Here is a 57,671-nt window from a genome sequence, read left to right on the forward strand (position 1 = left end):
GCGTTTTATAAAACGCACAAAGGACGCTGTATGTGTCGGAAATCACAGGTTCATTGTTAAAAACCAGCGGGAGCGCCTATCCGATCTCCCTCCTTGTGGGGGAGATGGCTGGCAAGCCAGAGGGGGGTAAACGGCACATAAAGGCGTTTGTGTCGTGTACTATGATATATGGCGCACGGCGCTGTAAGCTTTCTTGTTTCCGTTTGTCTGATCAGAAAAACCGGTTTCCACTTTTCCCTGACAAACTCTAAAGAGGGCGTGTGTGGGTGACATAATTCTCGAAGAAGTCGGAAAACTTGGCCACACGCATGGGCAGCTTTTCATAAGGTGGATAGTACAGGGTCAGCCACAGCGCGGGTGGCTCCCACTCGGGTAAAATCTGTTGCAGGCGGTTGTCGGCAAGGGCCTGCTCAACGATAAACAACGGCAGAAGGGCTATACCTTCGCCATTTTCCGCTAAACGCGCAATCAGATCGCCATTGTTGCCGGCCAGTGTTTTACCTGCCTTGATTTTGCGCGTTCGCCCGGAGTTGGAAAGCTCCCACGTCTCGCTCAACGAATCCTCGTCATAGGCAAGGCAAGAATGATCGTGCAAGTGTTCTGGCTCCGATGGCGTGCCAAATGCCGCCAGATAGCCGGGAGACGCGACGAGCACACGACGTACGCGGCATATTTTGCGCCAGATTGTTGATTTGTCCTTAGGCGCTTCGGATATCCGGATTGCGAGATCAACGCTATCCGAGACAATATCGATAAAGCGGTCGGTGAGGCTCAGCGAAATCGCAGTATCAGGATATTGCACCCGAAAACCCGATGCCACATCCGGCAAAATCTGTTGTCCCAAGGACATTGGCGCATTGATGCGCAACAGACCGGCCGTGTCGCCTTGCTGCTCACGCACCTCTTCGCCCGCCTTTTGAAACTCGGCCAGCAACGGCCCCACCCGCGCGGCATACACCGCACCGGCAGACGTCAACGACACCTGCCGCGTGGTGCGCAGCAAGAGTTGCACTCCAAGCCTTTCCTCCAGTGCGCCAACGGCGCGTGTCACCGACGGTGCGGTCATGGAAAGCTGGCGCGCCGCCGCCACAAAACTATGCAGCTCGGCCACGGCCAGAAAGGCCCTGATATCCTGTAAATCGCTCATGCTGCATTATTACGAAATTTGCAATAATATTGTCAATATTATTGCTATTCCGATTTTTGCCGATTTGCACCATCTTGTGTCCAACAGAAACACAATGCTTGGCACAACGCCTCGCACAATGTCTGGCAAATCAAAGGAACAGTCATCATGCTTACACAGATCAAGGGCCTGCATCACATGACCTCGATGGCCGCCCATGCCCAGCAAAACAGCGACTTTTTCACCAAAATCCTTGGTCTGCGTCGCGTCAAGAAAACCGTCAATTTTGATGATCCTGAAGTGTATCACCTCTACTATGGCGACGAAGTTGGCACACCCGGCTCGGTGATGACCTACTTCCCCTTTCCGCATATTGCACCCGGTCGTCAAGGCACCGGTGAAGTGGGCGAAACCTATTTTGCCGTGCCAAAGGGTGCTTTGTCCTTCTGGAAAGAACGGCTCCTTGCTCATGACGTGACCGGGCTAAATGAAAGCGAAGTGTTTGGCGAAAAGCGCCTGCGCTTCGACGGCCCGGACCGCGACAGCTTCTCGCTGATCGAGGTCGATAATGACAGCCGGATTGGCTGGAAAGGCGGCAGTGTTGCCACGGCAGAGGCCATTCAGGGCTTTCATGGCGCAAGCCTGCGGCTTCAGGATGATGCGGTGACAGGCGAATTGCTGCGCTTCATGGGCTATCAGCAGGTCGATAAGCAGGGCAACCACACCCGCTTTGCCATTGAAGGCGGCAATGGTGCCGATTTCATCGATATCGAAACGGTACCGCAAGCCGCCAGAGCCCGTCCGGGCGCTGGCTCGGTCCATCACATTGCCTTTGCGGTCGAAAACCGCGCCGCACAATTGGAAGTGCGCAAGGCATTGATGGACACGGGCTATAACGTGACCCCGGTGATTGATCGCGATTACTTCTGGGCCATCTACTTCCGCACACCCGGCGGCGTACTGTTTGAAATTGCCACCAACGAGCCCGGTTTTGATCGGGACGAAGACACAGCCCATCTCGGAGAAGCGCTGAAACTGCCCACCCGTTATGAGGCTCATCGCGAGCATATCGAGCAATTGCTCGAACCCATTACCGATTAATCTTTTATCCGGCGGGGCACCGCCCCGCCACCGGAGGCTTAACGCATGACAAGCTCTCATTATTTTGCACTGACACGCGACCCAAAGGGCGATGCTCCTCTGATCTTCGCCTTCCATGGTACGGGAGGCAATGAACACCAGTTTTCCGAACTGGTCGAGCAGATCGTGCCCGGTTCAGGTTTGGTGTCACCGCGCGGTGATGTGTCGGAACATGGTGCTCTCAGGTTCTTTCGCCGCACCGGCGAAGGTGTCTATGACATGGCCGATCTTGCCGAGCGTAGCGAGAAAATGGCGGCATTCATTGCCGACCATAAGGCAGCCAACCCCGGTCGCGCGGTCTATGGCCTTGGCTATTCCAATGGAGCCAATATTCTCGCAGCCGTTGCTTTCAAGCACGGTGATCTGTTTGACCGAATGGCCCTTTTGCATCCGCTCATTCCGTGGCGGCCTGCCGACAATGCACAATTGTCGGACAAACGAGTGCTGATCACCGCGGGACGGCGCGACCCGATTTGTCCTCTGCCTCTGACTGAACGCCTCATCGACTATTTTGAAACTCAGGGCAGCCACATCGACACCAGCATTCACGATGGCGGCCACGAAATCCGCCAGGACGAACTCTTGGCTCTGCAAGGCTTCTTAACTGCACCATAAAGTGTGTCGCATGTCCGTATCGTTTCACTGAAAACAGTGAAATGCGACATGCCTGAACAGGAGTGAAAACAATGATCCTGATCCACGAAGCGATGAACCGCGGCCATACCGATATGGGCTGGCTGAAGAGTGATCACAGCTTTTCCTTTGGCGGCTTTCTCGACCCCACCCGCATGGGCTATGCCAGCTTGCGGGTGATCAATGAAGACCGTATCGTACCGGGATCAGGTTTTGGTGCCCATGCCCATCAGGACATGGACATTCTGACTCTGGTGCTATCCGGCCAGCTCAAGCATGAGGATACATTGGGCAACGTCGCCACCATCTGCCCGGGCGAGGTGCAATTGATGTCAGCGGGCAGCGGAATCACCCATTCGGAAATGAACGCATCGGACAGTGAGGGTGCACATTTTCTGCAAATCTGGATGATTCCAGACACCAAAGGCGGCGCGCCCATCTATCAGCAAACCAACCTGCCAGCCAAGGAGGTGGCAAGTGATTGGACTTTGCTGGCCAGCGGCAAAGCCGAGGATCAAGCGCTACGGCTTCTCTCCGATAGTCGTGTGTCAATTGCCTATCCACGCGAAGGCATGACCACACAGATCCCAAGAGAAGCGGGCCGGGTCTATTTCATCCAGATTGTCGAGGGGCTGGCAACCGTCGATGGTGAACGGTTTGGTGCCGGAGATGGCTTGCAAATTGGCACCGAAGAGATGCCCAATCTCCATTGGGTGACCGATGGTCAGGCGCTGTTGTTTGACATGCGGCCTTAGAGTTTGTCAGGGAGAAGTGGAATCCGGTTTTCCCGAATAGACAAACGAAAATACAGAAATCGAGAGCTACAGCGTCCTTTGTGCGCCCTATATGGCGAACGGCGCTGTGAGCGGCTCTCACGCTTTATGACAGGAAGGACCAGACCGGGACTGTTTGGAAAGACAGCCCCGGTTTTATTACAGCGCCGTTCGTCATAAATGGCAGACAGGCTTTGCGAGTTTAGCCGATGGTCGCCAGTTGGCGATAACGTCCATCCGCCGCCATGAGTTGATCGTGGCTTCCCACTTCAACAATGCGTCCCTCTTCGAGCACCACGATCTGGTCCGCCTGACGCACGGTGGACAGGCGATGGGCGATCGAAACCACTGTTCGATCTCGACGCGCAACAAGCGCTGCGGACAGAGCACTTTCTGTCTGCGGATCGAGCGCACTGGTTGCCTCATCAAGCAACAGAATGCGCGGATTGCGCAAAATGGTGCGGGCCAGCGAAAGCCTCTGCCGCTCGCCCCCCGAAAACTGGTAGCCGCGCTCGCCGACCTCGGTTTGCAACCCTTTGGGAAGGCTGGCCACTTTTTCGCGCAGTTGGGCAAGTGCAAGCGCCTGTTCGATCTCTGCCGCCGACGCTTCGGGCTTGGCGAAGCGCAGGTTTTCTTCGATGCTGGCGTTGAGCAGAAACGGATCCTGCGTCACAACACCCAGAATATGCGAGAGTGTCTCAAAGCTGAAATCCTTGAGGTCGATCCCATCCAGCGTGACCCGGCCGCGATCAGGATCATAAAGGCGTGCGAGGAGATAGCCCAGCGTGCTCTTGCCCGAGCCGGTGCTGCCGACAATCGCCGTGTGCGTACCAGCTTTGATACGCAACGTGATGTGGTCAAGCGTCTGGCGCTCGGAGGCAGGATAGGAAAAGCAGACGTCTTCAAAGGCGATATCACAGCGCATGGCGTTGATATCAACGTCGACTGGGTTTTCGGGCTCGACAAGTGTAGGCTTGGTATCGAGGTAGCCGAACACGCGCGTGAGAAGCGCACGGGCTTTGCGCAGTTCAACCCTTGCCTCAAACAATTCGAGCATGGGCCAGAGCAATTGCTCTTGCAATGCAATGAGGGCAACCAGCGTTCCGATCGACACACCGAATCCGTAGGCGAGCATCAAGCCGCCGATGAGAAAAGTCAGCGAGGGCAGGATATCGAGCGCAAACATGATGATGGCAATTTCCCACTGACCGGCTGTGTGGGATCGCAATTCCAGCCGCGCAACGTCGGACGATGTCTCGCGAAAGAGCCGCACGAGGTGGCGCGAGCGCCCCATGGTGCGACCGAGGATAAAGCCTCCCGCCGACAGAGATTCGGTGACAGTGGCTGACATGTCGGCAATCCGCTCCTGCTGCTCGAAGGTGAGGCGCTCACGCAGAGCCGCCACACGGTTGTTAAGCCACAGCAGGACTGGCATGAAAGCGAGTGACGCAAACGCCAGACGCCAGTCAAGCAGGATCATTGCCACCACGGTTGTCAGCACCACGCTGACATTGCGGGCAACATCGGTGGCGGTATTGGTGAACAGGGACTGTAGACCGGCAATATCGCTCGACATGCGCGACTGGACCTCGCCGGTTCGCGCCGTGGAAAAAAAGGCAAGCGACAGCGATTGCAGATGCTCATAGAGGGTGACGCGAAGCTCATGCATAAGCTGCTGGCCGATGTGCGTTGACACATAGGCTTGCAACACGCCCGCAACGGCCGACAGGACGGCAACACCAATAAGACCGGCGCAGAGCCAGACCAGCAAGGAGGCGTCGCGCGCTGGCAATGCATCGTCGATGATGGCACGCATCATGAAGGGCGTCGTTGCCCCTGAGATGCCTGCGACGATGATCAGGCCGAGAACAGTCAACAAAGCCTTGCGGTGCGGGCGAAAGAGCGCAAACACACGCCTCCAGGGCGTATGCTGCTGCGCAGAAGTCTCATAGTCTGCGAAATCATCATCCATGGTCTGAACTTGTACATTCGTTGGGATTGCCGATATCTACGGTCGTTACAAACCGCAAAATCCATACCTTCCGGCATAGCGTCTTTGCCAGCGTCTTTCGGATCGGCGCGCCGGATTCACACGCAAAAGGCTAGCAAAGTCGATTTGAGACCACGTGGAGATTCTGTGTAGATTATGTGGATTAGACATATTCGTCACGGCTACGGCCTAGAGTTTGTCAGGGAAAAGTGGAATCCGGTTTTCCCGAATAGACAAACGAAAACACGGGAATCGAGAGTCTGTCTGGTTCAATTTGAACCTGACAGACTCTAGTTCCTTAAATCGGAGTGGATTTGCGGAGAAAATTATGTTTTGCGCTTTTTCAAGCAAAGGAATTGCCATCGACCGATCCAATCAATACATAAGTGTACTGAATAAATGTCAGTAGATTAAAAGTGCTACCACATCCTTTGTGTGCCAGGTTTGATGAGAAGCGCCGTAACGTCTCTACTGATGCCGTCGGCACGCATGGGCAGACTCGGCAGACATCGGCTTCACATTCTTTAAAGCGAGGCATGGTTGAATGTCCGCGCCAAAATCCGCTAAACTGATGTGACATCAAGGAGCAACCTCATGTCGACTCAGCAGATCGAAATGTCCGACGACAGTGCGGACAGCGATATGGAAAGTGCTGAGCGGGCACAAACGCTCACCAGATCAGACTGGCTTGCACTGGCTCTGGAAACCCTCGTTTCGGCGGGGATAGACAGAGTGAAGATTCTGATCATGGCCAAGCAGCTGGGCGTTGCTCGCTCAAGCTTTTACTGGCATTTCCAGAGCAGCGACGAACTCCACAAAGCCATGCTGGACGAATGGCTGCAAAAGAACACAGGTCCGATCATAGAGCGGGCGATGCGCCCCGAACCTGATATTATCCGCGCCGTCATCTCCGTTTTCGAGTGCTGGTTTGACGACCATCTTTTCGATCCAAAACTGGACATTGCTGTCCGGCTTTGGGCGCGAAGGTCGAGCGTCGTTCATACTGTCGTGGAGCAGGCAGATGCCATGCGGGTCGATGCCTTGACCAAAATGTTTCTGCGCTATGACTATCCCCCAATCGAAGCGACGGTGCGCGCTCGGGTAATTTATTTCACCCAGATCGGTCAGTATACGCTCGACAGCATCGAAGCGCCGAACATCCGTTTTTCCTACGGCCCTGAGTATCTGCACTCCTTTACAGGCAAACGGCCCGATGATCGTCAGATCGCCGAGTTGAATACAAAAATCCGTCAGTTCTACCCGGATTTTCAACCTGCCTTCTCGGGTCTGTCAGGTTCAAGTTGAACCAGACTGACCCCAAGGCACAATTCCTTAAATCGGAATCGATTTAAGGAGAAAATTATGCAGCAGATCAAAAGCGTTACGGCGTCCTTCGTGCGCCATATGTGGTGAGAGGCGCTGTAGAGCATATCGTGCTGTATGGACACATGTGTACGTTCATGGCATTGTGAGCCAAATCCTGGAGGCTTTCCCGTGAAGAATTATCGTGTTGCGATTATCAGCGATGGCGTCGGCGGCGTTTCGGCGGCATACCATTTTGCAAAATATGGCTGGACTGACAGCGGGATCGAACCAGCACACGCGTGGGTTATGTTACCTCCAGCGGATATGGTCACACGATAGGCAAAAGCTTTACCACCTGCGGCGGCCCCACCGGACCGCCGGTCCGATACCGCCGACGTCGATTGCAGAAGGCCCAAGGCATGACCCGACATTACTCCGCCCTGACACTGCTCAAGGAAGGGCTGAACGATCAGAAAGGCTGGGAAAAAGCCTGGACGTCTCCAGAACCGAAGCCGCGCTATGATGTCGTTATCATCGGCGGCGGCGGGCATGGGCTGGCAACCGCCTATTATCTCGCCAAGACACACGGCATCACCAATGTCGCGATCATCGAAAAGGGCTGGCTGGGCGGCGGCAATACAGGCCGTAACACGACGATCGTGCGGTCGAACTATTTCTTCCCCGAAAGTGTGCGGCTCTATGAGCTCGCACTGAAGCTCTATGAGGGGCTTTCAGTCGAGTTGAATTACAACATCATGTTGTCGCAACGGGGCATGGTGACGGTTGCGCACACGCCAGCGCAGATGGAAATGTCCGCGCGGATCGTGAATGCCATGCAGATCAATGGCACGGATGCCGAACTTTTCGGGCCTGACGACATTCGCCGCGTCCTGCCGCTTTACAATTTCAGTCCTGATGCGCGTTACCCGGCGCTCGGCGGCGTCTGGCAAGCTCGATCCGGCACAGCCCGGCACGATGCCGTAGCATGGGGCTATGCGCGCGCTGCCTCAGCGCTTGGCGTCGACATTATCCAGCAATGTGAGGTCGATGAATTCATCATCGAAGGCGGACGTTGCCGGGGTGTAAAAACCACCAAGGGCGACATTCGTGCCGATCGCGTTGCCATGGCCGTCGCCGGGCACTCTTCAGTGTTGGCTGCCAAAGCTGGCTTCCGGCTCCCCATTGTCTCCTATGCGTTGCAGGCCTGCGTGTCCGAACCCGTCAAACCGGCGCTGGATACGGTTGTGCTATCCCTTGGAACCGGCACCTATGCCAGCCAGTCCGACAAAGGTGAAATGGTTGTCGGCGGTGGGCTCGACAGGATTCCGTCCTATGGACAGCGTGGCAATCTGCCCGTGCTTGAAACCGTTGTTTCCGGCCTGCTGGAAATGTTTCCGTCATTTCGCCAGCTGAAGCTGATGCGTCAGTGGGCAGGCATTGTCGATGTCGTTCCCGACAGCTCCCCGATCATTGGCGAGACACCGCTGCCGGGTCTTTTCATGAACTGCGGATGGGGGACCGGCGGTTTCAAGGCCATTCCAGCCGGCGGCACGCTACTGGCCCATCTGCTGGCAACCGGCCAGCACCATGACATTTCCCGTCCATTTGATCTTGACCGTTTTGCCCGTGGGCGCCTCATCGACGAGGCTGCCGGGTCCGGCATCGCACATTGAGGAACCCATGCAAATCTTCTCCTGCCCCTTCTGCGGGCCCCGCCCGGAATATGAATTTCATTTTGGTGGCGATCAGGGCAACACCCGCCCTGAAGGGTTTGATGCCGTCAGCGCCGAACGCTGGTCAGATTATCTCAGCTTCCGCAACAATCCGAAGGGCATGGCGCGCGAGATCTGGATGCATATGGTCTGCGGCGAACTCTTCGCCATGGAACGCGATACTGTGACCATGGCAGCAAAACCCGGCCTCGCCCTCGGACCCCATGAGGCTGATGTATGAACGCGAAAAGACTTCCCCACGGCGGCGAAATCGACCGAACCCGCCCCATCAGCTTCACATTTGATGGCAAGACGGTGTCCGGTTTCGAAGGTGATAGCCTCGCCTCCGCGCTGCTGGCTTCAGGCATCACCATATTGGGTCGCAGCTTCAAATATCGCCGTCCGCGCGGGCTTTTCGGTTTTGGTGTGGAAGAGCCCAATGTCTATGTGGATATCGAGCATCAGGGCAGCTTTCTGCTGAACCAGCGGGCAACGACAACGCTGGCAAGAAACGGCATGGCAGCGCGTGCCGTCAATGCCTCGCCGACGGCTGCCGCAGACCGAATGGGTTTCATCGACCGTTTCGCGCGCTTCATTCCCTCGGCTTTTTACTACAAGACCTTCATGTGGCCCAATTGGCACCTGTTTGAGCCGCGCATCCGCGAAATGGCCGGTCTTGGGCGCGTGAACCCGGACCATCAGGGGCCTGTTTCGGTCCAGGTGAACCATGTCTGCGATACCGTCATCGTTGGTGCGGGCCCTGCCGGGCTTGCAGCCGCGCTGATGCTGGCGGAGGCAGGCGAGAAAGTGCTGGTGGCCGACGACGGTGTGCGTCCGGGCGGCAGCCTGCTGCATCGCGATGCCAAGATCGACGGCATGGCGGGGTTGGACTGGCTCTCTCGCACGCTTGCGCTATTGGCGGACCTCGGTGTACGCGTGTTGCCGCTGACGACCGCTTTCGGGCTTTACGATCATGGTCTGATTGCGCTGAACCAGCGCCACCGTGATGGCCGCGCCGATACATTGTGGCGTCTGCGACCAAAACGGATTGTGCTGGCCGCCGGAGCCATCGAGCGGCCCATGCCTTTTGCAATGAATGACCTTCCCGGTATCCTGTCGGCGCAGGCAGGCCTTGCCTATCTGCGTCGGCATGCAATCCTGCCGGGGGAGCGGATCGTCGTTGCGAGCAACAATTCCACCGGCGTCGAAGTGGCGCGCGCCATGGCCGAGGCCGGTGCGAATGTCACGCTGGTTGGCGAGACCGGCGAAACCTCAACCGACATCCGCCACATTCGGGGCCGGATCACGGCTGCGCGCGGTCGATCTGCTGTGCAATCCGTCATTCTCGACAATGGCGAGACCATTGCCACAGATTGCGTTCTCGTATCCGGCGGCTTCTCACCCACCATTCATCTTTATGCCCAGGCGAGAGGAAAGCTCAGGTTCGAGGAAGCCACAGCCGCTCTCGTCCCGGATGCCGAGATTCCCGGCGTGACGGTCGTGGGCGGCGCTGTCGGGCATTTCACGCTGGCGGAGGCCTTTGCTGCCTTGCCGCAGGCGCTTGCCGTTGATGCCGCACCCCCGGTTGCTGCGCCACAATCCTACACGATAACACCAGCCTGGCCAGATCCGAACATGAAGGGTCGTGTCTGGATTGATTATCAGCACGATGTCACGACAAAGGATGTAGCGTTAGCTGTGCGAGAGAATTTCGTCTCCGTCGAGCATCTGAAGCGTTACACCACTCTGGGCATGGCAACCGATCAGGGCAAGACGTCGAACCTGAACGGTCTGGCCCTCATGGGTGCCTTGACGGGGCGCACAATACCCGAGGTCGGCACGACGACCTATCGTCCCCCCTTCACGCCGGTGCCCTATTCGAGCTTTGCCGGTTTGCGTGGTGGCCAGCGCATGGAACCCCTGCGCCGACTTGCACTTGAGCCAGAGCATCGCGCCCTTGGGGCAACGCTCGGCGAGTACGGTGGATGGCTGCGACCCGTTCGTTATGGAAGCGACCACAGTGCTATTCTGGCAGAAGCGCAAACGGCCCGCCGCTCCGTCGGGCTCTTCGATGCCACACCGCTCGGCAAGATCGATGTGATCGGGCCGGATGCGGCAGAATTTCTCGACTTCATCTATTACAATTCCATTCCCTCGATGAAGCCCGGCACCTGCCGTTACGGTTTCATCCTCAACGAGAGCGGTATCGTCTATGACGATGGCGTTCTGGTGCGGTTGACCGAAGACCATTTTATCGTGTCCTGCTCTTCCTCGCATGTGGCAAGCGTTCACGCCATGCTGGAAGAATGGCGGCAGGATCGTTTTGCCAAACGCAAGATTTTCATTCATAATTCGACTGCCGAAAGCGCAACCGTGACCGTGACAGGGCCGCTTGCCCGCCGGGTGATTGAAGACGCGGGCATCGATGTTTCGCTTGACGATACCGTATTTCCGCACATGACCACTGTCTGGGGCCGTTTTGGTCAGGCGCGACTGCGGGCAACCCGCGTCAGCTTTACCGGCGACCGATCCTACGAGCTCTCGATCCGGCAGGATCTGGTCGGGCCACTATGGAAAGCTCTGGAAGAAAGCGTGCACCGGGCCGGTGGTGTGCCCATCGGCATTGAGGCCGTGATGATGTTACGCGCCGAAAAGGGCTTCATCGTGATCGGCAAAGACACCGACGGCATGACCCGACCGATGAACCTCGGCATATCGGGGCCGTTGCACAAGAAGAAGGCTGAGTTCGTCGGCAAACGCTCTCTCCTTACGGAGGAGGCGCAGCGAGCTGACCGCATGCAACTGGTCGGACTGGTACCAGCCGACGGGAAAGGCCTTCTCCCAACGGGTGCGCATGGGATTGATGTCAGTTCCGGCGCAATACGCTCGATCGGCTATGTCACCTCGAGCTATCCGGGCGTTGCGGTCGATCACCCCATCGCGCTCGGGCTCATTGAACGCGGTGCAGCGCGCATCGGCGACGAGATTGACATCCAGCATCTCGGTGAACGCCGCAAGGCCCGGATCACATTGCCATGCGCCTTCGATCCCAAGGGAGAACGCCTCTATGCTTGATCGTTCCAAATTCTGGTCCGCCGCAACAACCGTTGGCACCATTACCCGTTCACCTGCAATGACTGTGGAGGTTTTGCCTGCAATACCTCAGGTTATGATCAGCGGCGATTTCGCCAACGCAATGGCACGTTTCGATTTTCCTGCGCCGGTTGGCCTGCTCGCGCAAGCGAAAGGCGAACGCTACAGTCTTCGGCTTGCAAGAAACCGCATTCTGGTTGTCGGGCTTGACCTGACCGCAGAGCCGCAAAGCTGGCTTGACGGCATGGCGATGAGTTCCATGACCGGCGCGCTTGCCGTCATCGAAATTTCCGGCACGGCACGGATGGAGCTTGTTGCTCGCGGAACAGCAATCGACCCCGAAAGTGCCAGTCCCTGCGCTGCATTGCATTTTGCCGGTGTCAATTCGATCCTTTACAAATATGATGACCGTCTGCGACTGCATTTTGATCGTGGTCTTGTCAGCTATATGGCAGACTGGATTGTCGCAAACGATATACCCGGATCAAAATCAGCCTTGTGAGGGTTCGCAAGGGCATTGTTGCATCAATCGGATTCAAGTGGAAATAAGCCTATCCACGGGATCTTTCATCCACCACTCTTGAACTCGGGCAACCGAGGTCAATCATCCCGTTGAAACCATGGACGCCAATCTTGGCTTCTGTATTCTGAATTATGCAGCAGATTAAAAGTGTTACAGCACCGGGCACCATATATGGTGCCCGGTGCTGTATGCTATAGACCACAAGATGAACCAGCCCAGATGGCCCCGTCGTGCGCTTCTTTGACGGCAATACAAAATATGCGAAGGTCAAAAACCGTCGCCTGCTATCAATAACCGGGGGATCGACGCAACAAAGCCTCTGCGGATCACTTCTGGGTGGCGAGGATGGCATTCACCACGGCGTCGCCATTCTGCGCAATGTAACCATCCCAGACCGGCTTGACAGCAGCCTGGAAGGCCGCAGCGTCGACATCCGTGTTGACCTTCGTGCCAGAAGCCTGCAACTCCGCGATCATTGAGGCCTCCTTCTCTTGGGCCAGCTTGCGCTGCATGGCCACGGCCTCTGCCGCCACCTCGAGGACCACCTTCTGCTCATCAGCGGTCAAACCGTTGAACTTTGCGTTATTCATGGCAAGCGCCAGCGCGGAATAGGCATGTTGCGTGAGGCTCAGATACTTCTGAACTTCATTGAACTTGAAGGACAGGACAATGCCAATCGGATGATCCTGGGCGTCAACCACGCCCGTCTCAAGCGCAGTATAAAGCTCGGCGACCGGCAATTGTGTCGGGTTGGCACCGAGAGCCGCAAACATGTCGTTCAAGGCCTTGGAATTGTTAACGCGCATGTTGAGCCCGGCAACATCAGCCGGCACGCGGATCGGGCCGCGATTGTTGGTCATATTGCGGTAGCCGTTTTCTGGATAGCCGAGCATTTTCAGGCCATGCTGGGTGAACTGGGCAGAAACCCCCTGGCCGACCTCTCCATCCAGAACCTTGTAGGCAAGATTCCGGTTCGGAAACATGAAGGGCAGCTCAAAGGCTCCGGCATCAGGCACCAATCCGGTCAGGTTGTTAAGGCCTGTCATGACAATATCAATGATGCCGGATCGGGCACCGTCAATCATCGCCTGATCGTTACCAAGCTGGCCCTGCGGGAAAATGGTGACCTTGACCGAGCCGTTCGTGCGCGCTTTGACCTGCTCCTTGAAGAACACGGCGAGAGTCTGCTGCAAATCCGTGTCGGGCGCAGCATGGGCCAGTTTCAGTTCGGTCTCGGCATGGGCCGAAACGCCGCTAAAGACGATTGCAGTTGCCAGTCCAAGCAGTTTCAAGATTTTCATGTTCAGGCTCCTCCCTGTTGTGAAGTCTCAGCCGCCAAGAAACTTGGCGGGACCGGTAATGAGTTGGGGAAATATGATGAACAGTCCGAGCAAAACGGCATAGGCGAGCAGGAACGGTATCACACCGCGCACGGCCGCGCTCATCGGGACGCGTCCAACCCCGCAGATGACGTTGAGAACGGTCCCGACCGGAGGTGTCAAAAGGCCGATCGAGCAATTGAGAATGAACATCAGCCCGAAATAAACCGGATCAATGCCCGCCATCTTCACGACCGGCATGAACAGCGGCACCAGGATCAGAACGGTCGGAGACAGATCCATCACCATCCCGACCGCAAGTACGATCAGCATGATCACCAGCATCAGAAGTCTCGGGCTGTCGACCAGCGGTTGCAGCGTTTCAGCAAGCTGCTGAGGCAATTGGGCGACCGTGATCAGCCAGGCGGCAACCATGGCGGCACCGACCAGGAACATGACCATGGCTGTCGACCGGCACGCCGTCACCAGCACTTCAAGAAGGATCTTCGAATTCAGGGCACGATAGACGAAGGTGGACACGATGATTGCATAGACAGCGGCAACGACGGCGGCCTCGGTCGGCGTGAAGGCACCTGAACGAATGCCGCCAATGATGATAACCGGCAGCAGCAATGCCCAGATACCGTCTTTCAGCGCGGCCAGCCGTTCCTTGCCGCTCGCCTTCGGCAGCGTGTCGATCTGCTCGTTGCGCATGATGAAGGACCAGACTGCCATCAGCGTCAGCCCCATCATCAGTCCCGGCGCGATGCCCGCCATAAACAGTTTGGCGATTGAGATATTGCCGGCGACACCAATCAGGATCAGTGGCAGGGACGGAGGAATAATCGGCGCGATGATGCCCCCGGAAGCCAACAGGCCGAGACTGCGCCCTTCCGGGTAACCGGCCTTTCGCATCATGGGATAGAGGATCGCCACCAGGGCTGCGGCATCCGCAACCGCCGAGCCGGATAGCCCAGCCAGAACGATGGCGGTCAGGATAGCGACATAGCCAAGGCCACCACGCTTGTGCCCGACAAGTGTCATCGCAAGACGAACGATACGTTCCGACAGTCCGCCTTTGGACATCACCTCCCCGGCCACAAGGAAGAAGGGGATGGCGAGCAGGGGGAAGCTGTCGACTCCATTGATCAGACCCTGTGCCAATATATCAGGGCTGAACGTACCCAGATGCAACATCAGGGCCATGGCGGAAAGCAGCAGGGCGAAAGCGACAGGGAGACCGGCAAGGATCGCGACGATCAGAACGCCGAGAAAGAGGATCAGAGTCATTCTTGGATATCCTCCGGAAGGCGGGCATCAATGCTCATGGGATCAATGAAACGAACGATGGCAATCGAAGCCATCAGAACCGCTGACACGACGCCAGCAAGATAGAAGAGGCCTGACGGCAGGCCGGTGAGCGGCGATATATTCTTCCAATTTGCCAAGGTCTGGTTGAGCGCACCGATGAACAGCATGACGACGGCGACAAGCACCACGATCCAGCAAAGGCGGCGCAGGATCGGCACGGCCCTTGGCATCAGTGCCTCGGAGAACTCGGCCACGGCCAGATGCTCCCCGCGTCGCAAAACGACGGCGGCGCCCAGCATGACAATCCAGACGAACCACAACCGCGCCAGTTCGACGGACTGACGTATGCCGGATGAGAAACCATAGCGCAGGACGACATTGGCAAAAACGAGAGCAATCATGGCAGCGAGGATCACCGCCATCAGAATGTCGATAATCGACCAGATTACGTCAATAAGGCGTCGCATGAGATCCTCCTCCCCGAAGTCCCGTTGCGTTTAACCCATCGATGGGTTATCGTTAACCCAAATTGGTATCGATAACATTTCCATGAGTCAAGCCCCGCATTTAACCCGCACCATCACGATCGCCGATGTGGCCAAGGCCGCCGGCGTCAGCAGCATGACCGTCTCGAAAGTGCTGCGTGGAACAGGCCGTATCGCCAGTGAAACACGGGATCGGGTATCCCGTATCGCTGAAGAACTGGGCTATGTTCCAAACCGCCTGGCTGGCTCCCTGTCTTCGCAGACGAGCTCGCTGATCGGGATTGTCATTCCCTCCATAGGCGATCAGGTGTTCGCTGGTGTGTTGGCTGGGATTAATGAGGTTCTTAACGACAAGGGATACACCGCTTTCATCGGCGAGAGCTTCTTCGACCCAGAAAACGAACTTCGCATCGTGCACATGATGCTGACGATGAAGCCGGCTGCCCTCATCCTTACCGGAGGTATTGCGCGTGACGAACGGACCAAACGTCTCCTTCGTCACTCTGGCATTCGTGCTGTACACTTGTGGGATGGCGACAATCCAGACCTTGATGTAACAGTTGGCCTCTCTCATTTGAACGCAGGCAGGCTGGCAGCTGAGTGTTTCATCAATGCGGGCCTGACCCGTTGCGCCTATGTCGGATCTCAACTGTCCCGGGATCTTTGTGCGGCCACAAGGTTTGAGGGCTACAGGCGCTCATTGGCCATACATGGCGCTAGCCTACAGCTAAGTGCAGATCCGCACCTGCCCCGGAATACGGAGACCGGCTATACCTTGACGAAATCGCTCATCGCCCGAGGAGAAATGCCACAGGCAATTCACTACCTCAACGATGCCATGGCAATCGGTGGCCTGCGCTACCTGCTTGAGGCCGCGGTTAGCGTTCCCCAAAATGTCTCGGTCAATAGTTTCAACGGAACAGCGCTTTTGCATTCACTCACAACACGCCTGACCACTATTGAGGTGCCCTTATTGGAGATTGGCCGCCGGGCGGCAGTCGCTGCACTCGCCCCCTCCGAGTTGCTTTCAGGGAGCTCGGTAGAGCTGATCGATATTGGCCTGATCGAAGGCAACACCGTACGCGCCAAACAAGAGACTTGATTGCCGGCCCTCATGACACAGTGTGTTGCAGTCTCTCCGCTGCATAATTGCCTGAGTCAAAATCGCTTTCTGGCGAAAATTATATTGAAGATTGAGAGCGTTACAGCCTCCTTTTGCGCGCTACAGAGGGTAAAAGCCGCTATAAAGGAAAGCATGGACATAACTGGCCGAGGTCAATAAAAGGCCCGCTAGGGCCGCATTGAAGACAAGCAGAGCTTTCATCGAACACGGTGGTGTTTCGAACCCAGTCAGACGGCCAATAAGGGAGACAAGACAATGAGAAGACTTTTGATCGCAGGCGCAGCACTCGGTATGCTCACCGCAACCGGCGCACGGGCGGATGATTTGACGATCGCCGTGGCCGGACCGCTGACCGGACCGCTTGCGACAATCGGAGACCAATTGAAGCAGGGCGCGCAGGCGGCCGCCGACGCCATCAACGCCAAGGGCGGGGTTCTCGGTCGAAAGATCAAGCTTCAGCTTGAAGACGACCAGTGCGATCCCAAACAGGCCGTTTCAGTGGCAAACCGCATCGTCGCCAGCGGCGTGCAATTCGTGGACGGCCATGCTTGCTCCGGCTCCAGTATTCCGGCCTCGGCCGTCTACGCCGACAATGGCACACTGATGATGACCCCTGCTTCGTCGAATCCGGCGCTGACCGACCAGGCCGCCGAGAAGGGCTGGAATAACATCCTGCGCCTTTACACACGTGATGATGCGCAAGGGGAATTTATCGGTCCGTGGATTGCCAAGCAATACGCTGGCAAGAATGTTGCTGTCTTGAACGACAAGACCGCCTACGGCAAGGGCGTTGCCGATGCCGTTAAGAAAACCATGAATGCCGCGGGTCTCACAGAGGTCATGTATGAAGGCATTAATGCGGGTGAAAAGGATTATTCGGCACTGGTGGCAAAGCTGAAGAACGCCAAGGTGGAGGTGGTTTATTTCGGCGGATATCATCCAGAGGCTGGCCTGATCCTGCGTCAGGCGGCAAGCATTGGCTACAAGTTCCAGCTCATCATGCCAGATTCGATTGCTTCGCCGGAGTTCTGGCAGGTGGTTGGCAGCGCGGGCGAGGGCACGCTTTTCGTATTCCCTTCCGATCCGCAAGGAAAGCCTGAAGCGAAGGAGGCCGTGGCCAAGATCACGGCTGGTGGTTTCAAGCCTGAGGGCTTCACCCTCTTCTCCTACGCCGTTGTTCAGGCCATCTCCGAAGGCATTGCCCGCGCCGGAACAGATGATCCGACCAAGGTGGCCGCAGCGCTCAAGGATGGAAAGCCGATCGACACCGTTATCGGATCCGTCGCCTTCGATCAGAAGGGCGACCTCAAGAACGCCCGCTATGACATCAACCGGTGGAGCAACGGCACCTACGCTCCCATCCCGCAATAAAGCGAGGCGCTTGCGACTTTGGACACCAACGGGCGTTCCGCAGCGCTGGGGTTCATATCAGCAAGAAGACCGATGCGTCGCTTATCGGCAAATCGGTAGATTAGGGCCGGCCACTCTGCGTGGTCGGTCTTTGTTACAGCCGCGACATCGCAGCTTTCTCGTTCTGTCTGACTCGGATTGAACCAGACAGACTCTGCTGCATAATTCCTTAAATCCTAATCGATTTAAGGTAAAAATTATGCAGCATATTTAAAGCGCTACAGCGTCCTTTGTGCGTTTTATAAAACGCACAAAGGACGCTGTATGTGTCGGAAATCACAGGTTCATTGTTAAAAACGAGCGGGAGCGCCTATCCGATCTCCCTCCTTGTGGGGGAGATGGCTGGCAAGCCAGAGGGGGGTAAACGGCACATAAAGGCCTTTGTGTCGTGTACTGTGAGATTGAACCATACAGACTCTAATATTCTTTGCTTTCGTTTGTCTTTCCGGGAAAACCGGATTCCGCTTTTCCCTGACAAACTTGGGTTCCGACAAACTTTGGACGGAACCGCAAGCGATCTATCCGGTTTGGTGCCCAGACCGGAGGATAAAGCAATGGAACGACACTCTATTGAAATAATGTCCCACGAAAACGGCTGGGCTATCACCATTGGAGGCATAACATCCCGCGTGTTGCCCTCCCGGCGCTTGGCCATTACCGAGGCCGAAAAACTGTTTGGCCAGACCAGCACGGTTTTCTGGGTGGATGATCCAGACGGGGTTGTTCGACCCTACCCAAGCAAACGCAAAAAGGATTTGTCACGCCACATTTCCGCGCAAAAAGAAACCGAAACACCGCCAAAGGTTGTTGTTATGGAGCGTATTGCCGTCCCGGCCAACATTCATGGTCAGGATATGCGCGACGAACACAAAGAAGCGCAATCTGTCCGCAAGGTCCGATGATCCGGCGATGCAAGTGAACCCGGACGCGCGTTCGGGTTCTGTAGAGCGCCTACTCATTCTCTTTACAGCGCCTCTCACCGTATATGTCGCACGGCGCTGTAACACTTTTAATCGACTGCATAATTCCTTAAATCGGAATCGATTTAAGGAATTATGCGTTAGGCGTATCGCCCTCCTTCAGGATGTCGGCAGAGCTGTCCCCGTCTTTTGCATATTGGGCCAGGAGCATACTGAGATGGCGTAGTTCTTTTTCGTTGAGTTTTTCAATGCCGACAAAGCGGTTCGCCGCGTGACTGCTGAGGATCAGCTCATCCAGTTTGGTTTGAATGGCGTGATTATCGCGATTTTGGGAGTTTTGCAGCAAGAACACCATCAGGAACGTTACGATGGTTGTTCCCGTGTTTATCACCAATTGCCAGATTTCGGAAAACCCGAACAATGGTCCGCTGATTGCCCATACAACAACCAGTGCGAAAGCAAGCGTGAAGGTCAGCGGTTTGCCGGACCACTCAGACACTTTCGCAGCAAAGCTGTCAAAGACTTTTTCCAACATAGGAACATGACCCTTCTATTGCCCAAACCAACACGCGCTATTCTATGATGGGCGCGTAGATGACCCCTTCTCACCAAGGATGCAGCAAGCCAAAATTTCTGTTCATGTCGTTGTCTGCGGCGGATTACGCTACGAGTTCGGCCACGCCCCAAAAGACCAGGACAAGAAAAATACTGGCTCCCAGAATATAGAGAACGCGAAGACCTTTCTTGCCCTGCCGAGCGCGGGTTTCATTCAGTGTAACAACCTTGTCATCCTCCATCGCCTTACTCCCCGCCTTTGGATGCGGACATCTGTTTGATACTGCCCTTCTCGGCATAAGAGGCAGTCGCAACAGGATCGCTGGAAAGGCGTGTTTCTTCAACCGGGGCTTCAATGAACATGGCTTTCTCCCTTGGTTGGGTAGTCTAACCAGCGAAAGTGCCTTTGGTTCCGCGCTTCGATATGTCCATAATTCCGCACTGATGGTCGCAAAATACAGGAGAACACAAATACGGGAGAAAACGAGGGAACATCCACTCGGCTAGCCAGTTCGGTTGAGCAACCGAAAGGAGCAGCCCATGAAAAATCATCCAACACCACCATTTGAACCGCAACAGCAGGACATGCCGGGTTTCACCGCTGATATGCGCCCCGTACCCGATCATGGAGAAGAGAGTTACCACGGCTCAGGAAAGCTGAAGGGCATGAAAGCCCTGATCACCGGGGGCGATAGCGGCATTGGTCGCGCCGTGGCGATTGCTTATGCGCGCGAAGGGGCTGACATTGTGATATCTTATCTCGATGAGCATGATGATGCTCAAGAAACCGCCAAATGGGTGAAGGACGTCGGACGTCGATGCATTCTCATTCCCGGCGATATACAGAGGGCGGACCATTGCCAGCATCTGATCGACACCACCCTTCGAGAGTTGGGGGGCATTGACATTCTGGTCAACAATGCAGCCCATCAAGCCTCTTTCTCCAGTCTGGAAGATATATCGGATGACGAATGGCGTTTGACGTTTGAGGTGAACTTGCATGCCATGTTTTATATGGTGAAACGGGCGGAGCCGCATATGAAAGCCGGAAGCGCCATCATCAATACCGCCTCTATCAATTCGGATTCGCCCAACCCGACGCTTCTCGCTTACGCCACCAGCAAGGGCGCTATTCAAAACTTTACCGCCGGCCTCGCACAATTACTGGCCGAAAAACAAATTCGGGCCAATGCCGTAGCACCTGGGCCGATCTGGACACCGCTTATTCCGTCCACCTTGCCGGAAAAGGCCGTAGAGACCTTCGGCAGTCAGGTTCCACTCAAGCGGGCGGGGCAACCAGCAGAACTCCAGACCGCATATGTGATGTTGGCCGATCCCTTATCCAGCTATGTTTCAGGGGCGACCATCGCGGTCACAGGCGGCAAACCGATCCTGTAGCGGATCTGGCCGACTGCACTGTTTGGCCTACATGCGCACAAAGAACGCTGCAAGCGCAACGGGGTCTACTCGACCTCGCCGCCACATACGGTTTAGCGGGTAAAATTTCGCCCTCTACTGCATAATTCCTTAAATCGGAATCGATTTAAGGTAAAAATTATGCAGCAGATTTAAAGCGTTACAGCACCTTGCGCCGTCTATGCCAGACGGCGCTTTGCTATGCCCGTATCGGTATGCACTGACTTACCAGCTCGGATCCCATTCTGGTGGCGGTGGCTCGTCCTCCCAATCAACATCATCCCAGGTATCGATGTCGTCATAAAAATCGCGATCGGCATAGTGATCGGACCAATAGCTGTTAATGCTGAAGGAAACCGTCGGTATGACCGGCTCATGCACCACATGGACATAGGCGGGGACACGCATCCGTTGCGATTCGTGTTCAACGTCAATATATGCGCCGGACACCCAGCCACGACGCCCAGCCGCCTGCACGTCACACCAGCGATATCCTCTCGTGCAACCCACAATATGCAAAAATGTGCCTTCCGGCAAAACATCGAGGGACGGATAGCGCGTGCTTGGTCCAGCGCGCAGGTTGATTTCGACTGCCGTAAACGAGCTGGCCTGAGCAGACGTGTTCACAAGTAAGGTTACGCTGGCAATGGCAGCGGCGAGAAGGAGCGCGTGTCTCATCGAAAACCTCGTACTGGTCTATTTCACCGGCGATCAGGCCCGGCGGCCCGAGCGAAACTCGCTCAAGAGCGTTACTCATCAGATTTTCATCGAGATTATGTGGATGGACGGTTGATACTCGGTGGGCTCAACGCAGCAACCGTGCAAAAAAGCCCTCTCATCTCACGTCCGAGGCCTGATCAGCTGTTTGCCTCGAGAAGCGGTCGTATCAGCGGGTTGGGAAAGCGACGTTTGATGGTCACAGCAAAGAAGGACTCGATCATGCCTGGAAGGGCATCGAACTCCACCAGGGCCCCCGCCTCCAGTTCACCCTTGACGACAATCGGCGCAAGAACGGCAAGGCCGACACCTTCGCGGGCAAGAAGACGCATCATCGCCATGTCGTCGACCTCGGCTGCGATCTGCGGCGTCACGCCAAGCCGTTCCACCAGCGCGTCAAATTGGGCGCGAACACCGCTTTCCAGCGTTGGCAGAATAACCGGATTGGCCGCCAAAAGGTCGGAAAGCGTTGCACCCCCTGCCCCATAGGACGGTTTTCCGATCAGGCTGACCCGTTGCTGATAGACATGTTGGGCGATAAAGGGCGTGAGGGAATCGGTCATGGGGGCCTGATTGAGCAGCACAATATCGAGATTGAGTGTCTCTAACGCGGCCAGCAATTCACTTGTGCTGCCGGAGCGCAGGATCATGTCGACATTGGCCATGCCCAAAATGGGCTGCAAAAACTCCATCTGAAAGTTGCGCGATAGCGTGGCCAACGCACCGATGCGAATGCTGCGGCGGCTGGTGCCTGTTTGTTTGAGCGTTTCCACCAATTCTTCGCCCGTGGAAAAAATGGTGTCAGCATGGTCAAGGGCAATGCGCCCGGCCTCTGTGAGGTAAAGCTGGCGGCCGCGCCGCTCAAACAACGCATGGCCGAGCCTTTCTTCCAACTGCTTGATTTGAATGGATAAGGCGGATTGCGACAGATTGAGCCGCTCCGCCGTGCGGGTCAGGTTGCCGTCGTGGGCGACGGCACGGAAATAGCGCAGATGATGATAGTTCAAATCAACCATAGTTCTATTTTATAGAACGAAATCCGAAAAACAATGAATTTTTATTGTAATGCTGCGGCTGCTAACAGGTGTTTCGCAAGCCCACCGCTCTGGTTTTGGTGGGCAAGATCGGAGAAAGTCTGTGACCTACGCCCTGCCTGTTCTCGCGCCGCTCTTTCTGGTTGCGGCATCGCTTTTTTCCTGCTTTTCACCAGCGCAGAGACCGCGCCTGGCGATCAAGGTGGCTGAATTGGCTGCCATTGGTGCCATGGTGATCGCCCTGCTCTCGGCGGTCGTTTTGATCCGAGATGGAGCAGGGACCGGGCCGATGGTGGGCTTTAGCCTGCTTACCTTCGCAACCCGTCTTGATCCGGTCAGCCTTGTCATGCTTGGTCTGGTGTCGTTTATCGGTTGGGTGGTGCTGCGCTATGCTGGAACCTTTCTGGATGGCGAGGCCCGGCAAGGGCCGTTCACCGGCTGGATGACCGCAACACTGGCCGCCGTGCTCTTTCTCGTCCAGTCTGGCACGCTTCTGCAATTCGTCACCAGCTGGATTGCCTCCAGCTTGCTCTTGCACCAACTGCTGTTGTTCTATCCCCAGCGGATCGCAGCGCAGCGGGCGGCACGCAAGAAGTTTATCGTCTCGCGGATTGGCGATGCCGCCTTGATTGCCGCCGCGCTGGTTCTCGGATTCGCTTTCGGCACAGGGGATATCGCTGCCATTCTGACAGCCGCACGTGAGGGGGCGGGGGGATCATTGAGCGTGCTTGCTGCCACCCTTCTGGCGCTGGCCGCCATCTTGAAATCGGCACAATTTCCCACCCATGGCTGGCTGACAGAAGTGATGGAAACCCCAACCCCGGTTTCGGCTCTGCTGCATGCCGGTGTGGTCAATGCTGGCGGCTTCCTGCTGATCCGTTTTGCCGATGTTCTTTTGCAGGCACCAGTGGTGCTGGCGGCGCTGGTGATGATTGGCGGCTTCACCGCCCTGTTTGGCAGCCTTGTCATGCTCTCGCAATCGGCGGTCAAAACTTCGCTTGCCTGGTCAACGGTGGCCCAGATGGGCTTTATGATCTTGCAATGCGGGCTGGCGCTGTTTCCCATCGCGCTTTTGCACATCGTTGCCCATTCGCTCTATAAGGCCCATGCTTTCCTCTCTTCGGGCACAGCCATTGAAACGGTTGCCTCCATCCGTCGGCCTGGGCCAGTGGCCATCCCCGATGGTAAAGCGGTAACGCGGGCCTTCTTGCTGGCACTTGCCATCTACGCGGTGATTGGTCTGCTCTTTGGCTTCTCGGAAAAGCCGCCGCAAGCCATCGCTCTGGGTGCCATTCTGATCTTCGGTGTTGCCTATCTGATTGCACAAGGGCTTGCTGATGCGGCACCGAGAGCACTCACCCAGCGCACCCTGCTCTCCTCACTGTTTGCCGCCACCGCTTACTTTGCCTTGCAGCACGGCGCAGATGTGCTGATGCATGGCACCTTGCCAGCCACGCCGCGCCCCGGTCCGCTGGAGTGGATATTGATGCTTCTGGCGGTGACCAGCTTCGGCGTTGTTGCCGTGGCGCAGGCCCTCTTCCCGCTCTGGGCCTATCATCCGGCGGCGGCTGGCCTTCGGGTTCATCTCGCCAATGGCCTTTATGTCAACGCTCTCTTTGATCGTCTGTTAGGCGGCTGGCGGTTCAAAACAGCCGCGCCCATCCAAACTGCTCAAATCGCAAATCAAGCCAAGGATTGAACCGATGAACCAGATGATAGAAATCGACACCCTGCATGATGATGCCTTGGCGATTGCTGCGGATCAGGCGGTGCGGGCCATTCCGCCCGCCTGGCCGCTGACGGCCACGGTTGCCGTTAACCCCTTTTTCGGACAGGCAGGCGACAGTTTTGAACAGACGGCAGCGCTTTTGGCCCGGATTGGCGGTGCGCGTCTCGCCCTTCCCCGGCAACATTATGCCGACAAGATCGCGAAAGGCGACATCATTGATGCTGATCTGATGGCAGCGCTGGAAAACAGCCCCCTTGGCGGCCACATGGACCTTGGCACTCTGAAAAGCGCTCTCCAGCAAGAACCCCGTGCCCCGCAGGCCCTGCCCACCATTGCCGATCTGGCGGCGCGCGCGTCGGCTAAGGATTGGCCGGGCTTGGTGGCAGAACGGATCGGCAGTTTTGCCGCTGGCTTTTTCGATCAGGGGCAGGCGCTTTGGGCCGCCTCCCGGCACAATGGTCTTTATGCTGCCTGGCGGGCCTTTGCCACCCACGACCTCACCCCGGAAATCCTTGGCCTGAAAGGGTTTGGCCTCTTCGTGGCCAGCACGCCGGAGACCGCGCAAGGGTTGATTGAGCGGGCAGCACTACGGTTGGGCTTTGGCGCGGATACGGGCACGTATTTCCACCAATTGCTGCTGACATTGGGTGGCTGGGCGCAATATGCCCGGCATCTGCAATGGAAGGCCGAGCTGGATGGTGGAGCGGACCAAACCGCGCTGGAGCTGCTGGCGATCCGGCTGGTGTTCGAAGAAGCTCTTTTTGAGCGGTATGAGGCGGCAATTGCCAAGGAATGGAGCGGCATTCGGCACACACACATGTCTGCGGTGAGCGTCGATGAGCAGGTTCAGATCGATGCTGTGTTGCAATCGGCCTTTGAACGGGCAGCCCAGCGTCAGCTGGCACAAACGCTCAGCGCCGCCGCGCCAGTGACACCTTCTGATCAGCGGCCCCTGCTGAATGCGGCCTTTTGCATCGACGTGCGCTCGGAAGTGTTTCGGCGGGCCTTGGAAAGCATTGATCCCGGTATTCGCACCTCAGGCTTTGCCGGTTTCTTCGGATTGGGCGCAAGCCACAAGGGCTTTGCCTCCGATGTCGCCGAAAACCGCTTGCCGGTGCTGCTGAAACCATCCGTTTTCACCTGCAGCGCCGTTGAAAGCGAGGACAAAAGCGATCAACAGGCACGGTTTTCAGCCCGCGCAGTACGGGCCTGGGGCCGGTTCAAGCTGGCGGCGGTGTCCTCCTTTGCCTTTGTCGAGGCCATGGGGCCGGTCTATGCTGGCAAGCTGCTTAAAGACGGGCTGGGGTTTGCAAAAGGCCACAAGCCGGATGCCCCCGCCCCGCAGTTTGGTGCGGAGATTGATCTTGCACGGCGGATCACCATGGCAGAAACCGTGCTGCGGGCCATGTCGCTGACCGATAATTTTGCCCGGGTCGTGCTGCTGTGCGGCCATGGGGCAAATGTGGTCAACAACCCTTACGCCAGTGCCCTGCACTGTGGCGCCTGCGGCGGCTATGCCGGTGATGTCAATGCCCGGCTGCTGGCCGGTTTGCTGAACGAGGCACCCGTGCGGACGGCGCTGAATGATAAAGGCATTACCATTCCGGCAGACACGCTGTTCATTGCGGCCTTGCATGACACGACAACCGATGAGGTCACATTGTTTGACCGCGATGTGGATGCTGTCTCACACAGCGATCTCGGCACCATTCGCAACTGGCTGGCACAGGCCGGGCGGCTTGCCCGGACCGAGCGGGCGCAGCATCTGCCCCGCGCCACCGCAAGCTCCATTATTGAGCGGAGCCGGGATTGGGCGGAAGTAAGGCCTGAATTCGGCCTTGCCGGTTGCCGGGCCTTTATTGCCGCCCCGCGGTCGCGGACGCAAGGCTGCGATCTGGAAGGCAAGGCATTTCTGCATGATTATGTCTGGCAGCAGGATGAGGGCTTCAAGGTACTCGAACTTATCCTGACCGCCCCTGTGGTGGTGGCCAGCTGGATCAGCCTGCAATATTTCGGCTCTGCCGTGGCTCCAGACCTGTTTGGCGCAGGCAACAAGCTGCTGCACAATGTTGTCGGCGGCATTGGTGTGGTGGAAGGCAATGGCGGCATCTTGCGGACAGGCCTGCCCTGGCAATCCGTGCATGACGGCGAAGCCTTTGTGCATGAGCCACTGCGGCTGACAGTTGCGGTCGAAGCACCGAAGGAAGCCATCTCGGATATCTTGCAGCGGCATGCACATGTGCGGGCTCTGTTTGACAATGGCTGGCTGTCGCTGTTCACGCTTGATGAGGATGGCCATATGGCATGGCACTATCAGCCGGGCCATGACTGGGTCAATTGCAGCAGCGGTCCGACGAACCTGTCGTGAACGGTTGATATTTGGCGAGAAATCACAGGCGCCATCGCAGGATAGGACAGACTCCCTCCCCCTTGTGGGGAGGGGTTCCTCAAGCTCAGAAATCTTTGCGCCGCGTAATGTGAAATTATGCAGCAGATTAAGAGTGTTACAGCGTCATTTGTACGCCATATATGGCGCACGACGCTGTAAATTCCTTTGTTTTCGTTTGTCTATTATGGAAAGGCGGAGTCCACTTTTCCCTGACAAACTCCACGATCAAACACCGCGTCAGTGGTTATGACGCGGGAGCGTTTTGGACAGCTTTTGAAATTGATCTGCCCCCCGAATGGTGGCCCCATCCGCCAATTGCGTCACCGTTTCGCGGTAAATCATCTGCCAAGGTGTACCATTGGCGGGCACGGGCGGGATGCCTTCGGCCTTGCGACGGCTGATCTCTGCCTCATCCACCAGCATGTTGCAAAGGCCCTGATTGAAATCAATCCGCACCGTATCGCCGGTTCTGATCCAGGCAAGGCCACCACCTGCCGCACTTTCGGGTGAGGCATTCAAAATAGACGGGCTGTCTGCCGTGCCAGATTGGCGGCCATCGCCAATGGTTGGCAGGCTCGTGATGCCGCGTTTGAGTAGGTAATCCGGCGGCTGCATGTTCACAACTTCCGCCGATCCCGGCCAACCGAGTGGCCCAGCACCGCGAATGACAAGAATGGAGCGCTCATCAATATCAAGGGCCGGATCATTGATGCGGGCGTGATAATCTTCCGAGCCATCAAACACAATGGCGCGGCCTTCAAACACACCTTCCCGGCCCGGTTCACTCAAATAGCGGCTTCGAAAACCTTCCGACACCACGCTCATTTTCATAATAGCAAAATCGAACAAATTGCCTTTCAGCACCAGAAAACCCGCCCGCTCACGCAAAGGCTCATCAAAGGTCTTGATGACCTCGCGGTCGGTGGATTGCCGGTTTTCGAGATTGTCCGCTATGGATTTGCCGGTCACGGTGGCACAGTGGCCGTCCAGTTTTCCAGCCTGCAACAATTCCCACATAATGGCTGGCACCCCGCCCGCCCGATGAAAACGCTCACCAAGCCAGGCTCCCGCAGGCTGCACATTGGCCAGCAGCGGAATATCAAAGCCATGCACCTGCCAATCTTCCGGTGTCAATTCAACACCGGCATGTTTGGCCATGGCCATCAAATGCGGTTGCGCATTGGTGGAGCCGCCAATAGCAGAATTGACGCGGATTGCGTTGAGAAAAGCCTCGCGCGTCAAAATGTGAGAGGGCCGAATATCCTGCAACACCAGCTCAACGGCCCGCTGCCCGGTGCGATAGGCCATCTGCCCTCTTTCGCGATAGGCCGCCGGAATGGCGGCACAGCCGGTGAGCGACATGCCAAGCGCTTCGGCCAGCGCATTCATGGTCGAGGCCGTGCCCATGGTGTTGCAATGGCCAATCGAGGGTGCTGAGCTCAGCGCTGCATCAAGAAATTCTTCGCGGGTGATCTCGCCCGCCGCGTATTTTCGGCGTGAGCGCCAGATCACCGTGCCAGAGCCCACCAACTCGCCATCATGCCAGCCATCCAGCATCGGTCCGCCGGAAAACACAATGGCCGGAATATCCACCGTCGAGGCGGCCATCAGCGCCGATGGCGTGGTTTTATCGCAGCCGGTTGTCAGCACCACGCCATCTAGCGGATAGCCGTAGAGAATTTCCACTAGCCCAAGATAGGCGAGATTGCGATCAAGAGCTGCCGTTGGGCGTTTGCAATTTTCAAACAGCGGATGCGAAGGAAACTCGATGGGAATGCCACCGGCATCGCGAATGCCGTCACGGATACGCTTGGCCAAATCCAGATGGTGGCGGTTGCACGGATTGATATCGCTGCCCGATTGGGCAATGCCGATGATCGGCTTGCCAGCGCGCAGCTCTTCCGGCGTCGTGCCATAATTCATGAAGCGCTCCAGATAGAGCGCGGTCATGTCGAGGTGGTCAGGATTGTCAAACCAGTCTTGTGAGCGTAACCTACGACTTACATTTTCAGCGCTCATAACTTGCCTCCCAGCTCATCCTCAATATGGACGCGGATGATCTCATCAAATGAGCTCTCTGCTGTAAAGCCCAATTCACGAGCACGCCTGGCTTCAAAGCCCGGTGCCCAACCGGCACACATCCGCATGATCATCTCGTCTGGCTCACGGCGGATCAGCTTGACCGCATTATCGCCCGCAATGCGGCGCAGCGCGTCGATCTGCTCGCCCACTGTTGCACTCACGCCCGGCATGGACAGGGCACGGCGCGGCCCCACCTGTGACAAATCCATTGTCGCACCATGAATGAGAAAGCCAACCGCCGAGCGCGGTGATGCATGCCAATGGCGTATATCGTCTGTCACCGGCAGCACGGCTTCCTGGCCAACCAGGGGTTCGCGCAAAATGCCGGAGAAAAAGCCGGATGCTGCTGCATTGGGCTTGCCGGGGCGAATGCAAATCGTGGGCAGACGAATGCCAATGCCATCCAGAAAACCACGGCGGATATAATCGGACAGCAGCAATTCGCACACGGCTTTTTGCGTGCCATAGCTGGTCAGCGGTGTTGAGTGAAAATCATCGGAGATCGGATAGGGCAGCGGCGCACCAAACACGGCAATGGATGACGTAAACACCAGACGCGGATAATAGCGATCGGCATCATGGGCATGGCGCACGGCATCCAGAAGAAAGCGCATGCCATCCATATTGATCCGATAGCCTTTTTCAAAATCACGCTCCGCCTCACCCGACACAATGGCGGCGAGATGAAAAATCACATCCGGGCGGGTGTTGATCAGTCTTTCTGCTTCGCCAGCGGCAGAGAGATCGGCCTGCTCCAGCACCACACGACCATCAAAACCTGCCGGAGCCTCTGGCGTGATCACATCCACCAGGGTCATGGTCTCAACCGGCTTAGCACCCAGGCCACCGTCGCGCACCAGCCGCTCGCTAAGCTTGCGCCCCACCATCCCGGCCGCACCAATAATCATCACATGCATTACAGTCTCCTCCCTCAGACGTCCTTCTCAACAGCGGCCCTCCCGGAGCCACGTTGAAAAAACATTTGTAAGGTTGTCTGATAACCTTATATCATCCGAATGAAAACCAAATAATGCATTTGCCCTCTTCTGTCGTCGTATCTGGCAAGGAACAGGAGCAAGGACCGGGAGGACCAATGACCCAAAAAGCCACGCGGATTGCCGCTTTAAAAGCGATGCTTGGAGATGATCTTGTGCTGGCGGGCGAAGATATCGCCCGCTATTGCCGCGATTGGCATGGCGATGTCATCTCTGATGCCTTGGCGGTCTTGCGCCCGCGCACCACAGAAGATGTGTCCGCCTGTGTGCGGGCCACGAACTCACTTGGCGTTTCCCTTGTCCCGCAGGGCGGCAATACCGGGCTGGTGCTGGGTGGTATTCCTGATGAACCGGCCCATCAGGTGATCATCAGCCTTGAGCGCATGAACCGTATCCGCATGCTGGATACCGATGATTTTTCGGCCGTGGTTGAAGCAGGAGCCGTTCTCGGCAGTTTCAAAGACAAGGTTGAGGAAGCCGGTCTGTTCTTTCCGCTGGCGCTGGGCGCACAAGGATCCTGCCAGATCGGCGGCAATGTTTCGACCAATGCGGGCGGCATCAATGTTTTGCGCTATGGCATGACACGGGAGCTGGTGTTGGGGCTTGAAGTTGTGCTGCCGGACGGCTCGATTTTTGATGGACTTTCAACCTTACGCAAAGACAATCGCGGTATTGATCTCAAGCAGTTGTTTATCGGCGCGGAAGGCACCCTGGGTATTGTCACGGCGGTCGCCGTCAAACTCATGCCCAAGCCCTCGCAAGTGGCAACTGCCCTGCTCGGCCTCAAATCGCTGGAGGATGCGATCGCGCTTTACCGCCGCGCCCGGCACGATTGCTGCGATCTCATGTCTGCTTTCGAATTCATGCCGCCTCTGGCTTTCACTCTGGCGCGCGAGGCAATGCCGGACCTTGCCATGCCACTCAGCGGTGAGAATCCCGCCTATGTGCTGATGGAAATTTCCGGCTCCGGCCTGGTTGATATCGACGATCTCATGCAGCGCTTTTTGGAAGGTGCCCTAAATGATGGGCTGGTGATCGATGGTGTTATTGCCAGCTCTAATAGCCATGCGCGCAATCTCTGGCTTTTCCGCGAAGGCATGAATGAGGGGCAGGCCAAACGCGGGCCGCATTTGCGCACCGATGTATCTGTGCCGCTCTCAAAACTTCCCGCTTTCGTGCGCGATGCAGAAACCGCAGTTATGGCAAGCCTGCCCGATTGCCTGTGCGTCTCTTATGGCCATATCGGCGATGGCAATGTGCATCTCAATGTCTTGCCGCCAAGCCACCTGCCCCGCGCGGAAAAGGACCAACGGATTTATCTGGCGAAAAACATCATCAACGAGGTGGTGGATGCGTTTGGCGGCTCGATCAGCGCCGAACACGGCATAGGTCGCCTGAAACGGCCTGATTTCGAAGCCCGTTTGCCCGATGTTCAACGCCAGTTGTTGACTGCGATCAAGACAGCCATTGACCCAAACAGTGATATGAATAGAGGTTGCCAATTGAATTTTGCAAGCACAATCCCTTAAACATGGGCAACCCTTAAATCAGGTGGGCCTCAGCGCGGGTCTTTGCTCAACATGGGACACGGAATGTCGATGGATTTCGGCCAGATCAGACGCAGCGAACATCTTCCCGCACGCATTGCGGCCCAAATTGCTGGCGATATCCAGGAAGGACGCCTGAATCCGGGAGACAAATTGCCAACCGAGCATTTTCTCTCCAAGGCGCTGGGCGTCAGCCGCTCTGTGGTGCGTGAAGCCATTGCTCAATTGCGCAATGAAGGACTGGTGGAAACCCGTCAGGGCGTTGGTGCATTTGTGACGGAGCGGCAAACACGTCTGATCCGCATCAATGACGGCGAACTGCTGGAAAGCGAAGGTTTTCGCGATCTTTTTCAGTTGCGCATCCCTTTGGAAATTGAGGCTGCGGGCCTTGCGGCCCTGCATCACACCGCAGATGATCTGGCAAAGATCGACGCATCGATGGCTTTGATGACCGGATCGGAAAAATGGACCGCTGAGGGCATTCATGCCGACCTTGCTTTTCACCGGGCTGTGGCCGAGGCCACCGGCAACGATTATTTTGCAATGTTTATAAGCTTTATTGCCGAGCGGATCGGCCTTGCCATCAATTCGGCCCGCGCCCGCGCCGTGCTGGAGGAAATTGTCGAGGTCACCATTGAAGAGCATGTGGCTGTGCGCGATGCAATAGCTCGGCGGGATCCGCAAGCGGCGCGCGCGGCCATGCGCGCCCATCTGCTGGGTGCCGCAAGCCGCATTGAATTGGCTCTCGACGTGTTTTGATTGCGACGGATCAATGCGCTTTTCGGGGCGCTTTTCAGGGCGCGTCATTCTCCTGGCAAAGAGTGAATGTCCATTGACAACCACCTTGCGCAACCAATCGCACATTTAAACGACTGGACAAACACGAGAGGGTTGATTAAAACTGCTCGAATTAACTTGTCAGACATCCTGACAAGTTAACGGATAACTGGAGGGTTATCTGTCGATAAGCATAAGGGAGGAGACTTTGAATTCCACGCATGTGTTGAATTCCGGCATGATTTTGCCTGATGATGCCGCTGACGCCATCTTGATTGGCCGGGTCTGGTCCAATGGCGAGAATGGCCCCTGCCCGGTTTTGATCCGGGGTGGACGAGTGCTGAATCTCAGTGCAGTCGCCGCAACCGTTTCTGGCCTGCTTGAGATCGAGACAATTGCCGATTATCTGACGCAAGCAACGGATCTGCCCGATCTGGGTCCTTTGGACGATTTTCTGAACCGATCAGCAGGTCATCTTCTCGCCCCCATTGATCTTCAGGCCGTCAAAGCGGCGGGCGTCACCTTTGCTGACAGCATGTTGGAGCGTGTCATCGAAGAACAGGCGAGAGGCGATAGCGCTCGCGCTCAAGACATTCGCGCGCGTCTGGCCCCGGTGCTCGGCGATAATTTGCGCGGCATTGCGGCAGGTTCTGAACAGGCGGCCCGCGTCAAAGCCCTACTGCAAGAGATGAACCTCTGGTCGCAATATCTCGAAGTGGGTATTGGCCCGGATGCGGAAATTTTCACCAAGGCACAGCCTATGTCCTCGGTTGGCTGCGGAGATACCGTCGGTATTCATCCAATCTCTGAGTGGAACAACCCTGAGCCGGAAGTGGTGCTGGTGATCCGCTCCGACGGCACAATTCTAGGGGCCACTCTTGGCAATGACGTAAATTTGCGCGATGTCGAAGGCCGCTCGGCCTTGCTTCTGGGCAAGGCGAAAGACAACAATGCGTCTTGCGCCATCGGCCCGTTTATTCGCCTGTTCAATGGCACGTTCACGCTGGATGTTTTGAGCCGGGTTCGGGTTTCTCTCCATGTGATCGGCACGGACGGCTTTGAAATGACCGGCGAAAGCCCGATGGAGGCCATCAGCCGCACACCAACTGCGCTAGCGTCCCAATTGCGCAATCGAAACCATCAATATCCCGATGGTGCCGTGCTGTTTCTCGGCACCATGTTTGCCCCGGTCAAAGACAGACGCGGCCCCGGCCAGGGTTTTACCCACGAAATCGGTGATCGGGTCGAGATTGCATCCCCCCTGCTTGGCCGTCTGATCAATTGGGTGGACCGCAGCGATGCGTGCCCCGAATGGACTTTCGGCACCCGCGCCCTGATGCGCAATCTGGCCATGCGTGGCCTGAGCGAAAAGGTGTAGCACCATGGTCAAAACCCTAATTCATTGGTTTTTCCGCTTTTTGGACGTCCTGCTCATCCTCATGCTGGCGGGCATGGTATTGATGGTCTTTGTCAACGTCGTCATGCGCTATGGTTTTAATTCCGGCATTGCTGTCTCGGATGAAATGGCCCGATACTTCTTCGTCTGGCTCACCTTTATTGGTGCGGTGGTGGTGCATCGGGAAAACCTGAACATGGGCGTTGAAACCATTGTTGCCAAATTCGGGCGCGGTGGCAGGCTGGTGCTGATGGGCCTGTCCAATCTCGTCATTCTTCTGTGCGCGGGCGTGTTTTTTCTCGGCACATGGAAACAAATGCCGATCAATGCATCCATGGTCGCACCCGTGACCGGCCTATCCATGGGCTGGGTCTATGGTATTGGGCTTTTCTGTGGGGCCGGTATTTTTCTGGTCACGCTGGAGCGTTTGTTTCGCGTGGTGACAGGCAAAATCACAGAGGATGAAATCGCCGCCTTTGCTGGTGAAGGTGCCGCAATTGAGCACATGAAGGAGCGCCTCTGATGACCCTTCTTGTTTTCATCTCATCCCTCCTGGGGGCCATGGCCATTGGTGTGCCGGTTGCATTTTCACTGATGCTCTGCGGCATCACGCTGATGTGGTATATGGGCATGTTCAACTCGCAGATCATTGCGCAAAACATGATCGCGGGCGTGGATACGTTTACACTTCTCGCCATCCCCTTCTTCATTCTCGCGGGCGAATTGATGAATTCCGGCGGGCTGTCACGCCGCATCATTGATTTTGCCATTGCCTGTGTTGGTCATATTCGCGGTGGCCTTGGGCTGGTTGCCATTGCAGCCGCCGTCATCATGGCCAGCATTTCCGGCTCGGCTGCCGCCGACACCGCAGCCCTTGCCGCTGTGCTGATCCCAATGATGGCAAAGGCCGGTTACAACGTGCCGCGCTCGGCCGGATTGATCGCGGCAGGCGGCATTATCGCCCCGATTATTCCCCCGTCCATGGCCTTTATTGTCTTTGGTGTGGCTGCCAATGTCTCCATCACCAAACTGTTCATGGCAGGCGTGGTACCGGGCTTGATAATGGGCGTGTCTCTGGTCATCACCTGGCTGATTGTGGCGCGAAAGGACAATGTGCAACCGCTCCCCCGTGTTCCAGGCAAAGAGCGCCTGAAGGTGACGGGTCGGGCGGCATGGGCGCTGGGCATGCCGGTGATTATTCTGGGTGGCATCAAAGCGGGTGTGGTGACGCCAACAGAAGCCGCCGTGGTGGCTGCCATGTATGCGATGTTTGTGGGCATCTTCATCTATAAAGAATTGAAGTTGCGTGATCTGCCCGGCGTTTTTCTGCAAGCTGCAAAAACCACGGCTGTCATTATGTTTTTGGTCTGTGCAGCACTGGTTTCGGCATGGCTTATCACGGCTGCCAATATTCCAGCAGAAGTCAGCGGCTATATCGAGCCCCTGATTGATCGGCCAAAATTGCTGATGTTGGTCATCATGGTGCTGGTGCTGATTGTCGGCACAGCTCTTGATCTGACGCCAACAATCTTGATCCTGACACCCGTCTTGCTGCCGATCATCAAAATGGCAGGAATTGATCCTGTCTATTTTGGTGTGCTGTTCATCATGAACACCTGCATCGGCCTCCTCACCCCGCCGGTCGGCGTGGTGCTCAACGTGGTCAGCGGTGTTGGTCGCGTGCCGCTTGGTCGGGTTATTCGCGGTGTCATGCCGTTTTTGCTCACCGAAATCGCGGTGCTTTTCCTGCTTGTTCTGTTCCCAGATCTGGTTCTGGTTCCTGCCCGGTGGCTCTACTAACGCGCCATCGATTCCGATCTCTTTCTCTAACCTCGGGAGGATAGTATGAGAAAGTATATCACCACCGCCACTGCCGCCATTTTGGCAGCATCCACCTTGCTGGCCGCACCGGCCCATGCTGAATTCAGCAATCGCAATATGCGTGTGTCGAATGGCATTAACGCCGACCATCCCGTGGGGGCGGGCATCAAGGCCATGCAAACCTGCCTTGATGAAAAATCGGGCGGCAAGATGAAAATCACCGCTTTCTGGGGCGGTGCCTTGGGCGGAGATTTGCAAGCCACACAAGCCCTTCGCTCTGGCGTGCAAGAAGGTGTCGTCAGCTCTTCTTCTCCCTTGGTGGGCATTGTGCCAGCCCTTGGCGTTTTTGACCTGCCCTTCCTGTTTGCCAATCAGGACGAAGCCTACAAAGTCATGGACGGCGAATTCGGCGATTTTCTCAATAAAAAGCTGCTCGACGTGGGTCTGGTCAATCTTGCCTATTGGGAAAATGGCTTTCGCAACCTTTCCAACTCCAAACGCCCCGTGACGAAGTGGGAAGATCTGGAAGGCATGAAGGTTCGCGTCATGCAGAACAATATTTTCCTCGATACCTTCGACAATTTTGGGGCCAATGCCACGCCTATGGCGTTCGGCGAAGTCTTCTCGGCTTTGGAAACCAAGGCGATTGACGCACAGGAAAATCCCTATGTGACCATCGACACCTCAAAATTTTACGAGGTGCAGTCCTATGTCAGTGAAACTCGACATGCCTACACCCCGTTCCTGTTCCTGTTCTCCAAGGCGATTTTCGACACCTATTCCCCGGATGAGCAAAAAGCTCTGAAGGATTGCGCAATTGTTGGCCGAGATGTTGAGCGCAAGGTCATTACCGAGCTGAACAAGAAATCTCTTGAAAAAATCGAGGCTGCTGGCGTGAAGTTCAACACGCTTTCGCCAGAAGAACACAAGAACATGCTCGAAAAATCTCAAACCGTCTATGAGAAGCACAAGAAAGAAATTGGTGAGGACGTGGTGGATCGCGTTCAAAAGATTTTGGCCGATATGCGTAAGTAAAGACTTATATATTTGACATCTCAGCGCCCCGAAATTCTCAAGTATTTCGGGGCGCTTTTTTTGTATCTTGCGAAAAGTTTCACTGGCAAATTGACCGTGCTCTCGCAAGTGTGAAAGCCGGTGGCCGACTTGAACGTTTCACCGCTTGACAGAAATGTTATCGATAACATATGCTCATCTCAATCGCGCTTTGGGAGGAGCAGATGGACCACAATACGCTTTTGGAATTTCGTGCCGTCTCGAAGGAATTCGGCGGCACCAAAGCCCTGACCGATGTGTCGCTCGATCTGAAGGCTGGCGAAATCCTGGCCCTACTTGGCGAAAACGGTGCGGGCAAATCAACCCTGATCAAAACCCTCGCCGGTATTTACAAGCCCGATGGCGGCGACATTCTTTTTCGCGGCCAGTCCTATCACCACCGGCCACCCAAACCCAATGAGCGCCAGTCCGTTGCCTTTATTCATCAAGATCTCGGCTTGATCGAATGGATGACGGTGGGCGAGAATGTCGGTCTGGCGCAGGGCTTTTCCATGCGCAGAAAACTGATTGACTGGGGCGCAACAGACCAGCGGACAGCGGAAGCCTTGAAACTGGTGGGCTGCGATTTTGACCCCTCAACCCGTGTGCAGGATTTGACCCGCACTGAGAAATCTCTGGTGGCCATTGCCCGCGCGCTTGCCGTTGAAGCCGATGTTCTGGTGCTCGATGAGCCAACCGCCAGCCTGCCCGCCGATGAAGTAGAGCGTTTGTTTCAGGCCATCCGTCCGTTAAAAGAGCGCGGCGTGGCGATGATTTACGTCTCGCACCGTCTTGATGAGATTTTTCGCATCGCGGATCGGGTCGCCGTGCTGCGCGACGGGCGTCTGGTGGGCCAAACACCCGTGAAAGACACCAATCCGGATGAGCTGATCCGCATGATTGTTGGGCGAAAAGCGGATCAATTGTTCACCCGCTCAGAAAGCGCGATTGGTGCGCCAATCGTTCGGGTGCGCAACCTGCAATGCAGCGGTGCAGGTCCGGTGTCCTTCGATCTGCATCAGGGTGAGCTTCTCGGCCTCGTGGGTCTGCGCGGCGCAGGACAGGAGTTGATTGGCCGTGCCCTGTTTGGCTGCGAGCCTTCACGCGGGGATGTGACCATTCGCGGGGAAACCCCGGATCTGTCCAGCACAGTTTCCGCCATCGCCTCAGGTATTGGCTTGATTGCCCGTGATCGCACCGAGGAATCTGTGGCCATGTCGCTCTCGCTTCGGGAAAACACCTATCTCAATCCCGGCGCATCTGGCAGGCGCTTGTTTGATTTTCTTTCCCCTGCCCGCGAAGCGCAAAAAGCCTCGGAGATTGGTGACAGGGTTGGGCTGCGGCCCAATGATCAATCCTTGGCCATCGAAGCCCTCTCAGGCGGCAATCAGCAAAAGGTCGTTGTTGGCCGCTGGCTCGCAACGGGGCGGAAATTATTGATCGCAGAAGATCCCACCGCTGGCGTCGATGTTGGTGCCAAAGCCGATATCTATCGCCTGATCGCCTCTGCCGTCGAACAGGGTCTTGCCGTGTTGGTGATCTCCACCGACTTCGAGGAAATTGCCCATATTTGCCATCGCGCGCTGGTCTTTTCTCGCGGACAGATTGTTCGTGAATTATCCGGTGCCAATCTCACAACCTCCGCCGTGATTGCTGCGGCTTCCGCTTCTGAAGCGGCCTGATCTGGGAGATCGTCATGCAGTCCATTCGCTCCACAGCACTTGAACCCACCAAAGCCGAAATGAAAGGCCTCAGCTTATCTGCCAAAGTGCAACGGCTGGTGCCAGTCTATGGTCTGGTCATCCTCACGCTCCTTCTGACCCTGCTGTTTTGCGTGCTGTTGCCCGATACCTTTCCAACCGTGCTGAACCTGCGCTCCATCATTTCCAACAAGACCATTATTGCCATCCTGTCTTTGGCGGCAATGATCCCGATGGCGGCGGGCCGCATTGATCTCACCATTGGCTATGGCATTGTGCTTTGGCATATTTTGGCCATCAGCTTGCAAACACTCTACGGTTTTCCGTGGCCTGTTGCCGTGCTGGTGGTGCTGTTGCTCGGTGCTGCCACCGGCTTTCTGAACGGTATTCTGGTGGAAGTTGCCAAAATCGACAGTTTCATCGCCACCCTTGGCACCGGAACCGTGATCTATGCGCTCGCACTCTGGCATACCGGCGGTCGACAGATGATTGGTATCTTGCCCGACGGTTTCTATGCACTCAACGGCACCATGGTGTTTGGTCTGCCCATCACGGGTCTTTATGTCATCGTGCTGGCCGTGGTGATGTGGATTGTGCTCGAATATCTGCCGATTGGCCGCTACATCTATGCCATCGGAGCCAACCCGAAAGCTGCGGCCTTGAATGGTATTCCCGTTCGCCGCTTTGTCATCGGTGCCTTCATTGCATCAGGCACGCTCTCAGCCGTCGCAGGCGTGCTGCTGGCCTCCAAACTGCGCATTGGTCAGGCAAGTGTCGGGCTTGAATATCTTCTACCTGCGCTTGTCGGTGCTTTTCTTGGCTCAACCACCATCAAACCGGGCCGCGTCAATGTATGGGGCACCATGATTGGTGTGATCATCCTGGCCGTTGGCATTGCCGGCATTCAGCAATTGGGTGGCTCCTTCTTTGTCGAGCCGATGTTTAACGGTGTCACACTGCTGATTGCCATTGGCATCGCGGGTTATGCCCAACGCCGCCGCGGCACGGCGGGGCTTCTCTCCAAGTCCAATTCGGCACCAGTCGCACCCGCCAAATCGGAATAATAATTTTTGTCATTCGTATTAACTGGGAGGAAAACACGATGAAACGCAGAGATTTTATGACCACAACGGCGATCATTCTTGGGGGGATGATTGCGGGACCAGCTTTCGCCGATAGCATGGCAGATGCCAAGGCCGTGGTTGCCAAATACGCCAGCAGGGTATCAAAGTGGGATGGCCCCACCACAGGACCAAAGGCACAGGCGGCCAAGAAAATTGTGGTTGTTGCAGCCGACATGAAAAACGGCGGTATTCTTGGTGTCACCACCGGCATTCAGGAAGCCGCCGCAGCTATCGGCTGGACAGTCACCGTGCTTGATAGTGGTGGCTCAATTGGCGGGCGCACAGCCGCCTTTGGTCAGGCCATGACATTGCAGCCCGATGGCATCATCATCAATGGCTTCGACGCCGTTGAACAAAAACCAGCCATGGAAGCCGCCAAGAAAGCCAAGATCCCCATGGTATCCTGGCACGCAGCCCCGGCTGTCGGCCCCGTGCCGGATGTCGGTGTGTTTGCCAATGTCACCACCGACGCCATGGAAGTCTCGAAAGCTGCGGCAGATTACGCCTATGTTGATGCTGGCGGCAAACCGGGTGTAATCATTTTCACCGACTCCACCTATGCCATTGCCATCGCCAAAGCCGACAAGATGAAAGAGGAAATTCTCAAACTCGGTGGCACCGTTTTGGAATATGTCGACACCCCGATTGCCGAGACCTCGCAACGCATGCCGCAACTGACCACCACGCTTTTGCAAAAATACGGAGCAAAGTGGACACATTCGCTAGCGATCAACGACATCTATTTCGACTTTATGGGACCATCCTTGCAATCGGCGGGGATACCGGGTGACGGCGCGCCCAAGAGCGTGGCCGCAGGCGACGGTTCTGAAAGCGCTTATCAGCGCATTCGCGCCAAACAATATCAATCTGTGACCGTAGCCGAGCCGCTGAACCTGCAAGGCTGGCAGCTTGTGGATGAATTAAACCGTGCTTTGGCTGGCGAGAAATGGTCGGGCTATGTGTCGCCTCTGCATGTCGTGACGTCGGAAAATGTGGAATTCGACGGCGGGCCGAAGAACTCGTTTGATCCCGACAATGGCTATCGGGATGCCTATAAGGCGATCTGGGGCAAGTAACTCCGACGTCAAATCATACCGACAGCGCCGCCCATCACGTGCGGCGCTGTCGATGCGATAACTACAAGATGCCCCACGCCCGAAAGCGGCCCCTCCCCGTCAATTCACGCAGCGGTAACTCGGCGATCAATTTCAGTGCGCCTTGCGGTGTTGTGTTAAGCGTTTTTGCCACGAGCCCGGCCGAAACAAGCGGGCGCGACAAAACCAGATCAATCAACTCTGGCAGTTTTGAACTGGACCGCCTGCCAGTGATACGTCGCTCAAGCGCGCCTCGCGCCAGAAGCAACCGGTCATGCTCGTTCATTGCCTGCTTTGCCGCTTGCTCAAAAGCTTGCAGAATCGCCAGTAATCTTTGCGTTCGACTTTTTGAATGGCGCTGCTCACGATTGACGGCGCGCAGTCCAACCGAAATCGCAGCAAGATGGAAGATTGTGGTTCCAGCCTTTCTTAGGTAAGCCGCCGCCAAAAGCCGACCGAGCCAAGGGCTGTGCTCGCTCACCTCTTCGCTCTGCCAGGCATCCAACAAAATAGCAGCCGCCAGAACTGGTGGAAAAGCCGCCACCTCCGACAACAGCTCCTGCCAATCCAGCAAACGCTGAGGCTCGTTCCAATCAGCATCATAAACGATGGCAGCGCGATCTCTCTCCCGCACGGACTTTTGCTCCGCAGCGATCTGAGCCATCACGGCTTCGCTTCGCTTTAAAATCGCGTCGAATTCATCCAGCTCGGCCAGAAAGGCTGCATCCGGATCAGGCGACGCATGACCCACCTCACCATCAGGCATAGATGCCAGCCCATGGCTGACCGGCGCGATGCCACCGCCGAGCGCGCGTCCCCGCAATCGTGACAGTCCTTGATCTGACAGCGCCCATGCGGCCGGATGCTGGGTTATGTCGCGCCGTGAGCGCAAAACCAGATGGGCAATGGTCAATTCATGGGTTGGTGTGCGGGTATCCATGCGCGCATCATGGAAAACCAAGTCTTCCATATGAACCAACTCGCCATCAATCCAGAGCGAGGCAACCGCATCCGAATAATGCATACGCTCAATCAATCCCTGCCCAACCCCGGAATGTTTCAAGCGCTCATCAAGGCGCACCAAAGCTTCGCCCGCCGCACTCATGGGCAAAAGCAATGGAGAAAGCGGTATTTTGTCGATTGGGTAACGCATTGAAAACACGTTACCATAATAGCCAAATGAAAGCGAAGCGCTCTTTAACTTTCACTAGTCATTTGACGAAGAAAATATTTTGAGGAATTTACATATCGCGTTCTAGCTGATCGCAAGGCCGCGAGAACCAATTTTGAAATTATTGCAGATTTTTACTGAAAATAGAAGCACCCTACATCGCAATTCCACACAATCTTCGCCCAGAACCAGTATTACATTAAAAAACACCAGTTACGAGATAATCCTCGGCGCAGCAAGTTCGACGTAACAGCGCGCTGAACTTGTTCCACTGGTTGACAGCTGTCAACGCCCCTCCCCTTCAGTGAAAAGCCGCACGGAATGCTCAATGCGCCAAATAAAAAGCCGCAAGAAAATTCTTGCGGCTTTGAAATCAAAGCTCCATGTCACCAAAGTCGTCGATCACTCCGCAGCAAGTTCGGCCTTGGCTGCATAACGCTGCGCGATGACCGCGCAGGCCATCAGCTGAATTTGATGAAAGAGCATCAACGGCATAACAATCGCGCCGACACTTTGACCCGCAAAAATCGCGCTCGCCATCGGCACACCAGAGGCGAGACTTTTCTTCGAGCCGCAAAAGGTGATGGCGATTTCATCCTCTTTCGCAAAGCCCATCAACCGGCTGCCAAACATCGTGAACGCAAGAACCAGGGCAAGCAGGACAATATCAATCACCACGACCGCACCAATGTCAGCCAACGAATAGCTGCGCCAGATTCCCTCAATGACTGCCTCGCTGAATGCACCGTAAACCACCATCAAAATTGAGCCTCGATCAATTGGCATGAGAAGAGATTTACGGGCACGCACCCACTGTCCCACCCAAGGCTGAAGCATTTGCCCCACAATGAAGGGCAGCAACAACTGCACAAAGATGTCCAAAATGGCGTCGAGCGACACACCCCCATGACCACCTGCGGAGAGCAACAAACCACATAGTAACGGCGTCAAAATCATTCCAAAAATATTGGAGGCCGAAGCGGCGCAAATCGCTGCCGGCACGTTGCCTTTGGCCATTGAGGTGAAAGCAATCGAGGACTGAACCGTGGACGGCAGCACACATATGTAGATGATGCCCAGCGCCAGCGCGGGAGGCAGAAACCCACTTGTCAGAATGCTGGCACCCAACCCGAGCAGCGGGAACACAACAAAGCTGACGGCGAGAATGAAGAGGTGGAGCCGCCAATGTAGAAGACCCGCCAGCACCACATCGCGTGACAAACGCGCGCCATGAAGGAAGAACAAGGCTGCGATGGCAACTTTGGTCGCCATCGCGAAATAATCCGCAGCAACACCATTGATCGGCAAAACCGATGCCAGCGAAACGGTACAGATCAACAATAGAGTAAATGTGTCAGGCAGAAAGCGTTTCATGATAGCCTTAATATCATAATGGTAACTGCCGAAAGGGTTATTTCATTCGCGATCGCAATGCAATTCGGGCCGGGGCAGGTGGCCCGGCAAATGCGCAGAAACAAGGCCCAACATCTTCAACGTCAGTAAGCATCGACACGCAAAGGGAAGGGGCTTGTTAACGCCTTCCTGTTGACAGCTGTCAACGAACACCAGCTCAAGCGTGAAAATCCGAATTGAAAAAAGCGCCCGAAATAGCCGGCGAGACGGCAAATAAAACAGCCTTGCGCGCCGCCGCAAGCTGCCTATGCTGCCAGGATAGAGACTGTACAACAAAGGTGCCCGATGACCATCTCCCAAAATAGTTCCGCCGCGCTCTGGTCAATCATCGACCAGAAAGCACCCGCGTTTATCGACTTGAGCGACCGCGTCTGGGGAATGCCTGAAACATGCTATATGGAAGAAGCCTCCGTTGCCGAGCATGTGGCAATGCTCAAGGAACAAGGCTTTAGGATCACTGAACAGGTCGCCGGCATCCCCACAGCCGTCATGGGGGAAGCGGGGGAGGGGGGACCGGTCATCGCTTTCCTTGGCGAATATGACGCACTGTCCGGACTAAGCCAGGAAGCAGGGGTCGCAGAACACCGCCCTGTTCAAGCGGGTGGAAATGGCCATGGTTGCGGCCACAATCTGCTAGGCTCAGCAGCGCTTTTGGCCGCTTCAGCCTTAAAAGACTGGCTGAAGGAAAAAGGACTTCCCGGTCGCGTGCGCTACTATGGCTGCCCGGCGGAAGAGGGGGGAGCGGCGAAGGCGTTTATGGTACGCGAGGGAGCATTCGATGGTGTCGACATCGCCATCAGCTGGCATCCGAGCTCTTTTGCTGCGGTTCAACGCTCAACCTCGCTCGCCAATTCGCGAGTCGATTTCACCTTCCGGGGCAGGGCGGCCCATGCTGGCGCGAACCCTGAGCTTGGACGCAGCGCGCTGGACGCTGCCGAGTTGATGAGCGTCGGCGTCAATTATATGCGTGAGCATATGCCATCTGATTGCCGCGTCCATGCTGCCATTCTCGACGCCGGTGGTATTTCACCAAATGTTGTGCAAGCCTATTCCAAAGTGCGTTATCTAATCCGTGCACCAGAACTTGATGCTATGCGCACGCTGGTTGCTCGCGTGCACAGGATTGCCGAGGGGGCTGCTCTGATGACAGAAACAAAAGTTGAGAGCCAGGTTATCAGCGCCGTTTCGAACGTGATCACCAATGGTCCCCTCATGGACGTTATGCAGCAAGCATGGGAAGAGCTTGGCCCGCCGCCCTTCGATGATGCAGACAGGGCTTTTGCCGAGGAAATCCGTTCCACCCTGACACCCGACGAAATATCAGCGCCTTGGCGCACCGAACAGCTCCCTGAGCGAAATGTGCCTTTGGCAGATTTTATCATCCCTGCACACGACAGGACACCGATCACCACCGGATCGACAGACGTTGGAGATGTTAGTTGGGTTGTGCCCACGGTACAAGCGGACGGTCCCACCTGTGCAATTGGCACCCCTTTTCACACATGGCAGCTTGTGGCCCAAGGCAAAAGTAAGATGGCTCATAAGGGTATGGTCGCCACAGCCAAAGTGATGGCAGCCACGGGCAGAGCTGCTATTGAGAGCGAGCATCTACGCGAGGCAGCGTTGCAAGATCTTGTGAAACGTCGAAAAGGGAAGCCCTATGAAAGCCCACTCCCGGCCGATGCCCAGCCACCTATCAAAGAGATGGGCGGAAGAAAATAATCAAAACCAAACCGCCCGCGCACTCATCCCTCTCAGTCGAGGCATTGCAAGTGCGCGGACGAAACGGCCGTAAATCTATTTCAGATTTAAACTCCCCAAGGGTCGACGACACCGCTTATCCCTCATCTTTATCAATAAGCACCGCACATCACCCAGAGGTCGCCGTCGAGGGACACATTGACGCCAGCAACGTAATGTTATACCAAAACACCACAAATATCAAACGTGAGACTTGCGCGGAACTCATCTCCATGGCACTGATAACTTTGAATGGTGCTGCAACTTTCGAAAAGAGGATGCGGCTGAAAAGGGAACGCGGTGAGGACGACCCAAGAGGGACCGAGACCGCGGCTGCCCCCGCAACTGTAAGCGGCGAGCAGGTCTGCATCATGCCACTGGTGAACAACCGGGAAGGCGCAGACCAGCAGCGACCCGCAAGCCAGGAGACCTGCCATTCATATGTTCAACCGCAGCGGACGGGGTGTTCCGATGGCACTATCACAAGTCAAGACGCGCCTATCGGCGTGGACAAATTTAATTTCGACATTGGCGCTGTTTCCAGCCGCAACCAATCTTGCTCTTACAAAGGGCAGGGGGCTCTGGTGAGTTGCAGCACACAGGGCGCAGCACTTACCGCCGAAAATCTCAGCTACACACCTCCCGGTGGACATCGCTTGCTGCATTCCATCAATCTATCAATCCAGCCAGGCGACCGTCTGGCGATTGTTGGACCAAACGGGGCAGGCAAAACCACATTGCTGCGCTGCCTCTATCGCGCTGTTCAACCCAGCGAGGGGAGGGTGCTGCTCGATGGTCAGAATTTCGCCAGCCTCTCTGCACGCGAAATCGCCCAGCGCATCGCTGTTGTGGTGCAGGAAACGCCCGCGTCTTTCCCCTTCACCGTTGAAGATATTGTGATGATGGGGCGCATACCCTGGCGCAAAGGCCTTGGTAGCAATACCAATGAAAACCGTGCAAAAGCGCACCATGCCATGGAGCACTTAAATTTGCGCGGTATGGAAAAGCGGTCCTTTGGCACCTTGTCAGGTGGCGAAAAACAGCGCGTCCTGGTGGCGCGTGCATTGGCACAAGAACCACAATTGCTCATTCTGGATGAGCCGTCGAACCATCTCGATATCCGCAATCAGCTGGAAATTCTCGACCTTCTGGCTGGACTTGGCATCACGATTATTACCACGCTGCACGATATCAACCTGGCGGCAGGTTTTGCCACAAAAGCAGCCATATTACACAAGGGCGAAATGACCGCCTATGGGCCGCCAAAAGACGTGCTCACGCCCCAGCATATCTCAAGCGCATTCGGTGTCAAAACACACGCCCATGCCGTTTCTGATGGTGACAACCATCATTTTTCCTTTGCACTCAATTCCTGACCGGATCACATCATGAAGAAAATCGCAACAACTTTCCTCCTTTCGGCTTTTCTCGCGACAGGGGGAGCCTTCGCTGCACACGCAGAACCGGTTACCGTGAAAAGCTGTAACCGCGACGTAACATTCGACAAAGCACCAAGCCGCGCCGTCTCCAATGATGTCAACTTGACCGAAATGATGCTGGCTCTGAAACTGCAAGATCACATGGTTGGCTATACCGGCGTTTCCGGCTGGAAAACACTGGATGAAAAACTGCGTGACGGTATCAAGCAATTGCCAGAGCTTTCTGCCAAATATCCCACCAAAGAAGTGCTGCTCAACGCCGATGCGGATTTCTATTTCGCAGGCTGGAACTATGGGATGAAAGTGGGTGGCGAGGTGACGCCGGAGACCTTGGCACCTTTGGGCATCAAGGTTTATGAGTTGACGGAAAGCTGCATTCACATCATGCAAAAGCCAAAGCCGACCATGGATGATATGTTTGTCGACCTGTTGAACCTCGGCAAAATCTTCCACGTAGAAGATCGCGCCCAAAAGCTTGTTGATGGCTACCGTCAGCAACTCGCCGCCATTCAGGCAAAGATCAGCAAAACAGACAAACCCGAGCGGGTGTTTGTTTACGATTCCGGTGAGCAAAAGCCGTTCACTTCCGGTCGCTTCGGCATTCCCACCGCCATGATCGAAGCCGCAGGCGGCAAAAACATTATGGACGACGTGCAAAAGAGCTGGACCGAAGTTTCTTGGGAACCTGTCATTGAGCGGAATCCCCAGGTCATTATCATCGTCAATTACGGGAATGTCACCGCACAACAGAAAATCGATTTCATGATGCAAAACCCGGCGTTCAAGAATATTGATGCGGTAAAAAACAAGCGTTTCATTGTGTTGGATTATGTCGAAGCAACGCCCGGCCCCCGCAACATTGAGGCCATTGCGCGGCTTGCCGCTGCTTTTCATGCTCAGTCATTGTAAGTCTAGGCTTTCATTGTGCGTTGTATAAAAAAAATTTTTTGGCCCATAATTCTCTTGGGCCTCGTCTTGATCACCATCAGCGCAGGGGTGTCACTGGGATCGGCTCCCATTCCCATGGCAATGGTTTGGAAAATTGTTGCCAATCATCTTCACCCTGACAGCTTCGTGGCTGATTGGTCGCAAGGCCGCGACAGCATTGTCTGGGATGTCAGGTTTCCAAGGGTTTTGCTGGGTGGTCTGGTGGGTGCTGGCCTTGCCCTGACCGGCGCCGTCTTGCAGCCCGCTACTCGCAATCCGCTGGCCGATCCGCATTTGCTTGGCGTGTCATCGGGGGCCGCATTTGGGGCCATCATCGCGCTCTTGCATACAGGCATGGTATTTGGCCTTTTCACTGTTCCGCTTTTTGCCTTTGCCGGTGCCTTGATGGCAACGGCTTTGGTGCCTCTGGTCGCGGGAGCACGGCGCGGCATGCAAGCGGATCGGCTGGTGCTATCCGGTGTTATTGTTGCTTTCTTCTTTACGGCACTCGGCAATCTTCTGGTATTTTTAGGGGATCCCCGCGCAACACAGACCGTGATGTTCTGGATGCTGGGCGGTCTTGGTCTCGCGCAATGGCAACACCTGCTCTATCCAGCCCTTGTTCTGTTTGCAGCGCTTGTCTATCTGCTCCCCAACGCTCAACCCTTGAACGCGATGGCCATGGGCGATGAGACCGCAACAACGTTGGGCGTCAACGTCGCTCGTTTTCGCCTCACCCTTTTTGTTGTTGCTGCCCTGATGACGGGTACAATGGTGGCTTTTTCCGGAGCCATTGGATTTGTCGGTTTAATGGTGCCGCATATGGTCAGAGCCATGGTGGGGTCTGACAATGCCCGCGTCTTGCCGATGTCTGCTTTGGTTGGTGGTTTAGTGCTTATTCTTGCCGATCTTGTCGCCCGGTTGGCGGTTGCCCCCGAAGATATGCCGATCGGGATTGTCACCGGCATTGTTGGCTGTGGGGCATTTGTCTGGATCATGCGCAAAAATGGCGAATAACAGGCCGTCTCTCGCGCAAAATCTGGTGTGGATTTTGCGCGAGAGAAAATCACCATGCTCAACGGGCGTGCAGCACCCTGGCAACTTCGTGGATATGGGCGGCCCCAATGCCGCAGCACCCGCCAATCATCGTGGCACCGGCATCTGCCCAAGTGCAGGCAAAACGCGAATAAGCGTCATCCGTCAAGTCAGCACGGGTTTCATGCAGTCCTTCATTGGCAGCCTTCTCGCCTTGCTCCCCCTCGAAAGCGTTGGCGTAGACACCAATTTCCAATGAAACACCCTTCTTTTTGAACACAGCCGCCGCCGTTTCAACGGCCGCGCGCATCACTTCCGGCTTGCTACAGTTGAACAACAATGCCGATGCGCCGGAGCCTGCTGCCCAAAGTGCAGCATCCTTGACCAATTCGCCAGAACGCAACTTTGGCGCACCACCCGTAACCTGCTCCTCGTCATCACCGAGGGTGAAAGAGATCCAAAATGGCTTGCCGGTTTTGGCGACAGCAACGCGCACAGCCTCACCTTCAGCAATCAAGCTGAGTGTTTCACCCAGCCAAACGTCAACAAAAGGTTCAAGACCGTCAACCAGCGGTTTGAGATAATCTTGGACGCGCGAAGGATCAAAATTCTGCGGCTCATATGAGCCAAAAATGGGTGGAAGCGAACCGGCAACCGTGATTTTCCGATCCTTCGCCGCGTCCGCCGCTTCGCGAGCCAGTCTCCCGCACAGCGAAATCAGGGCAGGGCCGTCCTTGCGAAAACGCTCTTCACCGATATGAAACGGCACAAGCGCATAACTGTTGGTTGTCACAACATCTGCGCCAGCCGCAATAAATTCTGCATGAACCTGGCGCACAATCTCTGGTGTATTCATCAGCGCCAGCGCCGACCACTCCGGTTGCTTCAGTTCGGCGCCGAGACGGATCAATTCGCGGCTCATGCCGCCGTCAAGAATACGAAGTTGCGTCATTATTTTCCTGTTTCCTCGTTAGCGGCGCACTGGAACCTGCGCTTCCACAATGTGAAACGCCCGTGCGATGATGGCAGTCAAAATGAGATAAAAGACGGTGACAACAATCAGCGGTTCATAAACCAGCAATGTATCTTGCCGAACTTTGTAAGCCACGGCGTACAGATCCATCACTGTGACCGTGAAGGCAAGGGGGGTCGATTTCAGCTGCATCACCACCTCACCAGCGATGGTGGGCAAAGCAATACGAATGGCGCGCGGCAACCAGATGCGCCGGATCAGAGTAAAGCGTCCCATGCCAAAGGCACGCCCGGCTTCCAGCTCGCCTTTTGGCACAGCCAAAAGTGCGCCGCGCAAGACTTCGGCTTCATAAGCGGCATAGTTCAGCGTGAAGCTGACAACCGCAAAAAAGAAACCCTCACGCAAAACTGGCCAAAAGATACTATGGCGAATGCCCGGAATCATCGGCAAAAGAGAGCCGACGCCGTAATAAAGCAGCCAAAGCTGAATCAACAGCGGCGTTCCACGAAAAAAAGCACAATAGGATTTGGAGAACCAGCGAAGCGTACGACCACCGCGCACCTGCGCAAATGCCAGTCCAATTGCAAGGATAAATCCAAAAACCACCGAAAGAACCAGAAGCGTCACCGTTTGCCACGCACCTGAAAGCAAAAGGGGCCAGTAGCGGGCAATCCATGAAAAATCCATTGCCGCCCCTTAAGCCAGTGTCGGCTGACCGCGCCGGACGCGGCGTTCAATCAGCATAAACACGAGATTAGAAACAAGGCTGATGACCAGATAGAGACAGGCAGCCGCGAAAAAGAAAAGAAAATAGTGTTTTGTGCTGGCACCCGCCAAGCGGGTGGCAAGGGCAAGTTCCTGATACCCCACCACGGCAACAAGCGCGCTGTCTTTGGTCACGGCCATCCACAAATTGGCGAGGCCGGGCAGGGCATTGGGCAAAAGAGCCGGAAAAACCACCCGCCTGAATCGCAGAAACGGGGCCATGCCAAAGGCCCTGGCGGCCTCAATCTGGCCAACGGGAATAGCAAGAATTGCGCCTCTGAGCACTTCAGTTGCATAGGCCCCCTGCACAAATCCCAAAACCACCACCGCTGCAACAAATCCGTTGACTTCAATGGGCGGAATATCAAAGGCACGGAGCAGATGGTTTAATCCATCGGTTCCCGCATAATAGAGACCGACAATCAAAATCAGCTCAGGCACCGCCCGGATCGTGGTCGTGTAAAGATTGAGCAATGCTTTCAAAAAGCGATTGCCCGATAGCTTACCCAACGCACCCGCTATGCCAATGAGCAAGCCGAGCAGAAAGGCACCGCCTGAAATGGCAAGCGTTGCCATAGCCCCAGACAGCAAAGTACCACCCCAACCCGGAGGGTAGGGGGAGAGCAGTTCAAGAAGGCTTTGGGTGCTTGCCATATCTATACTATATCAGCTCGATCTTACTTACCGTAAATGTCGAAGTCGAAATATTTCTTGCTGATTTCGTCATATTTTCCGCTGGCGCGCACGGCCGCAATGGCTGCATTGAGCTTGGCCTTCAACGCTGTATCGTCCTTGCGCACACCACCACTGACACCAGCCCCCAAGATTTCTGGATCATCGGCAACATCGCCCATATCTGCACAGCAGTCTTTGCCGGTATCACTTTTCAAGAAAGCATCCAATGCGATGGAATCGCCAAACACATAATCAATGCGACCGGCGGCGAGATCTTGAAACGCTTCATCCAGTGTCTGGTAGGTTTTTTGCGAGGCAACCTTGGAAAAATACTTCGCGTAGTAATCGGATTGAATGGTTGATACCTGAATACCAATGGTCTTACCCTTGACGTCTTCCGCCGAGGTACCGGGCTTCATGTCGCTCATACCAATCAACTTGCTTGGCGTCTTGTAATATTTATCCGTAAAATCAATGATCTTTTCACGCTCTGCGGTCCTGGACATTGAGGACCAGATCACATCAAATTTCTTCGCGTTAAGGGCAGGGATCAATCCATCCCAGGATAGTTCCACAATCGAGCATTTTTCCTTCATCTCGGCGCAGACCGCGTCCATCAAATCAATTTCCCAGCCGTGCCATTTGCCGCTGGCGTCCTTGGCAAAGAACGGTGGGTAGGATTCATTCATGATGCCGAACCGGACATCTGCTTGCGCTACAACAGCCGATGCTGCAAAAGCTGCGCCTGCCAAAAGCATCGAGAGGAATTTCATCACGTGTCGTCTCCTGTTGACGGTGAAATATGAAAAAAGGGGAGAAGAGGGGGCTAGTCGGCAAGGCCGGCGGTGAACTCTCTGCACCTCAGACTGGTCGGGTTGCCAAACACCTGCGAAGGCGGGCCTTCCTCTTCAACCCGACCCTGATGCAAAAACATGACGTGGCTGGAAACGTCACGCGCAAAGCGCATCTCATGCGTCACCAACAACATGGTACGACCTTCTTCAGCCAGATCACGGATAACTTTGAGCACTTCACCAACCAGCTCAGGGTCCAGAGCCGATGTTGGCTCATCAAACAGCATCACTGCGGGCTCCACGCATAAGGCTCGTGCAATGGCGGCTCGCTGTTGCTGCCCGCCGGAGAGAAAGGCCGGGTAGGCGTCGCGCTTGTCGTAAAGTCCGACCTTATGCAGCAATGCCTTCGCTTTCTCAATCGCGTCGGCACGCTTGATGCCCATCACATGCACAGGAGCTTCAATAACATTTTCCAGCACAGTCAAATGGGCCCAAAGATTGAAACTCTGAAACACCATGCCCAGACCGGTGCGAACACGCTCAATCTGCCGCCAGCTGACCGGCACCATCTTACCACCGCGTCCAGTCTTTAATGCGATCTCCTCGCCAGCAACAACCACCCGTCCCTGATCCGGCAATTCGAGAAAATTAATGCAACGTAAAAACGTGCTCTTACCCGAGCCGGAAGAACCAATAATGGAAATGACATCGCCCTTATGGGCCGTTACAGAGATGCCTTTTAGAACCTCCTGCGAGCCGAAACGTTTATGGATATTCTCCACCTGAAGGGCGCAGCGCGCAGTCTCTGTCATCAATTGGTCCAGCCTGTCATAATTTCGCACCATAATGGCTGTTGTGCGCGACTTTTACGCGCAAAATAACGCTTTGTTGCATAAATTCTGCGAAAAACAATTGCAAATGCGGGATATAAATTAAAAAAAGACAATTGTGCGACAAAACAGCAGAGGGCCCTGCCATGGAACAACTGGACCGCTTCGATCGCGAGATCATAGAGATCATTCAGCGCAATTGCCAAATGAAAGCGGAGGCCATGGCGGAGGAGGTAGGTCTTTCTGCATCCGCCGTGCAAAGGCGTTTGAAACGGCTGCGCGAAGACGGGATCATTAAGGGTGAAGTTGCGATCATCGATAGAAAATCCTCTGGCCATCCTATGGTGTTTATCGTTGGAATGGAAATCGAGCGCGATAACTATGATGCCTTGGCCCGCTTTCGTCTTTGGGCCGAGCGACAGGATCATGTGCAGCAGGTCTACTATGTGACGGGGCAAGTGGATCTGATCGCTATCATCACCGCAAGGGATGTGGAGCATTATGATGATATTGCCGCTGTCTTGATGGCAGAAAATCCTCAGATCAGGCGAATGCACACAAATGTTGTGTTGAGAGACATCAAGCTCAGTCTTTTCGTACCCATGGCAAAATGATCTACCTCATGAAATAGGATTGGCAATTTCCGATATTGCAATAATTGGCGTAATAGATTGCTGATCAATTGCAACACGGAACAGGTTCGATGAGTAAGAACACCTATTACACCAGCTTGGGAGGTCTACCGCCTCAAACCCAATTACTGTCGGGCAAGGCGGTGTTTACCACCGCATACGCCGTTATCCCAAAAGGTGTTATGAGCGACATTGTCACCAGTCTTTTGCCCCACTGGCGTGAGACCAAGGCCTGGATCATTGCCCGCCCAATGACCGGCTTTTCAGAAACATTCTCGCAATATATCATGCAAGTCGAACCAGGCGGCGGCAGCGACAATCCCGAACCGGATGTGAGAGCGCAAGCGGCCATCTTTGTGGTTGAGGGTTCCATAACAATCACCTTCGAGGGTGAGGAACACGCTTTAAGAGCTGGTTCATTTGCCTATCTGCCCGCTGGTGCCCATTGGCGTTTACACAACACCAGTGATGCAGTTTCAAAATTCCATTGGGTTCGCAAAGCGTTTCAACCCGTTGAGGGGCTCGATGCACCGCCAGCCATTTTCACCCATGAAGATGAGCACGAAATTGCCATGATGCCAGATACAAACGGCGCATGGGGAACAACGCGCTTTATTGACCCAAGCGATATTCGCTATGACTTTCATTTGAACATTGTCACATTTGAGCCAGGCGGCATCATTCCCTTCATGGAAACCCATATCATGGAGCATGGCCTCTATGTGTTGGAAGGCAAAGCAGTCTATCGATTGAATGACGATTGGGTGGAAGTGGAGGCTGGCGATTTTATGTGGCTGAGAGCTTTTTGCCCTCAGGCCTGCTATGCGGGTGGCCCTGGTCGTTTTCGCTACCTGCTTTATAAGGATGTCAACAGACACCCCCGCCTTTGGTAAAGATCACTTTGAGGCAAGACCAGCCGTTGTCTTGCCTCAACAGTGTATTGCTTTTTCTCCCTCGAAATTCTTTCAGGTTCAGATTGAACCAGACAGACTCGACGTTTTTTGCTTTCATCTGTCAGGGCGAACCGAACTCGCGTTTCCCTGTTAGATTGGAGAAGCTACTCCAAATGCATCATGCCGTTCATCCAGGGTAGGGCATCGCAAGCCATTCGTGCACATGGGCGATGAACACCTCGGCTGGTTATAGCACCGAGACATGCCAAAATCCTCAAAATGAAACCATTGAAACTGTTGGAATATCGCACTTCATTCTTGAACCCACCCTGGCTCCACGAGAAAGTGCGGTAATCCATCTTATGGAACTTACCTCTATCTCTTAGAGGCTATGCCGCTACTCATACTCTCCATGGTGCACGAAAGAACCTGTCCCAGTTCAGTTCTCCGGCATCATTCGCCAGCGTCGGCTCGGTAAAGGCGGAAGCCGGTTTTATCTGACACCCTCTAAAGCGACTTCAATTTCAGGAATTGTACAGTTGTAAATCTTCTCACTTTGGTGCCGGCACCTGTGATCACGAATACACAATGCAATGCCTATCAACAGAGACATTCAGTGCACCCTCTCTATTCGGCTTTTGTCTGAGCCGGTTTATCGAGCGCAAGCAGCATAGGATAAACGCTGAATTTCCCAGCTTCCGCTTTTGCCGTCAATGTTCGCAGATAGCCGCCAGGTGAACGAATGGTCTCGGCATGTTCCAGCATCACGGCAATGGTCACAGCCGCCGCCTGATGTCCCATCACCGCTTTCGCTTTAGACCAAGCATCAGGTGAGATACCCAACATGGTCCGAACAAGATCCGCAGTTTGTATAACGTCATTCCAGGTGAAAATGCCGTCTTTGGCGTAATCTTTTATGAGTGGGCACAAGTCTTTAAGCTTGGAAAGGCTGATCGCCAACTTCCTGTCTTGCTCTCTCGGCTTCGTCTCGCAGTCGGCGTCTTTCATTATTTCGTTAGCTCTAGATTCAAATGTGAGTTCTGTATTTGAATTCTGTTCGTGCTGCTCATGATCATCATCATTGCCGCTCATTTCTTCATCTGAAAGACTTGAAAGATAAGCATTTTCCACTTCAGTGCGAAACGCGCGCAGTGCACCGACAAAAGGCTGAAGATCTTCGCTGCTCTTGCGGCCCGACGCATCACGGGCATTCATTTGATAGGTCACCAAGAGGTTGCTCCAATCGCCAGCGCGGCCCTCCTCCAAAGCCAGCGTGATAATGCGTGACGCATCCCGAAGCAGAACCGTAATTTCACCACGGAGTGCTCTTGCCAGCTTTGCTTCTGCCCTCGCCGCTTCGGCGGCGCTATAGATCTCTTCTGCCCGAAGCGCCAAAGGTGCCAGGTCGAAGCCATAGGCGTCTTCCACCAATCCTGCGTCATCGCGTCGACAAAAGCGCTTTCCGTTTGCGCTGTCACGCCGAAAGATCATTCCCGCCTCAACGAGGCTGGCTAGATGTCGGCGAATCGTTGCAGGTGCCATGCCACGGGCTCGAAAAGATAGCTCTCGGTTCGATGGAAAAACAATAATGGGCTCACTTCCATCAAGCTCTCGCTCAATCGTGAAGCTCACGAGGGCTTCCAGCAAGCAAATCGTGCGATCGCCAAGACCATAAACCTGCCGCGCCTCGGTCAGCGCCCGCAGGAGCTGCCACTTGTCAGCCCGTCCCGATGCGTTTCCCGCTTCTCCGCGTTTCAACTGCTCTTGTCGCTGACCAATCTTAGCCTGGCGCGCCAAGACGCGGCCAGTCAATCGCCCACCGCCAAACGGTGTCGTAGCAAGTCTTTCCATCGCTTTCCGCTCCACAGACGGAGACAAGCGGCACCATATCGGAAAACACAGGGAATCAACGCGTCAAAAAGACACGACAAAATCTCTGTCATCTTCTGAAGTCATCATCATCTTACAGCGATGAGCATCATGTTGCAGCATCACTCCTTCAATCGGAATCGATTTCAGGAATGAAGCAGCAGATCAAAAGTTTTACAGCGTCATTTGTGCGTTTGATAAACGCGCGGCGCTGTAAATGACGCTAACAACACCGTAACGCCTTAAACGCCCAGCATAGTTTTAAGCCATCCCCCTCCTGCATAATTCCTTCAATCGGAAACGATTGGAGGAAAAAATTGTGCAGCAGATTTAAAGCATTACAGCGTCCTTTGTGCGTTTTATAAAACACAGGGCACTGTCGGGCATGACGGAATTATGCACTCCCGCATCGCAGCTTACCGATGGGATGCAACAGGCGCAAAGCAACACAGCCTCCCCGTTTCCGTGGAAGAGTCTTGACTTTTCAGGCAGGAAGTGATTCTCTTAGATTGCTACATAGAAGAGGGCTTCCGAGATGGTGACGTTTTGGGGCCTTTTTTCTTGTCTCAGCGTTACCTTTCATGTTGATAACCAATTCGTATTCCACAGTCCTGTGGGTTTTATCAAACACACAGAGGAAGCATTACAGCGCCGATCACCAGATATGGCGCACGAAGGACGCTGTAACAGTTTTAATCTGCTGCATAATTTCCTCCTTAAATCGATTCCGATTGAAGCAATTATGCAGTAAGCCTTTCAATTGGCTGTCGTAACTCTCTTCATGGGCTTCCGAATCTCCGAACTAATGCTTCGATTGCGCCAAAAATGCCGCATAATCCGCGGCAAGGCGCTCCTCGAATTGCCTCAGAAAACCAGAGTCCGCTTCCGCTAAAAACTCAACCTTCACCCGACGACCCTGCCTTGAAACCCTGGCGACGGTGCGTCCGTCAGGGCCGCGCACATCCTGAGGCTCCGGGCGTTCAACAGAAGGCTTGCGCGACAGCGCGTCGTAAAGCTTCTGAAACCGCTCATCCGAATGGCGTGCGCGAAACTCTTCATCCCGCAACACTTCCGCTGCTCTGCTCTGCCCATGTTCATTGGTGAGCAATTGCCCAAGCGCCATCCAACGTTCGCGCCCCGCTTTCGGTGCCGGGCCGATCGCGCGTGCAAATCGTTCTGGGACGCTTTCTGCAACCTGAATCAAGCGCGACAGCTCGCTCTTCTGTACCGAAAGAGCATCACCAATGACCTTGCGGTCAAAACCCCGCTCTGCGAGCGCCTTGGCAAACAGTGCCCTCTCAATGAAGGTCAAATTGCGCCGCTCGGCATTTTCCTTGCCTTGCGCGAGAACAAGTTGATCGTCGCTCAATGGCCGCACCAGCGCTTTAACGCTGATGCCCAACCGCTTGGCCGCATTTAATCTGCGATGACCATAGGCCACCTGAAACCGCTCTTGATTGGAGGGGTTACGGCGAACAAGGATGGGAACCTGTTGCCCGCTTTCACGAATACTCTCCACAAGCGCAAGAAAATCGGGATCGTCTTTCTCCTGATCACTTAGGCGGTCCGATACAAAAGAGGCATCAATCACGCCGGTGTCCAGCGCCACCACACGTTCCCCTTCGTCGAGGGCTTGCCGCAACGCACGGGCCTCGTCAGCTTCCCGCGTAATGGAAGACAAGGTTAAGCCCATGGCCTTAATGGCACCGGAAGCCGTGCGCGGCACAGAATGACCATGCACGTCACCAGAGGCATCCGGAATTGAATCCGCATGTGGTGGCATAGTGGTAATTTTCTCATGGCTGGCCTCAGCAGGAGAAGACTTCTGTGCAGGCGCAGGGTCCGAAAATAATGCCCTTAATTCACTTTTACGGTTTTTGCCTATCATTCTTTCCGCCCCCAGGCAGTATGAATCAATTGTTCGATCTCAGCATTGACCGATTCCAACGATTCAATGGCGCGGTCATAGGTGCCTCTGCTGAAATTTTCGCGCCCGACTTCATAAAGCGTCTGCTTTGTCAGTCCAGCATCAGAAATTGCAGTCGATTTGACCATTGGCGAGGTCAAGACACGCTCACCAAACAGCGAACGAAGAAAGCCGACGATTTGCGCCTGCGGACCGTCATTCGGCTCAAAGCGCGTCACCAGATATCGCAAAAAGTCAAAATTCAGTGTGCCGCCAGCTTCCCGCACGACACCGAGAAGATCGGAGGTCATGAACAA

The 57,671-nt window shown here is 55.3% G+C and carries 50 protein-coding genes and 1 riboswitch (1 of these 51 running past the window's edge); of the genes, 29 read left to right on the top strand and 21 right to left on the bottom strand.

Annotated elements, in window-relative coordinates; genetic code table 11:
• Positions 1 to 247: 247 nt before the first annotated feature.
• Positions 248 to 1,147 carry a LysR family transcriptional regulator gene (locus tag E6C51_RS15985; protein WP_190236709.1) on the bottom strand — a complete coding sequence of 300 codons (900 nt, stop codon included), beginning with the start codon at positions 1,145 to 1,147 and terminating at the stop codon, positions 248 to 250.
• A gap of 147 nt (positions 1,148 to 1,294) precedes the next feature.
• Here E6C51_RS15985 and E6C51_RS15990 point away from each other — a divergent pair, with 147 nt between their 5' ends.
• The 3 genes from E6C51_RS15990 (at position 1,295) to E6C51_RS16000 (ending at position 3,654) form a co-directional block, all read left to right on the top strand.
• A complete protein-coding gene (locus E6C51_RS15990; RefSeq protein ID WP_146936159.1) occupies positions 1,295 to 2,227 on the top strand; it encodes a VOC family protein in 933 nt (310 codons plus the stop codon).
• 45 nt (positions 2,228 to 2,272) lie between these two features.
• Positions 2,273 to 2,881, top strand: coding sequence for an alpha/beta hydrolase (locus E6C51_RS15995; protein ID WP_190236710.1), 609 nt, complete (start codon positions 2,273 to 2,275; stop codon positions 2,879 to 2,881).
• 71 nt (positions 2,882 to 2,952) lie between these two features.
• On the top strand, positions 2,953 to 3,654 hold the full coding sequence (locus E6C51_RS16000) for a pirin family protein (RefSeq protein ID WP_190236711.1): 702 nt from the start codon (positions 2,953 to 2,955) through the stop codon (positions 3,652 to 3,654).
• Between the two features lie 220 nt (positions 3,655 to 3,874).
• Here the strand turns inward: E6C51_RS16000 and E6C51_RS16005 are convergent, their stop codons facing one another.
• Complete coding sequence (locus E6C51_RS16005; RefSeq protein WP_190236712.1) at positions 3,875 to 5,644, bottom strand: ABC transporter ATP-binding protein; 1,770 nt, start codon at positions 5,642 to 5,644, stop codon at positions 3,875 to 3,877.
• A 612-nt stretch (positions 5,645 to 6,256) separates the two neighbouring features.
• Here E6C51_RS16005 and E6C51_RS16010 point away from each other — a divergent pair.
• The 5 genes from E6C51_RS16010 to E6C51_RS16030 all read left to right on the top strand — a co-directional run bounded on the left by E6C51_RS16010 (position 6,257) and on the right by E6C51_RS16030 (position 12,274).
• Positions 6,257 to 6,967 carry a TetR/AcrR family transcriptional regulator gene (locus E6C51_RS16010; RefSeq protein ID WP_230987373.1) on the top strand — a complete coding sequence of 237 codons (711 nt, stop codon included), beginning with the start codon at positions 6,257 to 6,259 and terminating at the stop codon, positions 6,965 to 6,967.
• 419 nt (positions 6,968 to 7,386) lie between these two features.
• Positions 7,387 to 8,640, top strand: a complete 1,254-nt coding sequence (locus E6C51_RS16015; RefSeq protein ID WP_190236713.1) for a sarcosine oxidase subunit beta family protein — start codon at positions 7,387 to 7,389, stop codon at positions 8,638 to 8,640.
• A gap of 7 nt (positions 8,641 to 8,647) precedes the next feature.
• On the top strand, positions 8,648 to 8,920 hold the full coding sequence (locus E6C51_RS16020; protein WP_146936169.1) for a sarcosine oxidase subunit delta: 273 nt from the start codon (positions 8,648 to 8,650) through the stop codon (positions 8,918 to 8,920).
• Positions 8,917 to 11,754 (top strand): 2Fe-2S iron-sulfur cluster-binding protein, encoded by a 2,838-nt coding sequence (locus E6C51_RS16025; protein ID WP_190236714.1) that lies wholly within the window; start codon positions 8,917 to 8,919, stop codon positions 11,752 to 11,754. Before E6C51_RS16020 ends, E6C51_RS16025 begins: the two co-directional genes overlap by 4 nt.
• Entirely contained in the window at positions 11,747 to 12,274 is a 528-nt protein-coding gene (locus tag E6C51_RS16030; protein WP_190236715.1) for a hypothetical protein, read from the top strand. The genes E6C51_RS16025 and E6C51_RS16030 overlap by 8 nt, the downstream gene beginning before the upstream one ends.
• Positions 12,275 to 12,621: 347 nt before the next feature.
• Here the strand turns inward: E6C51_RS16030 and E6C51_RS16035 are convergent, their stop codons facing one another.
• From E6C51_RS16035 to E6C51_RS16045, 3 genes are read right to left on the bottom strand one after another with little or no spacing between them, the layout of a single operon-like run.
• Complete coding sequence (locus E6C51_RS16035) at positions 12,622 to 13,596, bottom strand: TRAP transporter substrate-binding protein (protein ID WP_190236716.1); 975 nt, start codon at positions 13,594 to 13,596, stop codon at positions 12,622 to 12,624.
• Positions 13,597 to 13,623: 27 nt separating this feature from the next.
• Positions 13,624 to 14,904, bottom strand: a complete 1,281-nt coding sequence (locus E6C51_RS16040) for a TRAP transporter large permease subunit (RefSeq protein ID WP_190236717.1) — start codon at positions 14,902 to 14,904, stop codon at positions 13,624 to 13,626.
• Complete coding sequence (locus tag E6C51_RS16045) at positions 14,901 to 15,392, bottom strand: TRAP transporter small permease (RefSeq protein WP_146936179.1); 492 nt, start codon at positions 15,390 to 15,392, stop codon at positions 14,901 to 14,903. Before E6C51_RS16045 ends, E6C51_RS16040 begins: the two co-directional genes overlap by 4 nt.
• A gap of 82 nt (positions 15,393 to 15,474) precedes the next feature.
• Here E6C51_RS16045 and E6C51_RS16050 point away from each other — a divergent pair, with 82 nt between their 5' ends.
• From E6C51_RS16050 to E6C51_RS16060, 3 genes are all read left to right on the top strand, one after another.
• Complete coding sequence (locus E6C51_RS16050) at positions 15,475 to 16,512, top strand: LacI family DNA-binding transcriptional regulator (protein ID WP_190236718.1); 1,038 nt, start codon at positions 15,475 to 15,477, stop codon at positions 16,510 to 16,512.
• Positions 16,513 to 16,788: 276 nt separating this feature from the next.
• Positions 16,789 to 17,904, top strand: coding sequence for a branched-chain amino acid ABC transporter substrate-binding protein (locus E6C51_RS16055; RefSeq protein ID WP_190236719.1), 1,116 nt, complete (start codon positions 16,789 to 16,791; stop codon positions 17,902 to 17,904).
• A gap of 305 nt (positions 17,905 to 18,209) precedes the next feature.
• Positions 18,210 to 18,845 carry a hypothetical protein gene (locus E6C51_RS16060; RefSeq protein WP_190236720.1) on the top strand — a complete coding sequence of 212 codons (636 nt, stop codon included), beginning with the start codon at positions 18,210 to 18,212 and terminating at the stop codon, positions 18,843 to 18,845.
• A 151-nt stretch (positions 18,846 to 18,996) separates the two neighbouring features.
• Here E6C51_RS16060 and E6C51_RS16065 read toward each other — a convergent pair whose 3' ends face one another.
• Positions 18,997 to 19,398 (bottom strand): low affinity iron permease family protein, encoded by a 402-nt coding sequence (locus tag E6C51_RS16065; protein WP_190236721.1) that lies wholly within the window; start codon positions 19,396 to 19,398, stop codon positions 18,997 to 18,999.
• Positions 19,399 to 19,522: 124 nt separating this feature from the next.
• Positions 19,523 to 19,660, bottom strand: coding sequence for a hypothetical protein (locus tag E6C51_RS16070; protein WP_190236722.1), 138 nt, complete (start codon positions 19,658 to 19,660; stop codon positions 19,523 to 19,525).
• Positions 19,661 to 19,958: 298 nt separating this feature from the next.
• On the opposite strand from E6C51_RS16070, the gene E6C51_RS16075 reads away from it, so the two are divergent.
• Positions 19,959 to 20,816 carry an SDR family oxidoreductase gene (locus E6C51_RS16075; protein WP_190236723.1) on the top strand — a complete coding sequence of 286 codons (858 nt, stop codon included), beginning with the start codon at positions 19,959 to 19,961 and terminating at the stop codon, positions 20,814 to 20,816.
• A 243-nt stretch (positions 20,817 to 21,059) separates the two neighbouring features.
• Here E6C51_RS16075 and E6C51_RS16080 read toward each other — a convergent pair whose 3' ends face one another.
• Together E6C51_RS16080 and E6C51_RS16085 are read right to left on the bottom strand one after the other, a co-directional pair.
• Positions 21,060 to 21,512: an SH3 domain-containing protein gene (locus tag E6C51_RS16080; protein WP_190236724.1), complete on the bottom strand. Its 453-nt coding sequence runs from the start codon at positions 21,510 to 21,512 to the stop codon at positions 21,060 to 21,062.
• A gap of 179 nt (positions 21,513 to 21,691) precedes the next feature.
• On the bottom strand, positions 21,692 to 22,567 hold the full coding sequence (locus E6C51_RS16085) for a LysR family transcriptional regulator (protein ID WP_190236725.1): 876 nt from the start codon (positions 22,565 to 22,567) through the stop codon (positions 21,692 to 21,694).
• 121 nt (positions 22,568 to 22,688) lie between these two features.
• Between E6C51_RS16085 and E6C51_RS16090 the strand changes: the two genes are divergently transcribed.
• The gene (locus tag E6C51_RS16090) at positions 22,689 to 24,284 is read left to right on the top strand and encodes a proton-conducting transporter transmembrane domain-containing protein (protein ID WP_230987375.1); all 1,596 of its coding nucleotides are present in this window, start codon (positions 22,689 to 22,691) and stop codon (positions 24,282 to 24,284) included.
• Between the two features lie 4 nt (positions 24,285 to 24,288).
• Positions 24,289 to 26,682, top strand: a complete 2,394-nt coding sequence (locus E6C51_RS16095) for a YbcC family protein (RefSeq protein WP_407920825.1) — start codon at positions 24,289 to 24,291, stop codon at positions 26,680 to 26,682.
• A gap of 258 nt (positions 26,683 to 26,940) precedes the next feature.
• On the opposite strand, the gene E6C51_RS16100 is transcribed toward E6C51_RS16095, so the two are convergent.
• Both E6C51_RS16100 and denD read right to left on the bottom strand, forming a co-directional pair.
• Positions 26,941 to 28,722, bottom strand: coding sequence for an IlvD/Edd family dehydratase (locus E6C51_RS16100; protein ID WP_190236727.1), 1,782 nt, complete (start codon positions 28,720 to 28,722; stop codon positions 26,941 to 26,943).
• The gene (gene denD / locus E6C51_RS16105) at positions 28,719 to 29,702 is read right to left on the bottom strand and encodes a D-erythronate dehydrogenase (protein WP_190236728.1); all 984 of its coding nucleotides are present in this window, start codon (positions 29,700 to 29,702) and stop codon (positions 28,719 to 28,721) included. Before denD ends, E6C51_RS16100 begins: the two co-directional genes overlap by 4 nt.
• A 176-nt stretch (positions 29,703 to 29,878) precedes the next feature.
• Between denD and E6C51_RS16110 the strand changes: the two genes are divergently transcribed.
• From E6C51_RS16110 to E6C51_RS16150, 9 genes are all read left to right on the top strand, one after another.
• A complete protein-coding gene (locus E6C51_RS16110) occupies positions 29,879 to 31,309 on the top strand; it encodes an FAD-binding oxidoreductase (RefSeq protein ID WP_190236729.1) in 1,431 nt (476 codons plus the stop codon).
• A gap of 63 nt (positions 31,310 to 31,372) precedes the next feature.
• Positions 31,373 to 32,086: a FadR/GntR family transcriptional regulator gene (locus tag E6C51_RS16115; protein WP_146936210.1), complete on the top strand. Its 714-nt coding sequence runs from the start codon at positions 31,373 to 31,375 to the stop codon at positions 32,084 to 32,086.
• A gap of 256 nt (positions 32,087 to 32,342) precedes the next feature.
• The gene (locus E6C51_RS16120; RefSeq protein ID WP_190236821.1) at positions 32,343 to 33,482 is read left to right on the top strand and encodes a fumarylacetoacetate hydrolase family protein; all 1,140 of its coding nucleotides are present in this window, start codon (positions 32,343 to 32,345) and stop codon (positions 33,480 to 33,482) included.
• A 4-nt stretch (positions 33,483 to 33,486) separates the two neighbouring features.
• On the top strand, positions 33,487 to 34,023 hold the full coding sequence (locus E6C51_RS16125) for a TRAP transporter small permease (protein WP_146936212.1): 537 nt from the start codon (positions 33,487 to 33,489) through the stop codon (positions 34,021 to 34,023).
• Positions 34,023 to 35,300, top strand: a complete 1,278-nt coding sequence (locus tag E6C51_RS16130; protein ID WP_146936214.1) for a TRAP transporter large permease — start codon at positions 34,023 to 34,025, stop codon at positions 35,298 to 35,300. The genes E6C51_RS16125 and E6C51_RS16130 overlap by 1 nt, the downstream gene beginning before the upstream one ends.
• Positions 35,301 to 35,345: 45 nt before the next feature.
• Positions 35,346 to 36,356, top strand: coding sequence for a DctP family TRAP transporter solute-binding subunit (locus E6C51_RS16135; protein ID WP_190236730.1), 1,011 nt, complete (start codon positions 35,346 to 35,348; stop codon positions 36,354 to 36,356).
• Positions 36,357 to 36,559: 203 nt separating this feature from the next.
• Complete coding sequence (locus tag E6C51_RS16140) at positions 36,560 to 38,056, top strand: sugar ABC transporter ATP-binding protein (protein WP_190236731.1); 1,497 nt, start codon at positions 36,560 to 36,562, stop codon at positions 38,054 to 38,056.
• 14 nt (positions 38,057 to 38,070) lie between these two features.
• The gene (locus tag E6C51_RS16145; RefSeq protein WP_190236732.1) at positions 38,071 to 39,138 is read left to right on the top strand and encodes an ABC transporter permease; all 1,068 of its coding nucleotides are present in this window, start codon (positions 38,071 to 38,073) and stop codon (positions 39,136 to 39,138) included.
• 38 nt (positions 39,139 to 39,176) lie between these two features.
• Positions 39,177 to 40,274: an ABC transporter substrate-binding protein gene (locus tag E6C51_RS16150; RefSeq protein WP_146936221.1), complete on the top strand. Its 1,098-nt coding sequence runs from the start codon at positions 39,177 to 39,179 to the stop codon at positions 40,272 to 40,274.
• A 61-nt stretch (positions 40,275 to 40,335) separates the two neighbouring features.
• Here the strand turns inward: E6C51_RS16150 and E6C51_RS16155 are convergent, their stop codons facing one another.
• Together E6C51_RS16155 and E6C51_RS16160 are read right to left on the bottom strand one after the other, a co-directional pair.
• On the bottom strand, positions 40,336 to 41,445 hold the full coding sequence (locus E6C51_RS16155; RefSeq protein ID WP_190236733.1) for an RHE_PE00001 family protein: 1,110 nt from the start codon (positions 41,443 to 41,445) through the stop codon (positions 40,336 to 40,338).
• A 420-nt stretch (positions 41,446 to 41,865) separates the two neighbouring features.
• A complete protein-coding gene (locus E6C51_RS16160; protein WP_190236734.1) occupies positions 41,866 to 42,837 on the bottom strand; it encodes a bile acid:sodium symporter family protein in 972 nt (323 codons plus the stop codon).
• 324 nt (positions 42,838 to 43,161) lie between these two features.
• Here E6C51_RS16160 and E6C51_RS16165 point away from each other — a divergent pair, with 324 nt between their 5' ends.
• The 4 genes from E6C51_RS16165 to E6C51_RS16180 all read left to right on the top strand — a co-directional run bounded on the left by E6C51_RS16165 (position 43,162) and on the right by E6C51_RS16180 (position 47,999).
• Positions 43,162 to 44,598: an amidohydrolase gene (locus E6C51_RS16165; RefSeq protein WP_190236735.1), complete on the top strand. Its 1,437-nt coding sequence runs from the start codon at positions 43,162 to 43,164 to the stop codon at positions 44,596 to 44,598.
• Positions 44,599 to 44,852: 254 nt separating this feature from the next.
• Positions 44,853 to 45,068: riboswitch (cobalamin riboswitch) on the top strand.
• A 132-nt stretch (positions 45,069 to 45,200) separates the two neighbouring features.
• Complete coding sequence (locus E6C51_RS16170; RefSeq protein ID WP_230987377.1) at positions 45,201 to 45,992, top strand: ABC transporter ATP-binding protein; 792 nt, start codon at positions 45,201 to 45,203, stop codon at positions 45,990 to 45,992.
• 12 nt (positions 45,993 to 46,004) lie between these two features.
• Positions 46,005 to 46,964: an ABC transporter substrate-binding protein gene (locus tag E6C51_RS16175; protein WP_190236736.1), complete on the top strand. Its 960-nt coding sequence runs from the start codon at positions 46,005 to 46,007 to the stop codon at positions 46,962 to 46,964.
• 66 nt (positions 46,965 to 47,030) lie between these two features.
• On the top strand, positions 47,031 to 47,999 hold the full coding sequence (locus E6C51_RS16180) for a FecCD family ABC transporter permease (protein ID WP_330999777.1): 969 nt from the start codon (positions 47,031 to 47,033) through the stop codon (positions 47,997 to 47,999).
• A gap of 58 nt (positions 48,000 to 48,057) precedes the next feature.
• Here the strand turns inward: E6C51_RS16180 and E6C51_RS16185 are convergent, their stop codons facing one another.
• From E6C51_RS16185 to E6C51_RS16205, 5 genes are read right to left on the bottom strand one after another with little or no spacing between them, the layout of a single operon-like run.
• On the bottom strand, positions 48,058 to 48,969 hold the full coding sequence (locus E6C51_RS16185; RefSeq protein WP_190236738.1) for a homocysteine S-methyltransferase family protein: 912 nt from the start codon (positions 48,967 to 48,969) through the stop codon (positions 48,058 to 48,060).
• Positions 48,970 to 48,987: 18 nt separating this feature from the next.
• Positions 48,988 to 49,677, bottom strand: a complete 690-nt coding sequence (locus tag E6C51_RS16190; protein WP_190236739.1) for an ABC transporter permease — start codon at positions 49,675 to 49,677, stop codon at positions 48,988 to 48,990.
• A gap of 9 nt (positions 49,678 to 49,686) precedes the next feature.
• On the bottom strand, positions 49,687 to 50,409 hold the full coding sequence (locus E6C51_RS16195; RefSeq protein WP_190236740.1) for an ABC transporter permease: 723 nt from the start codon (positions 50,407 to 50,409) through the stop codon (positions 49,687 to 49,689).
• 23 nt (positions 50,410 to 50,432) lie between these two features.
• The gene (locus E6C51_RS16200) at positions 50,433 to 51,203 is read right to left on the bottom strand and encodes a transporter substrate-binding domain-containing protein (protein ID WP_190236823.1); all 771 of its coding nucleotides are present in this window, start codon (positions 51,201 to 51,203) and stop codon (positions 50,433 to 50,435) included.
• 53 nt (positions 51,204 to 51,256) lie between these two features.
• Positions 51,257 to 52,036 carry an ABC transporter ATP-binding protein gene (locus tag E6C51_RS16205; protein WP_146936237.1) on the bottom strand — a complete coding sequence of 260 codons (780 nt, stop codon included), beginning with the start codon at positions 52,034 to 52,036 and terminating at the stop codon, positions 51,257 to 51,259.
• A gap of 164 nt (positions 52,037 to 52,200) precedes the next feature.
• Here E6C51_RS16205 and E6C51_RS16210 point away from each other — a divergent pair, with 164 nt between their 5' ends.
• Positions 52,201 to 52,668: an Lrp/AsnC family transcriptional regulator gene (locus E6C51_RS16210; protein ID WP_146936239.1), complete on the top strand. Its 468-nt coding sequence runs from the start codon at positions 52,201 to 52,203 to the stop codon at positions 52,666 to 52,668.
• 89 nt (positions 52,669 to 52,757) lie between these two features.
• Positions 52,758 to 53,579 carry a bifunctional allantoicase/(S)-ureidoglycine aminohydrolase gene (locus tag E6C51_RS16215; protein WP_190236741.1) on the top strand — a complete coding sequence of 274 codons (822 nt, stop codon included), beginning with the start codon at positions 52,758 to 52,760 and terminating at the stop codon, positions 53,577 to 53,579.
• A gap of 627 nt (positions 53,580 to 54,206) precedes the next feature.
• Here E6C51_RS16215 and repC read toward each other — a convergent pair.
• The 3 genes from repC to repA form a co-directional block, all read right to left on the bottom strand.
• The gene (gene repC / locus E6C51_RS16220) at positions 54,207 to 55,430 is read right to left on the bottom strand and encodes a plasmid replication protein RepC (RefSeq protein WP_190236742.1); all 1,224 of its coding nucleotides are present in this window, start codon (positions 55,428 to 55,430) and stop codon (positions 54,207 to 54,209) included.
• An 820-nt stretch (positions 55,431 to 56,250) separates the two neighbouring features.
• A complete protein-coding gene (gene repB, locus E6C51_RS16225; protein WP_190236743.1) occupies positions 56,251 to 57,336 on the bottom strand; it encodes a plasmid partitioning protein RepB in 1,086 nt (361 codons plus the stop codon).
• A protein-coding gene (gene repA, locus E6C51_RS16230) for a plasmid partitioning protein RepA (protein ID WP_146936247.1) crosses the window boundary here: on the bottom strand, positions 57,333 to 57,671 show its 3' end. 918 nt of this gene lie beyond the right edge of the window; 339 of the gene's 1,257 nt are visible here — the last part of the coding sequence; the start codon falls outside the window, past its right edge — the gene reads right to left on this strand; its stop codon occupies positions 57,333 to 57,335. The genes repB and repA overlap by 4 nt, the downstream gene beginning before the upstream one ends.

It is taken from the genome of Gillisella terrae (genome assembly GCF_004801395.1).
Lineage (GTDB): Bacteria > Pseudomonadota > Alphaproteobacteria > Rhizobiales > Rhizobiaceae > Allorhizobium > Allorhizobium terrae.

What these genes read in the sequence shown, in the direction of transcription:
- E6C51_RS15985 (WP_190236709.1), bottom strand. Translation starts at nt 1,147, where the DNA reads ATGAGCGATTTACAGGATATCAGGGCCTTTCTGGCCGTGGCCGAGCTG.
- E6C51_RS15990 (WP_146936159.1), top strand. Translation starts at nt 1,295, where the DNA reads ATGCTTACACAGATCAAGGGCCTGCATCACATGACCTCGATGGCCGCC.
- E6C51_RS15995 (WP_190236710.1), top strand. Translation starts at nt 2,273, where the DNA reads ATGACAAGCTCTCATTATTTTGCACTGACACGCGACCCAAAGGGCGAT.
- E6C51_RS16000 (WP_190236711.1), top strand. Translation starts at nt 2,953, where the DNA reads ATGATCCTGATCCACGAAGCGATGAACCGCGGCCATACCGATATGGGC.
- E6C51_RS16005 (WP_190236712.1), bottom strand. Translation starts at nt 5,644, where the DNA reads ATGGATGATGATTTCGCAGACTATGAGACTTCTGCGCAGCAGCATACG.
- E6C51_RS16010 (WP_230987373.1), top strand. Translation starts at nt 6,257, where the DNA reads ATGTCGACTCAGCAGATCGAAATGTCCGACGACAGTGCGGACAGCGAT.
- E6C51_RS16015 (WP_190236713.1), top strand. Translation starts at nt 7,387, where the DNA reads ATGACCCGACATTACTCCGCCCTGACACTGCTCAAGGAAGGGCTGAAC.
- E6C51_RS16020 (WP_146936169.1), top strand. Translation starts at nt 8,648, where the DNA reads ATGCAAATCTTCTCCTGCCCCTTCTGCGGGCCCCGCCCGGAATATGAA.
- E6C51_RS16025 (WP_190236714.1), top strand. Translation starts at nt 8,917, where the DNA reads ATGAACGCGAAAAGACTTCCCCACGGCGGCGAAATCGACCGAACCCGC.
- E6C51_RS16030 (WP_190236715.1), top strand. Translation starts at nt 11,747, where the DNA reads ATGCTTGATCGTTCCAAATTCTGGTCCGCCGCAACAACCGTTGGCACC.
- E6C51_RS16035 (WP_190236716.1), bottom strand. Translation starts at nt 13,596, where the DNA reads ATGAAAATCTTGAAACTGCTTGGACTGGCAACTGCAATCGTCTTTAGC.
- E6C51_RS16040 (WP_190236717.1), bottom strand. Translation starts at nt 14,904, where the DNA reads ATGACTCTGATCCTCTTTCTCGGCGTTCTGATCGTCGCGATCCTTGCC.
- E6C51_RS16045 (WP_146936179.1), bottom strand. Translation starts at nt 15,392, where the DNA reads ATGCGACGCCTTATTGACGTAATCTGGTCGATTATCGACATTCTGATG.
- E6C51_RS16050 (WP_190236718.1), top strand. Translation starts at nt 15,475, where the DNA reads ATGAGTCAAGCCCCGCATTTAACCCGCACCATCACGATCGCCGATGTG.
- E6C51_RS16055 (WP_190236719.1), top strand. Translation starts at nt 16,789, where the DNA reads ATGAGAAGACTTTTGATCGCAGGCGCAGCACTCGGTATGCTCACCGCA.
- E6C51_RS16065 (WP_190236721.1), bottom strand. Translation starts at nt 19,398, where the DNA reads ATGTTGGAAAAAGTCTTTGACAGCTTTGCTGCGAAAGTGTCTGAGTGG.
- E6C51_RS16070 (WP_190236722.1), bottom strand. Translation starts at nt 19,660, where the DNA reads ATGGAGGATGACAAGGTTGTTACACTGAATGAAACCCGCGCTCGGCAG.
- E6C51_RS16075 (WP_190236723.1), top strand. Translation starts at nt 19,959, where the DNA reads ATGAAAAATCATCCAACACCACCATTTGAACCGCAACAGCAGGACATG.
- E6C51_RS16080 (WP_190236724.1), bottom strand. Translation starts at nt 21,512, where the DNA reads ATGAGACACGCGCTCCTTCTCGCCGCTGCCATTGCCAGCGTAACCTTA.
- E6C51_RS16085 (WP_190236725.1), bottom strand. Translation starts at nt 22,567, where the DNA reads ATGGTTGATTTGAACTATCATCATCTGCGCTATTTCCGTGCCGTCGCC.
- E6C51_RS16095 (WP_407920825.1), top strand. Translation starts at nt 24,289, where the DNA reads ATGAACCAGATGATAGAAATCGACACCCTGCATGATGATGCCTTGGCG.
- E6C51_RS16100 (WP_190236727.1), bottom strand. Translation starts at nt 28,722, where the DNA reads ATGAGCGCTGAAAATGTAAGTCGTAGGTTACGCTCACAAGACTGGTTT.
- denD (WP_190236728.1), bottom strand. Translation starts at nt 29,702, where the DNA reads ATGCATGTGATGATTATTGGTGCGGCCGGGATGGTGGGGCGCAAGCTT.
- E6C51_RS16110 (WP_190236729.1), top strand. Translation starts at nt 29,879, where the DNA reads ATGACCCAAAAAGCCACGCGGATTGCCGCTTTAAAAGCGATGCTTGGA.
- E6C51_RS16115 (WP_146936210.1), top strand. Translation starts at nt 31,373, where the DNA reads ATGTCGATGGATTTCGGCCAGATCAGACGCAGCGAACATCTTCCCGCA.
- E6C51_RS16120 (WP_190236821.1), top strand. Translation starts at nt 32,343, where the DNA reads ATGATTTTGCCTGATGATGCCGCTGACGCCATCTTGATTGGCCGGGTC.
- E6C51_RS16125 (WP_146936212.1), top strand. Translation starts at nt 33,487, where the DNA reads ATGGTCAAAACCCTAATTCATTGGTTTTTCCGCTTTTTGGACGTCCTG.
- E6C51_RS16130 (WP_146936214.1), top strand. Translation starts at nt 34,023, where the DNA reads ATGACCCTTCTTGTTTTCATCTCATCCCTCCTGGGGGCCATGGCCATT.
- E6C51_RS16135 (WP_190236730.1), top strand. Translation starts at nt 35,346, where the DNA reads ATGAGAAAGTATATCACCACCGCCACTGCCGCCATTTTGGCAGCATCC.
- E6C51_RS16140 (WP_190236731.1), top strand. Translation starts at nt 36,560, where the DNA reads ATGGACCACAATACGCTTTTGGAATTTCGTGCCGTCTCGAAGGAATTC.
- E6C51_RS16145 (WP_190236732.1), top strand. Translation starts at nt 38,071, where the DNA reads ATGCAGTCCATTCGCTCCACAGCACTTGAACCCACCAAAGCCGAAATG.
- E6C51_RS16150 (WP_146936221.1), top strand. Translation starts at nt 39,177, where the DNA reads ATGAAACGCAGAGATTTTATGACCACAACGGCGATCATTCTTGGGGGG.
- E6C51_RS16155 (WP_190236733.1), bottom strand. Translation starts at nt 41,445, where the DNA reads ATGCGTTACCCAATCGACAAAATACCGCTTTCTCCATTGCTTTTGCCC.
- E6C51_RS16160 (WP_190236734.1), bottom strand. Translation starts at nt 42,837, where the DNA reads ATGAAACGCTTTCTGCCTGACACATTTACTCTATTGTTGATCTGTACC.
- E6C51_RS16165 (WP_190236735.1), top strand. Translation starts at nt 43,162, where the DNA reads ATGACCATCTCCCAAAATAGTTCCGCCGCGCTCTGGTCAATCATCGAC.
- E6C51_RS16175 (WP_190236736.1), top strand. Translation starts at nt 46,005, where the DNA reads ATGAAGAAAATCGCAACAACTTTCCTCCTTTCGGCTTTTCTCGCGACA.
- E6C51_RS16185 (WP_190236738.1), bottom strand. Translation starts at nt 48,969, where the DNA reads ATGACGCAACTTCGTATTCTTGACGGCGGCATGAGCCGCGAATTGATC.
- E6C51_RS16190 (WP_190236739.1), bottom strand. Translation starts at nt 49,677, where the DNA reads ATGGATTTTTCATGGATTGCCCGCTACTGGCCCCTTTTGCTTTCAGGT.
- E6C51_RS16195 (WP_190236740.1), bottom strand. Translation starts at nt 50,409, where the DNA reads ATGGCAAGCACCCAAAGCCTTCTTGAACTGCTCTCCCCCTACCCTCCG.
- E6C51_RS16200 (WP_190236823.1), bottom strand. Translation starts at nt 51,203, where the DNA reads ATGAAATTCCTCTCGATGCTTTTGGCAGGCGCAGCTTTTGCAGCATCG.
- E6C51_RS16205 (WP_146936237.1), bottom strand. Translation starts at nt 52,036, where the DNA reads ATGACAGAGACTGCGCGCTGCGCCCTTCAGGTGGAGAATATCCATAAA.
- E6C51_RS16210 (WP_146936239.1), top strand. Translation starts at nt 52,201, where the DNA reads ATGGAACAACTGGACCGCTTCGATCGCGAGATCATAGAGATCATTCAG.
- E6C51_RS16215 (WP_190236741.1), top strand. Translation starts at nt 52,758, where the DNA reads ATGAGTAAGAACACCTATTACACCAGCTTGGGAGGTCTACCGCCTCAA.
- repC (WP_190236742.1), bottom strand. Translation starts at nt 55,430, where the DNA reads ATGGAAAGACTTGCTACGACACCGTTTGGCGGTGGGCGATTGACTGGC.
- repB (WP_190236743.1), bottom strand. Translation starts at nt 57,336, where the DNA reads ATGATAGGCAAAAACCGTAAAAGTGAATTAAGGGCATTATTTTCGGAC.